Source organism: Methylobacterium sp. W2, assembly GCF_020662345.1.
GTDB lineage: Bacteria > Pseudomonadota > Alphaproteobacteria > Rhizobiales > Beijerinckiaceae > Methylobacterium.
The window spans coordinates 1-56,381 of sequence record NZ_VMOA01000008.1 but is presented as its reverse complement, the minus strand read 5'-3'; the positions used below and the strand labels follow the sequence as shown (position 1 = coordinate 56,381).

The 56,381-nt window shown below is 68.8% G+C and carries 51 protein-coding genes (1 of these 51 running past the window's edge); 24 read left to right on the top strand and 27 right to left on the bottom strand.

Annotation, left to right across the window (positions count from 1 at the left end):
- Together FPV16_RS06300 and FPV16_RS06295 are read right to left on the bottom strand one after the other, a co-directional pair.
- A protein-coding gene (locus FPV16_RS06300) for a ligase-associated DNA damage response DEXH box helicase (protein WP_227437130.1) crosses the window boundary here: on the bottom strand, positions 1 to 1,712 show its 5' portion. The gene continues 931 nt to the left of window position 1, outside the view; 1,712 of the gene's 2,643 nt are visible here — the first part of the coding sequence; the start codon lies at positions 1,710 to 1,712; its stop codon lies beyond the left edge, outside the window.
- 6 nt (positions 1,713 to 1,718) lie between these two features.
- Positions 1,719 to 2,681 (bottom strand): alpha/beta hydrolase, encoded by a 963-nt coding sequence (locus FPV16_RS06295; protein WP_227437128.1) that lies wholly within the window; start codon positions 2,679 to 2,681, stop codon positions 1,719 to 1,721.
- 252 nt (positions 2,682 to 2,933) lie between these two features.
- Between FPV16_RS06295 and FPV16_RS06290 the strand changes: the two genes are divergently transcribed.
- Positions 2,934 to 3,281, top strand: coding sequence for a DUF6460 domain-containing protein (locus tag FPV16_RS06290; RefSeq protein WP_227437125.1), 348 nt, complete (start codon positions 2,934 to 2,936; stop codon positions 3,279 to 3,281).
- 86 nt (positions 3,282 to 3,367) lie between these two features.
- Here the strand turns inward: FPV16_RS06290 and FPV16_RS06285 are convergent, their stop codons facing one another.
- From FPV16_RS06285 to FPV16_RS06265, 5 genes are all read right to left on the bottom strand, one after another.
- Positions 3,368 to 4,039 carry a L,D-transpeptidase gene (locus FPV16_RS06285; protein WP_227437123.1) on the bottom strand — a complete coding sequence of 224 codons (672 nt, stop codon included), beginning with the start codon at positions 4,037 to 4,039 and terminating at the stop codon, positions 3,368 to 3,370.
- A 263-nt stretch (positions 4,040 to 4,302) separates the two neighbouring features.
- Positions 4,303 to 5,163, bottom strand: coding sequence for a carboxylating nicotinate-nucleotide diphosphorylase (gene nadC / locus FPV16_RS06280; RefSeq protein WP_227437121.1), 861 nt, complete (start codon positions 5,161 to 5,163; stop codon positions 4,303 to 4,305).
- Positions 5,164 to 5,218: 55 nt separating this feature from the next.
- Positions 5,219 to 6,760 carry an L-aspartate oxidase gene (locus FPV16_RS06275; RefSeq protein ID WP_227437119.1) on the bottom strand — a complete coding sequence of 514 codons (1,542 nt, stop codon included), beginning with the start codon at positions 6,758 to 6,760 and terminating at the stop codon, positions 5,219 to 5,221.
- Positions 6,757 to 7,767 (bottom strand): quinolinate synthase NadA, encoded by a 1,011-nt coding sequence (nadA, locus tag FPV16_RS06270; protein WP_227437117.1) that lies wholly within the window; start codon positions 7,765 to 7,767, stop codon positions 6,757 to 6,759. The genes FPV16_RS06275 and nadA overlap by 4 nt, the downstream gene beginning before the upstream one ends.
- 193 nt (positions 7,768 to 7,960) lie before the next feature.
- Positions 7,961 to 8,773 carry an aminotransferase class IV family protein gene (locus tag FPV16_RS06265; protein ID WP_227437115.1) on the bottom strand — a complete coding sequence of 271 codons (813 nt, stop codon included), beginning with the start codon at positions 8,771 to 8,773 and terminating at the stop codon, positions 7,961 to 7,963.
- Positions 8,774 to 8,849: 76 nt separating this feature from the next.
- Between FPV16_RS06265 and FPV16_RS06260 the strand changes: the two genes are divergently transcribed.
- Positions 8,850 to 9,194, top strand: coding sequence for a MerR family transcriptional regulator (locus FPV16_RS06260; RefSeq protein ID WP_227437112.1), 345 nt, complete (start codon positions 8,850 to 8,852; stop codon positions 9,192 to 9,194).
- A gap of 45 nt (positions 9,195 to 9,239) precedes the next feature.
- Here FPV16_RS06260 and FPV16_RS06255 read toward each other — a convergent pair whose 3' ends face one another.
- Together FPV16_RS06255 and FPV16_RS06250 are read right to left on the bottom strand one after the other, a co-directional pair.
- On the bottom strand, positions 9,240 to 10,241 hold the full coding sequence (locus FPV16_RS06255) for an NUDIX hydrolase (RefSeq protein WP_227437110.1): 1,002 nt from the start codon (positions 10,239 to 10,241) through the stop codon (positions 9,240 to 9,242).
- An 83-nt stretch (positions 10,242 to 10,324) separates the two neighbouring features.
- Positions 10,325 to 10,897 (bottom strand): sugar O-acetyltransferase, encoded by a 573-nt coding sequence (locus FPV16_RS06250; protein WP_227437107.1) that lies wholly within the window; start codon positions 10,895 to 10,897, stop codon positions 10,325 to 10,327.
- Between the two features lie 206 nt (positions 10,898 to 11,103).
- On the opposite strand from FPV16_RS06250, the gene thiE reads away from it, so the two are divergent.
- The 3 genes from thiE (at position 11,104) to FPV16_RS06235 (ending at position 13,486) form a co-directional block, all read left to right on the top strand.
- Positions 11,104 to 11,814, top strand: a complete 711-nt coding sequence (gene thiE / locus FPV16_RS06245) for a thiamine phosphate synthase (RefSeq protein ID WP_227437105.1) — start codon at positions 11,104 to 11,106, stop codon at positions 11,812 to 11,814.
- Between the two features lie 129 nt (positions 11,815 to 11,943).
- Positions 11,944 to 12,750, top strand: coding sequence for a bifunctional hydroxymethylpyrimidine kinase/phosphomethylpyrimidine kinase (gene thiD, locus FPV16_RS06240; protein WP_227437103.1), 807 nt, complete (start codon positions 11,944 to 11,946; stop codon positions 12,748 to 12,750).
- Positions 12,751 to 12,856: 106 nt separating this feature from the next.
- Complete coding sequence (locus tag FPV16_RS06235; protein ID WP_227437101.1) at positions 12,857 to 13,486, top strand: helix-turn-helix domain-containing protein; 630 nt, start codon at positions 12,857 to 12,859, stop codon at positions 13,484 to 13,486.
- A gap of 25 nt (positions 13,487 to 13,511) precedes the next feature.
- On the opposite strand, the gene FPV16_RS06230 is transcribed toward FPV16_RS06235, so the two are convergent.
- The 5 genes from FPV16_RS06230 to FPV16_RS06210 form a co-directional block, all read right to left on the bottom strand.
- Entirely contained in the window at positions 13,512 to 14,090 is a 579-nt protein-coding gene (locus tag FPV16_RS06230; RefSeq protein ID WP_227437099.1) for an ABC-type transport auxiliary lipoprotein family protein, read from the bottom strand.
- 109 nt (positions 14,091 to 14,199) lie between these two features.
- Positions 14,200 to 15,282 carry an MlaD family protein gene (locus tag FPV16_RS06225; protein ID WP_227437096.1) on the bottom strand — a complete coding sequence of 361 codons (1,083 nt, stop codon included), beginning with the start codon at positions 15,280 to 15,282 and terminating at the stop codon, positions 14,200 to 14,202.
- Positions 15,283 to 15,770: 488 nt separating this feature from the next.
- A complete protein-coding gene (locus tag FPV16_RS06220; protein WP_227437094.1) occupies positions 15,771 to 16,589 on the bottom strand; it encodes an ABC transporter ATP-binding protein in 819 nt (272 codons plus the stop codon).
- A gap of 14 nt (positions 16,590 to 16,603) precedes the next feature.
- A complete protein-coding gene (locus FPV16_RS06215; protein ID WP_227437092.1) occupies positions 16,604 to 17,773 on the bottom strand; it encodes an ABC transporter permease in 1,170 nt (389 codons plus the stop codon).
- Positions 17,774 to 17,840: 67 nt separating this feature from the next.
- Entirely contained in the window at positions 17,841 to 19,034 is a 1,194-nt protein-coding gene (locus FPV16_RS06210; RefSeq protein ID WP_227437090.1) for an MFS transporter, read from the bottom strand.
- A gap of 170 nt (positions 19,035 to 19,204) precedes the next feature.
- On the opposite strand from FPV16_RS06210, the gene FPV16_RS06205 reads away from it, so the two are divergent.
- A complete protein-coding gene (locus tag FPV16_RS06205) occupies positions 19,205 to 20,263 on the top strand; it encodes a hypothetical protein (RefSeq protein WP_227437088.1) in 1,059 nt (352 codons plus the stop codon).
- Positions 20,264 to 20,315: 52 nt separating this feature from the next.
- Positions 20,316 to 20,756: a DUF1489 family protein gene (locus FPV16_RS06200; RefSeq protein WP_227437086.1), complete on the top strand. Its 441-nt coding sequence runs from the start codon at positions 20,316 to 20,318 to the stop codon at positions 20,754 to 20,756.
- A gap of 58 nt (positions 20,757 to 20,814) precedes the next feature.
- Here the strand turns inward: FPV16_RS06200 and FPV16_RS06195 are convergent, their stop codons facing one another.
- The gene (locus tag FPV16_RS06195) at positions 20,815 to 28,863 is read right to left on the bottom strand and encodes a hypothetical protein (RefSeq protein ID WP_227437084.1); all 8,049 of its coding nucleotides are present in this window, start codon (positions 28,861 to 28,863) and stop codon (positions 20,815 to 20,817) included.
- Between the two features lie 292 nt (positions 28,864 to 29,155).
- On the opposite strand from FPV16_RS06195, the gene FPV16_RS06190 reads away from it, so the two are divergent.
- Positions 29,156 to 29,482 (top strand): Hpt domain-containing protein, encoded by a 327-nt coding sequence (locus FPV16_RS06190; protein ID WP_227437082.1) that lies wholly within the window; start codon positions 29,156 to 29,158, stop codon positions 29,480 to 29,482.
- Positions 29,483 to 29,639: 157 nt separating this feature from the next.
- The gene (locus FPV16_RS06185) at positions 29,640 to 29,960 is read left to right on the top strand and encodes a 2Fe-2S iron-sulfur cluster-binding protein (protein ID WP_027170666.1); all 321 of its coding nucleotides are present in this window, start codon (positions 29,640 to 29,642) and stop codon (positions 29,958 to 29,960) included.
- On the opposite strand, the gene FPV16_RS06180 is transcribed toward FPV16_RS06185, so the two are convergent.
- Together FPV16_RS06180 and FPV16_RS06175 are read right to left on the bottom strand one after the other, a co-directional pair.
- Complete coding sequence (locus FPV16_RS06180; protein WP_227437080.1) at positions 29,938 to 30,390, bottom strand: bleomycin resistance protein; 453 nt, start codon at positions 30,388 to 30,390, stop codon at positions 29,938 to 29,940. The two genes, FPV16_RS06185 and FPV16_RS06180, sit on opposite strands and share 23 nt — an antisense overlap.
- The gene (locus FPV16_RS06175; RefSeq protein WP_227437247.1) at positions 30,387 to 31,562 is read right to left on the bottom strand and encodes a vWA domain-containing protein; all 1,176 of its coding nucleotides are present in this window, start codon (positions 31,560 to 31,562) and stop codon (positions 30,387 to 30,389) included. The genes FPV16_RS06180 and FPV16_RS06175 overlap by 4 nt, the downstream gene beginning before the upstream one ends.
- Before the next feature lie 311 nt (positions 31,563 to 31,873).
- On the opposite strand from FPV16_RS06175, the gene FPV16_RS06170 reads away from it, so the two are divergent.
- Positions 31,874 to 32,326: a hypothetical protein gene (locus tag FPV16_RS06170; RefSeq protein WP_227437078.1), complete on the top strand. Its 453-nt coding sequence runs from the start codon at positions 31,874 to 31,876 to the stop codon at positions 32,324 to 32,326.
- Positions 32,327 to 32,559: 233 nt separating this feature from the next.
- Here the strand turns inward: FPV16_RS06170 and FPV16_RS06165 are convergent, their stop codons facing one another.
- On the bottom strand, positions 32,560 to 34,413 hold the full coding sequence (locus tag FPV16_RS06165) for a cation:proton antiporter (RefSeq protein ID WP_227437076.1): 1,854 nt from the start codon (positions 34,411 to 34,413) through the stop codon (positions 32,560 to 32,562).
- Between the two features lie 364 nt (positions 34,414 to 34,777).
- On the opposite strand from FPV16_RS06165, the gene FPV16_RS06160 reads away from it, so the two are divergent.
- From FPV16_RS06160 to FPV16_RS06115, 10 genes are all read left to right on the top strand, one after another.
- Positions 34,778 to 35,998 carry an ATPase gene (locus FPV16_RS06160; RefSeq protein WP_227437073.1) on the top strand — a complete coding sequence of 407 codons (1,221 nt, stop codon included), beginning with the start codon at positions 34,778 to 34,780 and terminating at the stop codon, positions 35,996 to 35,998.
- Entirely contained in the window at positions 35,995 to 36,639 is a 645-nt protein-coding gene (locus FPV16_RS06155; protein WP_227437071.1) for a hypothetical protein, read from the top strand. The genes FPV16_RS06160 and FPV16_RS06155 overlap by 4 nt, the downstream gene beginning before the upstream one ends.
- 65 nt (positions 36,640 to 36,704) lie before the next feature.
- Positions 36,705 to 36,935, top strand: coding sequence for a DUF4160 domain-containing protein (locus tag FPV16_RS06150; protein ID WP_227437070.1), 231 nt, complete (start codon positions 36,705 to 36,707; stop codon positions 36,933 to 36,935).
- Positions 36,928 to 37,329 (top strand): DUF2442 domain-containing protein, encoded by a 402-nt coding sequence (locus FPV16_RS06145; RefSeq protein ID WP_227437068.1) that lies wholly within the window; start codon positions 36,928 to 36,930, stop codon positions 37,327 to 37,329. The genes FPV16_RS06150 and FPV16_RS06145 overlap by 8 nt, the downstream gene beginning before the upstream one ends.
- A 120-nt stretch (positions 37,330 to 37,449) precedes the next feature.
- Entirely contained in the window at positions 37,450 to 38,301 is an 852-nt protein-coding gene (locus FPV16_RS06140; protein ID WP_227437066.1) for an AAA family ATPase, read from the top strand.
- A gap of 233 nt (positions 38,302 to 38,534) precedes the next feature.
- Complete coding sequence (locus FPV16_RS06135; protein ID WP_227437064.1) at positions 38,535 to 39,515, top strand: aldo/keto reductase; 981 nt, start codon at positions 38,535 to 38,537, stop codon at positions 39,513 to 39,515.
- A gap of 15 nt (positions 39,516 to 39,530) precedes the next feature.
- Positions 39,531 to 40,055, top strand: a complete 525-nt coding sequence (locus tag FPV16_RS06130) for a SixA phosphatase family protein (protein WP_227437062.1) — start codon at positions 39,531 to 39,533, stop codon at positions 40,053 to 40,055.
- Between the two features lie 73 nt (positions 40,056 to 40,128).
- Entirely contained in the window at positions 40,129 to 41,235 is a 1,107-nt protein-coding gene (locus FPV16_RS06125; RefSeq protein WP_227437060.1) for a hypothetical protein, read from the top strand.
- 94 nt (positions 41,236 to 41,329) lie between these two features.
- A complete protein-coding gene (locus tag FPV16_RS06120; RefSeq protein WP_227437058.1) occupies positions 41,330 to 42,769 on the top strand; it encodes a YcjX family protein in 1,440 nt (479 codons plus the stop codon).
- 448 nt (positions 42,770 to 43,217) lie between these two features.
- The gene (locus tag FPV16_RS06115) at positions 43,218 to 44,249 is read left to right on the top strand and encodes a YcjF family protein (RefSeq protein WP_227437056.1); all 1,032 of its coding nucleotides are present in this window, start codon (positions 43,218 to 43,220) and stop codon (positions 44,247 to 44,249) included.
- Between the two features lie 5 nt (positions 44,250 to 44,254).
- On the opposite strand, the gene FPV16_RS06110 is transcribed toward FPV16_RS06115, so the two are convergent.
- Positions 44,255 to 44,806: an RBBP9/YdeN family alpha/beta hydrolase gene (locus FPV16_RS06110; RefSeq protein WP_227437054.1), complete on the bottom strand. Its 552-nt coding sequence runs from the start codon at positions 44,804 to 44,806 to the stop codon at positions 44,255 to 44,257.
- A gap of 191 nt (positions 44,807 to 44,997) precedes the next feature.
- Here FPV16_RS06110 and FPV16_RS06105 point away from each other — a divergent pair, with 191 nt between their 5' ends.
- Positions 44,998 to 45,225 carry a hypothetical protein gene (locus FPV16_RS06105; RefSeq protein WP_227437052.1) on the top strand — a complete coding sequence of 76 codons (228 nt, stop codon included), beginning with the start codon at positions 44,998 to 45,000 and terminating at the stop codon, positions 45,223 to 45,225.
- 72 nt (positions 45,226 to 45,297) lie between these two features.
- Here FPV16_RS06105 and FPV16_RS06100 read toward each other — a convergent pair whose 3' ends face one another.
- The 7 genes from FPV16_RS06100 to FPV16_RS06070 all read right to left on the bottom strand — a co-directional run bounded on the left by FPV16_RS06100 (position 45,298) and on the right by FPV16_RS06070 (position 49,537).
- The gene (locus FPV16_RS06100; RefSeq protein ID WP_227437050.1) at positions 45,298 to 45,504 is read right to left on the bottom strand and encodes a hypothetical protein; all 207 of its coding nucleotides are present in this window, start codon (positions 45,502 to 45,504) and stop codon (positions 45,298 to 45,300) included.
- Between the two features lie 95 nt (positions 45,505 to 45,599).
- On the bottom strand, positions 45,600 to 46,625 hold the full coding sequence (locus tag FPV16_RS06095) for a biotin-dependent carboxyltransferase family protein (RefSeq protein WP_227437048.1): 1,026 nt from the start codon (positions 46,623 to 46,625) through the stop codon (positions 45,600 to 45,602).
- Complete coding sequence (pxpB, locus tag FPV16_RS06090; RefSeq protein WP_227437046.1) at positions 46,622 to 47,350, bottom strand: 5-oxoprolinase subunit PxpB; 729 nt, start codon at positions 47,348 to 47,350, stop codon at positions 46,622 to 46,624. The genes FPV16_RS06095 and pxpB overlap by 4 nt, the downstream gene beginning before the upstream one ends.
- 107 nt (positions 47,351 to 47,457) lie before the next feature.
- The gene (locus tag FPV16_RS06085; RefSeq protein WP_227437044.1) at positions 47,458 to 48,168 is read right to left on the bottom strand and encodes a hypothetical protein; all 711 of its coding nucleotides are present in this window, start codon (positions 48,166 to 48,168) and stop codon (positions 47,458 to 47,460) included.
- A gap of 79 nt (positions 48,169 to 48,247) precedes the next feature.
- Positions 48,248 to 48,637: a DUF3618 domain-containing protein gene (locus FPV16_RS06080; protein WP_227437042.1), complete on the bottom strand. Its 390-nt coding sequence runs from the start codon at positions 48,635 to 48,637 to the stop codon at positions 48,248 to 48,250.
- Positions 48,634 to 49,029 carry a phage holin family protein gene (locus FPV16_RS06075; RefSeq protein WP_227437040.1) on the bottom strand — a complete coding sequence of 132 codons (396 nt, stop codon included), beginning with the start codon at positions 49,027 to 49,029 and terminating at the stop codon, positions 48,634 to 48,636. Before FPV16_RS06075 ends, FPV16_RS06080 begins: the two co-directional genes overlap by 4 nt.
- Positions 49,030 to 49,039: 10 nt before the next feature.
- Positions 49,040 to 49,537, bottom strand: a complete 498-nt coding sequence (locus tag FPV16_RS06070) for a hypothetical protein (protein ID WP_227437038.1) — start codon at positions 49,535 to 49,537, stop codon at positions 49,040 to 49,042.
- Positions 49,538 to 49,942: 405 nt separating this feature from the next.
- On the opposite strand from FPV16_RS06070, the gene FPV16_RS06065 reads away from it, so the two are divergent.
- Both FPV16_RS06065 and glgX read left to right on the top strand, forming a co-directional pair.
- A complete protein-coding gene (locus FPV16_RS06065; RefSeq protein ID WP_227437036.1) occupies positions 49,943 to 51,364 on the top strand; it encodes an alpha,alpha-trehalose-phosphate synthase (UDP-forming) in 1,422 nt (473 codons plus the stop codon).
- Between the two features lie 161 nt (positions 51,365 to 51,525).
- Entirely contained in the window at positions 51,526 to 53,625 is a 2,100-nt protein-coding gene (gene glgX, locus FPV16_RS06060; protein ID WP_227437033.1) for a glycogen debranching protein GlgX, read from the top strand.
- 28 nt (positions 53,626 to 53,653) lie between these two features.
- On the opposite strand, the gene FPV16_RS06055 is transcribed toward glgX, so the two are convergent.
- Entirely contained in the window at positions 53,654 to 53,935 is a 282-nt protein-coding gene (locus FPV16_RS06055; protein WP_227437032.1) for a hypothetical protein, read from the bottom strand.
- A gap of 408 nt (positions 53,936 to 54,343) precedes the next feature.
- Here FPV16_RS06055 and FPV16_RS06050 point away from each other — a divergent pair, with 408 nt between their 5' ends.
- Entirely contained in the window at positions 54,344 to 56,221 is a 1,878-nt protein-coding gene (locus FPV16_RS06050; protein WP_227437030.1) for a sensor histidine kinase, read from the top strand.
- Positions 56,222 to 56,381 lie beyond the last annotated feature (160 nt).

Sequence of the window (56,381 nt, the reverse complement as noted above, 5' to 3'; positions counted from 1 at the left end):
TCGGCGAAATCCTCCTCGATCTCCCCGAGCACCCGGCCGCCCTTGGGCAGGATGGCGCCGGGCTTGCCGCGCACCCCGCGGCCGAGGCGCACCTTCACCTTGGCGGATTCAACGATGGTGCCGACATTCATTCGGTATTGCTGGGCGATCCGCGCATCGCGCACCCGCCACAGGCCGTCCGGCCCGCGCAGGATCTTGGCGAAACGCTCGTAGGCGCGCAGCGCGTAGCCGCCGGTGGCGACGTAATCGACCACCGCCTCGAAATCCTCCCAGGACAGGGTGGCGTAGGGCGCCGCCGAGACGATCTCGTCGTAGAGCCGCACGGGGTCGAACGCGTCGGCGCAGGCCATGCCGAGGACGTGCTGGGCGAGGACGTCCGGTGCGCCGAGGCGGGCGTCGGGGGTGTCCTGGGCCGCCGCTTCGACCGCGTCGAGGGCCGCCTGGCATTCGAGGATCTCGAAGCGGTTGCCGGGGACGAGATAGGCTTTCGACGGCTCGTCCATGCGGTGGTTGGCGCGCCCGATCCGCTGCATGATCCGGCTCGCCCCCTTTGGCGCGCCGATATTCACCACGAGGTCGACATCGCCCCAATCGATGCCGAGATCGAGGGTGGCGGTGCAGACGATGGCCCGCAACTGTCCCGCCGCCATGGCCGCCTCCACCCGCCGCCGCTGGCTGGCGTCGAGGGAGCCGTGATGGAGCGCGATCGGCAGCGAGGCCTCGTTGATCCGCCACAATTCCTGGAAGGTGTACTCGGCCTGGAGCCGGGTGTTGACGAAGACCAGCACCGTGCGGTGCGCCTGGATCAGGTCGTAGATCGCGGGCATCGCCTGGCTGGCGGTATGGCCAGCGAGCGGCAGGGTCAGGCCGGTATCGAGGAGGTGCAGGTCGGGTGCCGCGCCGCCTTTCACCACGACGAGATCGGCCATGGGCGTCGGCTCGGGCGCCACCGCATCGTGGACGCTACGGCGCTCCCTCTCCTGGAAGGAGAGGGTTGGGGTGAGGTGTGTGACCTCTCCGGACAATCCACACACCTCACCCTGTCCCTCTCCTTCCAGGAAAGGGGACCCGCGTTCTTCCGTCGAACGTGAGCGTTGCGGCACGAGATACCGCCGCAAATCATCCGGCTCGCGCACCGTCGCGGACAGCCCGATGGCGGTGAGGTTCGGGCTGAGGCGATGCAGCCGCGCCAGCCCGAGCGACAGCAGATCGCCCCGCTTCGACGTGACCAGCGCATGCAGCTCATCGAGCACGACGCAAGAGAGGCCGACGAACAGCTCCGTCGCCTCGCGATGGGCGATGAGCAGGGCGAGCTGTTCCGGCGTCGTCAGCAGGATGTCGGGCGGTCGCTCGATCTGGCGCGTGCGCTTGTGCGAGGGGGTGTCGCCGGTGCGGGTCTCGACCCGGATCGGCAGGCCCATCTCGGCGATCGGCGCTTCGAGGTTGCGGGCGATGTCGACGGCGAGCGCCTTGAGCGGCGAGATGTAGAGGGTGTGGAGCCCCCGCGCTTTTCGCGATGGCGCGCGCTCGGACAGGGCGACGAGGCTCGGCAGGAAGCCCGCCAGCGTCTTGCCGGCCCCCGTCGGCGCCACGAGCAGGGCCGAGCGCCCGTCGCCGACGATGCTAAGCAGCTCGATCTGGTGTGGCCGGGGTGCCCATCCGCGCGAGGCGAACCAGGCCTCGAACCGCGCGGGGAGGGAGCCTTCAGGCAAGAGTCATCAGGCCAGAGCCATCAGGAACCGGTCGATCAGTTCGAGGGCGCGCTCGGTCATGGCGCCGGGATAGCGCACGAAGACGTGGCAGCCGCCGGGATAGATGGCGGTGTGGCCGCCATTGCCGGCCGCCGCCCAGCGCGACGACATGTAGAGCGTGTCGTCGAGCAGCGGATCGTGCGTGCCCACCGAGAACAGGGCCGGGGGCAGGCCCTTCAGGTCGGCATAGAGCGGCGACACGTCGGGGCGGCGCCGGTCGATGCCGTCGCGCACGTAGTCGTTGGCGAAGGTGGTGAGGTCCTGGGTGTTCACCACGAGGCGGGTGTCGCCCCAATTGCGCACGCTCGGCGTCAGGCCGAGATCGAAGAAGCCGGCATTGAGGTTGGCGCCGCGAAAGGCGCGGGGCAGGTTGTGCCGGTCGCGCAGGCGCAGGAGCGTCATCACGGCAAGATGCGCGCCCGCCGATTCCCCGCCGATGGTGAGCGCCGAGATGCCGAACTCAGCCTTGCCCGGGCCGGCGAGCCACAGGGCCGCCGCTTCGCAATCCTCCAGCGCCGCCGGATAGGGATGTTCGGGGGCGAGGCGGTACTCGACGGAGAGACAGACGAAGCCGCAGGCATCGGCGATCCGCTCGAGCCACGGATCCTGCTCGTCGGCGGCGCCCCAGACCCAGCCGCCGCGGTGTATGTGGAGATAGGCGCCGCGCAGCTTCTTCCACTTCCGGGCATCGGGGCGGATCAGCCTGAGCGAGAGCGGCCCGTCGGGGCCGTCGATGATCACTGTCTCGGCGCGGGCGCTGCGGGGCATCGCGGGCGAGGCCTGGGTACCCTGGCGGCGGCGGGCGCGGACCTCGGAGATGGGGATCGACCACGGATCGGCCTGTGCCGCATGGGCCGCGACGATCTCGGCGTTCAGGCGGTGCGTTTCCGGATCGATCGTCGCCGGGTCGAAGAGGGCGTGGTCGATCATGGAACGGTTCGTCTCATCCAGGGTGGGGCCGAAGCGGCATTCGGGCGGGCGCGTCGAATGTGGGCGAAGCCCGCACCGATGCCAGTCGCCGTGCCGGCGCGAAACGGCCTAACGCCCCAATGGACAGACGGTTTCGTTCGGGTGTGTCGCATCGGTCACGCTTCCGCCGGGTTCGCCGGCTTCAGAGAAGCCGATGAGGCCCCATATGTCCGAGAGAGTTCAGCCGTCGGACCACGGCCAGAGGATGACAGCATGATCGTCGACAACGACCCGCGCCGACAGGGACCCTACCAGGGCCGTCCCCCCGTCGGGAGTGGCTATTCCGATGGAGAGCCACGTTCGGCCGTGCGGCGCTTCCTCGGCGGTTCACCCATGGCGGTCCTGGTGAAGCTGCTGTTCCTGTCGGTCCTCGTCGGCGCCATCATGGCGACGTTGGGCGTCACGCCCGGCCTGCTGTTCTGGCACATCTACGATGCGGGCCGCGCGCTCATCGATCTCGGCTTCGAGACCTTCCACGATTTCGGTCGCTGGATCCTGGCCGGCGCCGTGGTGGTGGTGCCGCTCTGGCTGTTGTCGCGGTTCCTGTCGGTGTCGAAATAGGCACGACGGACCGCACTCTTCCGAGACACACGAAAAAGGCCGGCGTTTCCGCCGGCCTTTCTTAATTCGAAGCCTGTCGAAGACGATCAGCGCTGGACGATGACCTTCGCGCCGACCTTGGCGCGGGTGTAGAGGTCGGCGACATCGTCGTTGGTCATGCGGATGCAGCCCGATGAGACGGCGGTGCCGATCGTTTCCGGCTCGTTGGAGCCGTGGATGCGGTAGATCGAGCCGCCGAGATACATGGCGCGGGCGCCGAGCGGGTTCTCCATGCCGCCCTTCATGAAGCGCGGCAGGTCTGGGCGGCGGCGCAGCATCTCGGCCGGGGGACGCCAATCGGGCCATTCGCGCTTCATCGTGATGGTCTGGGTGCCGCCCCAGGTGAAGCCGGGACGACCGACTCCGACGCCGTAGCGCAGGGCCTGACCGCCGCCGAGCACGTAGTACAACCGGCGCTCGGCCGTGGAGACGACGATGGTGCCCGGCGCGAAGTTGCCCGCATAGGCGACCTGCTCGCGCTGGATCGCCGACATCTGCGGCACGGCCGAGGCCATCGGGTCGGCCGGGTTGAGGGAGGCGTTGGCGGTGGGCACCGCCACGACGGCAGCGGCGGGCTCCGCCTGCGGACGCACGCGCAGCACCAGCGCGTTGTCCAGGGGCTGGCGGGTGAGGGGGTCGATTTCATAGGCGGCGGCGGGCGAGGCCCAGACACCAACCATGCAGGCGAGCCCGGACAGGGCGGGGGCGATACGGCGCATCAAAGCCTCTCGAAGGCAGGCGAAACGTTGGGGAAACACGGTCGGTAACGCGACGCAGGATACCGTTTTCCGATCGCCAAGACGTAAACGCTGCCGCCCCAAAGCCAAGCTGAATTCGCGATGAAGCGATGGTTGTGGCCGGGTCGTGACTCCGTGGCCACAGTGTGGCGGCTTAGCCGTAGGAGAGGGATTAATGCCGCGCTCGGCGATCCGGCGCGGAACCTTTCACGATGGCCACGCAGCGGCGCTCGGGGTCGCGGACGCTACGCCGCGTCGAGGCCGAGATCGATGATCGGCGCGCTGTGGGTGATCCAGCCGCTGGAAATTAGGTCGACGCCCGAGGCGGCGATGGCGCCCACGGTGTCGCGGTTGATCCGGCCCGAGGCCTCGGCGATGGCGCGCCCGTCGATCATCCGCACGGCTTCGCGCAGCTGGTCCGGGCTCATGTTGTCGAGGAGGACGGCGTCGGCGCGGACCGACAGCGCTTCGGCCAGTTGGTCCAGCGTATCGACCTCGATCTCGATCTTCACAAGGTGCCCGGAATAGGCCCGCGCCCGCTCGATGGCCGGAACGATCCCGCCCGCCACGACGATGTGGTTGTCCTTGATGAGCACGGCGTCGTCGAGGCCGTACCGGTGGTTGGAACCGCCCCCGGCCCGCACGGCATGCTTCTCCAGGGAGCGCAGGCCCGGCGTGGTCTTGCGGGTGCAGACGATCCGCGCCTTGCCGTGCGGCCGGGCCGCGTCCACGAGGCCGGCGGTGGCGGTGGCCACGCCGGACATCCGGCACAGGAGGTTCAGCGCCACGCGCTCGGCGGTGAGGATGGCGCGGGCCGGCCCGTCGAGCCGGATCACCACGTCACCGGGCGAGACCCGCGCGCCGTCGCCCCGTTCGACGATGACCGACACGGCCGGGTCGATCAGCGCGAAGGCGATGATGGCCGCGTCGACGCCGGAGATGACCCCATCCTGCCGGGCCGCGATGACGCCGGAAAGCCGCGCATCGGCGGGCACGATCGCATCGGTGGTGATGTCGCCGGCCCGGCCGAGATCTTCCAGCAAAGCCGCGCGGACGATCGGCTCCACGAGGAGACGGGGGAGGGGGACGAGGCGGGCATCGCTCATGGGGTCGCTCGTAAGATGGTCGTTGGAAGGGGGCCGACGGTCCCGGTCGTCCGATCTAAACCGGAGCGGCCACATCGGCCGAGGCGGTCTCCGCGATCCGCCAGACTTCGGCGAGCGTCACCTCGCTATGCCGGGCAGGGGCCTGCTCCGGGTGGTCGCTGCGCCAATGGGCGCCTCGGCTCTCGAGGCGGGACAGGGCCGAGGTCGCCACCATCAACCCGGTGAGGGCGGTGTCCGAGCCCTGCTTTGCTGCCGGTGCCAGACGGCGCAGGGCCTCGGTGAGGCCATCGGCGTCGCGCACCACCCCGACTTGGGCTTCCATGACCCGGCGGAGCCCGGCGTGATCGGTTTCGCCGCGTTTGCGCGGCTCGGCCGTTACTGCCGGACCGGGGGCGGGGGTGGACGCGATGCCCTCGGCGATCCAGGGGGCGAAGGCCATCGCCTCGAGGAGTGAGTTGCTGGCGAGGCGGTTGGCGCCGTGCAGGCCGGTGGAGGCGACCTCGCCGCAGGCGAACAGGCCGGGCACGGTGCTGGCGCCGGTGCCGTCCACCTTGATGCCGCCCATGTGGTAATGCGCCGCCGGCCGCACGGGGATCGCCTGGCGCTGCGGGTCGATGCCGGAGGCGGCGCAGAGGCCGGCCACGGTGGGAAACCGCGTCGCCATGCGCGCGCCAAGGGCACCACGGCAATCGAGGAAGACTTCGGTGCCGCGCCGCCGCACCTGGAAGAGTGCCCGGGCGACCACGTCGCGGGGGGCGAGATCGCCCCCGGCGATGCCCGCCATCACCGGCTCGCCCTCGCTGTCGATCAGCCGCGCGCCCTCGCCGCGTAGGGCTTCGGTGGCGAGCGGCATCGGGTCCAGCCCCACCGAGATGGCGGTGGGGTGGAATTGCACGAACTCCATGTCGCGCAAGGTCGCCCCGGCGCGCGCCGCCAGCGCCAGACCCCGGCCGGTGGCGCCGCGCGGGTTGGTGGTGGAGGCGTAGAGGGAGCCGAGCCCGCCGGTGGCGAGCACGACCGACCGCGCGGCGACGCGCACCGTGGCACCGTCGCGCTCGCAGACAAGGCCGGCGACGGCGCCGCTCTCGTCCTGCATCAGGCCGCGCACGGTGGCGACCAAGATCTCGATGGAGGGCGTCCGCGCCACCGCCTTCAGCAGCGTGTCGAGCACCATCCGCCCGGTGGAATCGCCGCCCGCCCGAACGATGCGGCGACGGGAATGCGCCGCTTCGAGGCCGAGCGCCAGGGCGCCGGCGGCGTCCCGGTCGAACGGCGCGCCGAGGCCGACGAGCCAGTCGATTAGACCGGGGCCGGCTTGCGCCACCCGCAGGGCGACGGCCGGGTCGGTGAGGCCGGCGCCGGCGGCTTCGGTGTCCGCCGCATGAAGTGCCGCGGCATCGTCCTCGGCCATGGCGGCGGCGATGCCGCCCTGCGCCCAGCCCGTCGCCGTGCCGCTGCCGAGAGGGGCGGCGGTGACGAGGGTGACCGGGCGGGGGCTGAGCCGCAATGCCGTGGCGAGACCGGCGACGCCGGCCCCGACGACGATCACGCAGTCCGAGCCGGGGAGGGTGAAGGAGAGCGGGGAATGCGCGTTCATCGCGGACGCACCGCGAGCATGCGCTCCACCGCCGCGCGGGCGCGCTCGGCGAGGTCCGGCTCCACCGTCACCTCGTGGGTGAGAGTCTCCAGCGCATGGCGGATGTTCCGGAGCGACATCCGCTTCATGTGCGGGCACAGGTTGCAGGGCTTGATGAACTCGATATCCGGGTTGGCGGCGGCGATGTTGTCGCCCATGGAGCACTCGGTCACGAGCACCACCTGACGCGGCCGCTTCTCGGTGACGAAGTTCATCATCATCGCGGTCGACCCCGAGAAATCGGAGGCCGCCACCACGTCGGGCGGGCATTCGGGATGGGCGATGACAGTGACGCCGGGATAGCTCTCGCGCACCTCGTCGATATCGGCGGGGGTGAACTGCTCGTGTACCTCGCAATGGCCGGCCCAGGTGAGAATCTCGACCTCGGGCACCAGGACCTGGACGTTCTGCGCCAGGAACTCGTCGGGGATCATCAGGACGCGCGGCGCATTGAGCGAGCGCACCACGTCCACCGCGTTGCCGGAGGTGCAGCACACGTCCGATTCCGCCTTCACCGCGGCGGAGGTGTTGACGTAGGTCACGATCGGCACGCCGGGATATTTTTCGCGAAGCCCTCGCACGTCGGCGGCGGTGATCGAGTCGGCGAGCGAACACCCGGCCCGCATGTCGGGGATCAGGAAGGTCTTGCCCGGATTGAGGAGCTTGGCCGTCTCCGCCATGAAATGCACGCCGGCCAGCACGATCACGTCGGCATCCACGTTGATCGCCTCGCGGGCCAGCGCCAGGCTGTCGCCGACGATGTCCGACACCGTGTGGAAGATCTCGGGCGCCTGATAATTATGGGCGAGAATCACCGCGTTGCGGCTCTTCTTCAGCTCCAGGATCGCCGCGACGTCATCGGCCAAGGCCGGCCATTCGATGGCCGGAACGTGCCGGCTCACGCGGGCGTAGATTTCGGGCAGAGGCAGGGTCGAAACCCGGTCGATCGGGAAACTCGTGGCCGCCATGGACGCGTCCTCATATATGCTCAATCTGAGCATTGTGCCGACTAACGTAGGCGCGCGAGTTACGCTTGTCCAGATATGCTGAGCCTGAGCATATTCATTTTGCATTGCGATATTGCGCGAACGTCAGGGGCAGCCACCGCCCTCCCTCGCGGTCGAGCGCGCGGGTTCCCGACCCAGCGCGAGAGAGGGACGTTCAGACGACGAGCGCCGGCTCGGTCCGATAGGCCCGATGTAGCAGGGCGATGAGTTCGCCGGATCGCGGCAGGGTGCTGGTGGCGATGGACGCGACAGCGATTCCCGGCGTCCAGGAATTCATCGCGACGGCTCCGGCAAACTCGCTGAGTCCGTCCGCCGGTATGACCGCGTCGCGCTGCGGGACACCGAGGGCGGTCAATCGCCGGCGGAGGATCCCCATCGTGACCCCGGCGAGGATGTCGGCCTGCGGCCATGTCACGGTCGCACCGTCCCAGAAGGCCAGGTTCCAGATCGTCGCTTCGCCGATCCGTCCCTGATGATCGACGAACGCGGCATCATCGAAGCCCTGCCGGGCGGCCTCGCGCAGGAAGTAGGTTTTTGCCGACTCTCCCACGTGCTTGAGCTCCGGACGCCAGCGCTCATGGGGCGTGAGGGCCAGTTTCAGCGGCCCGGCGGGGCCGTCGCTCGGCGGAAAGGTCCGGACCAGGATCGAGCATTCATCGGGTGCATCGCCGACGCGGAACTCTCCGCTACGCGAAAACACTGTCGCGGTGAGCGACAGGTCACCGGGTGCGTCCGCGATGGCGATCCGAAGCGCCTCTCTTATGCGCTCCTCCGGGATGACGCTGCCGAACAGCGCTCCCGACCCGTCGCGAAGGCGCTCCAGATGGAGGTCCAGTCCCCTGACGCGTCGGTCGCGGACCTGCATAGCGGTAAAATGCGCGAAGCCGGCAAAGGCGAGGGGGGCGAGGTCGGAGGCCGTGGCGATCTGCCCGTCGATCCAGGCACGGGTGGCGAAGACGTCTGTCATGAAACACGCTCTCGACTGGTTTCCATCGAAGAGCGTCAGCCTTAATCCGTGACAGCACTGTTAGGGTCAACGGCCGATGCGGATCGGGACGCTATCGAAGCGCACGGGCGTCAGCGTGCGCATGCTGCGCTATTACGAAGGGGAGGGGCTGCTCGCGCCGGAGCGCACCGGCGCCGGGTATCGCGATTACACGCCGCTCGACGAGGACATTGTCCGGCGGATGAGGACGCTCGGGGCGGCCGGGATGACGTTGCCGGTCATCCGCAACTTCCTGCCCTGCGCGCTCGCCGGGCGCGGCGCATTCGAACCCTGCGACGAGCTTCGGCAGACGTTGCGCCGACACATCGAGCAGGTGGACGAGCGCATCACCGAACTGGCTGAGAGCCGCAGCCTGCTGGAATCGATCCTGGCCACGATGTAGGCCCGGCGGGCCATTGCCGCATCGCCGAGGCCGAAACGCGATGCGTCAGGACGACCGCCGCGACGGGGTCAGCCGGAACCCCGGCGCCGGGCGCTCCAACAGCACTTCCCGGCGGAAACGGACGAGGCGGGCGGGCCGGCCGGCGGCGCCGCTGGTGACTTCGTCGGTCTCCTCCACCAGTCCCTGCTGCGCCACGAGGCGGCGGAAATTCTGCTTGTGGAGATTGGCGCCCGACAGGGCTTCCACCGTGCGCTGCAACTGGAACAGTGTGAAGGTCGGCGGCATCAGCTCGAACACCACGGGGCGATACTTGATCTTCCCGCGCAGCCGGCCGATCGCCGTGGCGAGCACCCGGCGGTGGTCGAAGGTCATGGGGCGCCCCGTCGTGGCGATATCCGTGGCGTGTGCCTCGCCGGCCTGCCCCTGTGCTTCAGGGATCAGCCCGGCCTCGAACAGGAGTTCGTAGCGTTCAAGCACGCGCTCCTCGTTCCAGGCCCCGCCGCCGATGCCGAAAGTCAGGCCGAGCCTGTCTTCCCGCCGGCGCCTGATCTTGGAATCCACCGCCCCGGCGGCCCAGGCCAGGAGCTTGGCCTCAATGCCGTCCAGGGTCTCCGGCCGGCCCGCGCGCCAATCCTCCCAGGGCAGAAAGGCATACCAATTGTGCCACGACGCGTCGGGGAGGGCGGCCGAGCGCATCTCGCGCACGAGGGCGAGGTAGGCCACGGACAGGGAGTGGAGGCCGCCCGAATCGTCGCCCTGCCGGTCGCGGTCGCCGAAGGTGTAGAGCTGCTCCACATAGCCGAGGCGCTGCTGCGTCTGGCGTTCCACCCAGGCGCGCAGGCCGCGCTCCAGGGTCGGGTGCTCCGGAACGAGGGGGCCTGCCGGCAACCCGGTCTCGCGGCCCGTGGCCTGGCCCGGGACCCGCACCGTGAGGGCGCGCGGTTCGCCGTCCGTCGCCGCGACGATGACGGCGACGAGCCCGACCGCCGACGGATTGGGAAGCGCACCGGTCGCCTCCACCGCAAACCCGTCCTGCGCCCTCGTCACCTGTTCGACTCCCCGGTCCGCGAATGGGCCGTCATGGCAGATTGCGTGCCGGAATCAACGCGCGACAGGGTGCACGCGTCGCCTCACGCCCTGGCGGGCACCGGCCGGGCCGGGTTGCCGACGACCGTGGCGCCGGGCGCCACGTCGCGGGTGACGACGGCGCCGGCCCCGATGATCGCATGGTCGCCCACCGTGACGCCGGGCAGGATCAGCGCGCCGCCGCCGATCCAGACGTTGCGGCCGATGGCGATGGGCCGCGCGAATTCCAGCCCGGCCTCGCGCGCCTCCGCCTCGCGGGGATGGTCCGCCGTGAGGATCTGGACGCCCGGCCCGATCTGCGTCCGGTCGCCGATCGTCACCGTGGTGCAATCGAGGATGATGCAGTTGAAGTTCAGGAAAACGTGGGCGCCGATGCTGATGTTGAAGCCGTAATCGCAATGGAACGGTGGCCGGATCACCGCCCCGTCGCCGACCCCCGCAAAAATTTCGCGTAGGAGAACCCGGCGCTCGTCGGCGGGGCGCCCGAGCATGGCATTGTAGCGCGCGAGCCAGACCTGGCAGGCGCGCAGGTCGGCACCGAGTTCCGCGTCGTCGGGGTGATAGAGGTCCCCCGCGATCATCTTCTGCTTCGGCGTGCGCCCGGCTTCGGTGGTCATGCCAGTCTCCGTGCTTCGTCGATGCGGGGAGTAGGCCGACGGGGCAGAGCCGGCAAGCGAGGCGGCGCGGATCGGCTTCCCGTGACACTGCCGCCCGCCTAAGCTGTGTCGCAGATTTTTATCGCAGAACCGGGGGCCACTTCTGCGAAACCTGCTTAGGATGCCGCCGCTCGAACCTGGGCGCTGCGGCTCATCGGAGGAACGACGTGATCGGACGCGACACCGCCTTGGGCTCGACCGTGCCGGTCGACGTGAGGCTCTACGGCATCCTCGACGTGGACGTCTGCGGCGATGACGGCGCCGACCTCGCCGAGATGGCGGCCGAGGCCGTAGCGGGCGGGTGCACCCTGCTTCAATACCGCGAAAAGTCCATCGAGAACGCGCGCGAGGCCCTGGAACGCATCCGCGCCATCCGTGCGGCCATTACGGGCACCGGGGTGCCGCTCCTCGTCAACGACCGCTGCGATCTCGCCTTGGCGGCCGAGGCCGAGGGCGTGCATCTCGGCCAGTCGGACCTGCACCCGGCGGAGGCGCGGCGCATTCTCGGCCCACGCTCCATCATCGGCCTGACCCTGAAAACCGCGGCCCAGGCGGACGAACTCTATCGCCTGCCCGTGGATTATGCCTGCATCGGCGGCGTGTTCGCCACCACCAGCAAGGACAATCCCGACCCACCCGTGGGGCTCGACGGGTTCACGCGCATCGCCTTCCGGGCGCGCCTCGCCCGAGGCACCGGCTTTCCCGTGGGGGCGATCGCCGGGATCGACGGCAGCAACGCCGCGTCCGTCATCGCGGCGGGGGCCGACGGCATCGCCCTGATCTCTGCGCTGTTTTCCGCCGAAGAGGTGGAGGCCCGCGCCAGGGACCTGCGCTTCCGGGTGGATTCGGCCCTCACGGCGAGGGGCGCGGGTCGATAGGCCCCGGCCTAAGCGGGTCGCCGGTGAAATTCTCTAAGTCCCTGTTCTAAAATCATTTTCATTGGGGCCGGATTTCCTCGTTCCGGACGATGGTTTAGGGTTGCCGCAACGCAAGGGACGAGACACGCCATGACACCCATCGCCGTCACCATAGCGGGCTCCGATTCCAGCGGCGGCGCCGGTATCCAGGCCGACCTGAAGACCTTCGCGGCCCTCAAGGTCTACGGCGCCAGTGTCATCACCGCGCTCACGGCGCAGAACACCCTGGGCGTCCAGGCCATTCACGACGTGCCCGCCGAGTTCATCGCCGCCCAGATCGACAGCGTGTTCTCCGATCTCGCCGTCAAGGCGGTGAAGATCGGCATGCTGTCGAAGCCCGCGGTGATCGAGGCGGTGGCCGCCGGGCTCAGCCGCCACGCCTCCCGCATCCCGATCGTCCTCGACCCAGTCATGGTGGCCACGAGCGGCGACCGCCTCATCTCGGACGAGGCGGTGGAGGCCATGCGCCGCCACCTCCTGCCCCTGGCCGATCTGGTGACGCCGAACCTTCCCGAGGCCGCCACCCTGATCGAGGCCCCCGTGGCGAAGAGCGAGAACGAGGCCGTGGTGCAGGGGCGCAAGCTCCTGGCAATGGGCGCCCGCGCCGTCCTCATCAAGGGCGGTCATGCCGAGGGCACCGAGAGCGTCGACCACCTCATGAGTGCCGACGGGACGCTGCGGCGCTTCGCGTCGGCCCGCGTCGAGACCCGCAACACGCACGGCACCGGCTGCACCCTGTCCTCGGCCGTGGCGGCGGGCCTGGCACGCGGCCTGCCCCTGACGGAGGCGGTCGCCCAGGCCAAACGCTACGTCACCGCCGCCATCGCCGCATCCGGTTCCGTGAGCGTGGGGCGAGGACACGGGCCGGTCCATCATTTCCACGCCCTTTGGCACTGAGACGACGGAGAAGTTGGCGCGCCTCGCCTTGCATCGGATGCTTGATTGCGTTTGAAGTACCGCACGATCGTTCGATGTACGGAACGGCGCGATAGGTTCTCGGACAATGCAAGATCAGGCGACGACGCCCGAACGGGGGCGGCAGCGGGACATCCTGAGCGGGGCACAGGTTCTCTCGGGCCAGCTCGGCAAGACCATCCAGCGGCTGCGCAAGGCCTACAACCTCTCGCTCTCCGAACTCGCCGAGCAGTCCGGCGTCGCGAAATCGATCATCAGCCAGATCGAGCGCAACGAGACCAACCCGACCCTGGCGACGATCTGGCGCCTGAGCCAGGCCCTCGACGTGTCCATCGAGCGGGTGCTGGCCACCAGTGACGAGGAGCCCTTCATCGAGAAGACCTCCCGCGCCGACACGCCGATCCTGCTCTCGGACGACGGCAAGATCCGCCTCGCCATCGTCGGCTGGATCAAGACGGTGGAATGGCTGCAATGGTACGAGGTTACGGCCGATCCCGGCGGCGTGCTTGATTCCGATCCGCACCAGCGCGGCTCGGTGGAATCCCTCACCGTCACCGAGGGCGTCCTCGAAGTGGAAGTGGCCGGCACGTTCCAGCGGGCGCGGGTGGGCGAGACGTTGCGCTACCGTTGCGACAGGCCGCACACGGTGCGCTGCGTCGGCACCGAGCCGGCCAAGGCGATCATGGTGGTGATCATGAAGGCCGCCGTGATGGAGTGAGCGCGCGACGCGCTCCTCCCCGGGCTCAATGCCCGGAATTCACCCAGCGGACCATGTCGGCGAGCACGATGCTGAGGGCGGCGTCGAGACCGACCGCGGCGCTGCCCGCCTCGATCTTGGCCACGGGCACCCGCGCGGTGAAGATGCGGGCGGCGACCACCTTGCCGGTGCCGTCGGCGATGAGCTTGGCCGAGACGTCCACCACGGCTTCGCCCGAGTTCGAGGCGATGTCGAAGGCGCGGATCTCGCTGATGAGCGCGTAATCGGCGACGATCTTGTCGCCCGGACGGCTCACCGATTTCAGGCGCCCGGAATTTTCGAGACTCTGGATCAGCCGCGTCTGGACCAGGCGCGGCAGGCGGTCGGCCCATTGGCCGCCGCCGAGGAACGACAGGGCGCCCCCGGCCTGACGCACGATGATGCGATCCTGCTCGAAGGGCTGCAGACCCACCGGCTCCGCCACCGAAATCGACCGTGCCGCCGCGCTCGGCCGGCCGGAACTCGGCAGGGCGGCAAGGTCGAAGGTCATGGGCGCGCCGCCGCCGCAACCGCCGAGCAGGGCGGACAGGCAGGCGAGCGCGAGGGCATGCGAGCGAAACGTCATCCGAAGGGCCTGGAAACCTGTGCAGTGCGGCAGGAAGCTCAACCGTAAACTACCGCAAAGCGGTTTCCGTGCCGTGATGTCGAACACATGAAGCCGGACAGCGCCGGGTTCAGCGACCACCGTTGTATTCCGGCAACGATGGCTTGCCGCCGAAGATGACCTGGGAGGGATCGCGTTCGAGGCTCTTCACCGTCCGGTTCAGGGTGTTGAGAGTGCGCTGGCCATCCGAGGACAGGGCCTCGACCTCGCGTCGTCCGGTCCCGCTGAGCTTGCTGAAGCTCGATGCGATGGTGGAGGTGCGCTTGTCGAGGTTCTCGGAGAGCGTGCGGAAGGCCTTGCCGGCGTCGCGCACCGAGATGGCCGCGTCGCGCACCTCGGCGAAGGTGCTGCTGCCGGTCTGGCCGGAGGCGGAGCCGAGGAAGCTCTCGGCACCCTTCAGCACGTTGTCCACCCGGTCGGCCGAGGCGTTGAGCTTGCCCGCCAGCGAGCGCGCATCCTTGACCGCGCCTTCGACGTCGGGACTGGCCGTGCTGAGCGCTGCCGAGAAGCGCTCGGCATTGTCGATGACGCGGTTGAGCTTCTGTCCGTCGATGGCCTTCACCAGCGAACTCACGGCGGGGCCCGCATCGTTGAGGGTCTTGGAGAACGATTCCACATTGGCGAGGGTGCGGGTGATGGCGCCCTCGTTGCCGGCCACCAGCTTGTCGAGGCGCTGGAGCATGTCGTCGGCGCGCTGGGCGATCTGCTTGGCCGCCGTCATCATGTCCTGGATGTCGGAACTGTCGGCAAAGATGGTCGGGGTCTGGTCGCCGGAGCCGGGCGTCAGGGCCGGGGCATCGGCGTTGCCGCCGGAGAGCGAGATCGTCGAGACGCCGGTGAGCATCGCCGAATCGAGGCGGGCGCGGGTGTCGGCGCGCAGGGGCGTGGTCCGGTCCACCTCCACCATGGCGACGACGCGGCGCGGATCCTGCGGCAGCAGGCGCACGTCCATCACCTCGCCGACCTTGATGCCGTTGAAGGCCACGGTGGAGCCCTTGGCGAGGCCGCCGACGCTGCCGGAGAAGACGATGCGCACGCCCTGCCGTTCCTGGCTGCGCGATCCGCCCTGGAGCCAGAACACGAAGCCGAAGGCGGCCACGACGACCGCGAGAGTGAAGGCGCCGACGAGGGCGTAGTTCGCACGAGTCTCCATTGGATCAGCGATACCTCGGCGTGGCGGGGCGAGTGCGGTGCGGGGACGCACGTGGTGCGCGAGGCCCGATCGATCGCTGCGCGATGTGGCGTTCGACGCCGGTCAGGCGCCGCGCGGGTTGGATGAGAGGCATGCCGGCCGATCGGCTCGGCGCGTATTCCCTCTCGGGAAACCCTCCTGGACAGACCGGTCCACTCAAAGGCCCTTCCGAAGGTTCGGACGAGTCGGCGTAGAGCACAACGCGGCTCCCTCTCCTGGAAGGAGAGGGCGGGGGTGAGGTGTGGTCCATCTCCGGAGAGGTCGCACACCTCACCCTGTCCCTCTCCTTCCAGGAGAGGGGACCCGAGCGGCCCGCGAATTGTGTGAGGACGGCAGGCTTGAACGATAAAGGGGGCGTGGCGTGTCCGCGACCGTCGCGGTCACGAACCCGGATCGGCATGAGACAGGCTCCGGTCCGACCGACCGGCGCTCGCATCACCGCTACAGCGTCAGGCGGTTGCATGCCGGGCTCCCTGCGGGACGATGGCCCGCGCGCGCTTGCCGTGGAAGTAGGAGCGCAGCCAGGGGTGGTCGCTCGCCAGCATGGCCTCGATCGGGCCCTGCGCGATGATCTGCCCGTCGCCGAGCGCCGCGATGCGGTCGCAGGCGGTGTAGAGACTGTCGAGGTCGTGGGTCACCATGAAGACGGTGAGGCCCAGTGTCTGCTTCAACGTCGCCACCAATTCGTCGAACTCGCCTGCGCCGATCGGGTCGAGCCCCGAGGTCGGCTCGTCGAGGAACAGGATCTCGGGGTCGAGGGCGAGCGAGCGGGCCAGAGCCGCGCGCTTGATCATGCCGCCCGAGAGTTCCGAGGGGAGCTTGTCGGCGGCATCGGGCTTCAGGCCCACCATCTCGATCTTGAGGCGGGCGAACTCGTCGAGCAGGCGCTCGGACAGGTTCAGGTGCTCGCGCATGGGCATCTGGATGTTCTGTTTGACCGTGAGCGCCGAGAACAGGGCGCCCTGCTGGAACAGCACGCCCCAGCGCTGCTCGATCTGCCGACGGCGGGCCATCGTGATCGCGTCGACGTCCTCGCCGAACACCTCGATCGTGCCCGAGCGCTTCGGCACGAGGCCGAGGATGGTCCGGGTGAGGACCGACTTGCCCTGTCCGGACGGACCGACGAAGCCGAGGATCTCGCCGCGATAGATGTCGAGGTTAAGGCCCTTCATCACGATCTTGTCGCCGAAGCCGACCACGAGATCGCGCACGCCGATAATGACGTCGCGGGCTGGGGCGCTGTCGAACCGCGCGGGGGGCGAAGACATGTGATTCACGGGCGTCAGAAATCGATGGCCGCGAAGAACACGGCGAACAGTCCATCCAGTACGATGACCATGAAGATAGACTTCACGACTGAGGCCGTGACGTGACGCCCGAGCGATTCCGCCGATCCTTCGACCGCGAAACCTTCGATCGTGGCGATGATCCCGATGATCAGCGCCATGAACGGCGCCTTGATCAGGCCGACCGCCACATGGTGGAACGACACGGCCGCCTGGAGCCGGGCCAGGAACGCGTCGATGGTCATGCCGCCGTAGAGCGAGGCGGTGAGGCCGCCTCCGGCGAGGGCCGCCAGCGAGGCGAGGAAGGCGAGGATCGGCAGGCCGATCACCAAAGCGAGGATGCGCGGGACGATGAGGATCTCGATGGGGTCGAGGCCCATCACCCGCAGGGCGTCCACCTCCTCGCGCATGCGCATGGAGCCGATCTCGGCGGTAAAGGCCGAGCCCGAGCGCCCGGCCACCATGATCGAGGTAAGGAGGACGCCGAGTTCGCGGAGGATGAGCAGGCCGATCAGGTTGACGACGAAGCTCTGCGCCCCGAAGCGCTGCAGCTGGAAGATGCCCTGCTGCGCGACGATGCCGCCCACGAGAAACGAGATCAGCATGATGATCGGCACGCCCCGGAAGGCGACCTGTTCGAGCTGGTTGACCAGGGCCGTGCCGCGAAAGGTGCTCGGCCGCGAGGCGACGCGGATGCAGGCCGTCACCACCTCGCCGAGGAAGGCGAGGCCGCTGACCATGTCCGATTTCGCGCCGACGACCCTGACCCCGAGATCGTGCAGGAAGCCGACGAGGCGTCCGCGTTTCGGCTTGCCGGCATAGCCGTCGTCGGGCAGCTTCATCTCGCCGAGCAGGATACGGTGCTCGGCCGAGGCGCCGGCATAGGCGAGACTCCCGCCGGACGCCTCGATCTCGCCGCGGGTCCGCTCCAGCACCCAGGCGCCGAGCGTATCGAGGCGGGCCACGTTGGAGAGATCGACGAGGATCGGAGCGCCGTCGGTGCGTCCCGCGATCTGCGCGGCGGCCTTCTCCACGGACGAGCCCTGATCCGCCGTCCAGCGGCCGCTCAGGACCACGCGTCCGCCCTCGCCGAGAATCGCGGCTTCGGCGGCATCTGGGTTCGGCTTGGCAGCAGCGTGGCGCACGAAGCGCGACTCCCGGTTCATGCTTTTAGAAAAAGCAGATCAAGGTTACGGAATGGTCAAGGTCCGCGAACCGCGGCCGAGTGCTGACCTACAAACGCGGTCGTGTGAAGGGTGCACCGGCCGCCGCGCGTGCGGAAAGTGACACGAGGCACAGGCCGGACAGGGCCAGCGGCGCCATCAGCGCGAAGGCGAGGCTCCCTCCGCCGGCCTCGTAGGCAACACCGCAGAGGATCGTCGCGCTCGCCGAGGCGCAGGCATTGACCGCGCTCGACGTGCCCTGGGCCCGTCCCCGCGCGCCATCGGGCGCGAAGGCCGAGATCGCCGTCATCGCTCCGAGCTGCGTCGCGCCGAAGCTGAACGCGTGCAGGGTCTGCAGGAGCAGGGCCGGGATGAGGTCGCCTCCCACCTGGGAGAGGCCGACGACGCGGATCAGGGACGCGACGGCCCCGAGCCCGATGAGGCGGAACGGTGTGCGCCAGCCCGCCGGCCAGCGCCCGACGGTGGCGAAGAACACGATCTCGGCGGCGACGCCCGTCGCCCAGAGGACGCCGATCCATGTGGCCGAGATGCCGCTGGCCTGCCAGTGGATGCTGCCGAAGGCGTAGGTCGCCGCATGGCTCGCCTGGATCGTCGCCTGCGCACCGATGCAGAGCCAGAGCACCCGGGGCAGCTTCGGGCGTTCGCCGGGCGCGATGCGTGGTTGCGGCGCGTGCGCTTCCACCGGGCTCGCGAAGATGGTGGCGGCGGCGACGAGGGCGAGGCCCGTGAGCAGCACCGGCACGGCGAGGCGCTCGCCCATGGCGCCAAGAGCCGCGCCTCCGAGCAGGCTGGCGATGAGAAAACCGATCGACCCGGCCATGCGGATGCGGGCGTAATCGAGCCGCTTGCTGTGCCGGACGGCCGCGAGGGTGAGGTAGTCGATGGTCGGCACCAGCGGCGCACCGGCCGCAGCGTTCACGGCGACGAGGACGGCGAGGATCGGCCAGGCGATGGCGGCGCCGGCCGGCATCAGCGCGTAGGTCGCCGCCACCACGAGGCTGCCGACGAGGAGGAGGCGGCGCGCGGCCACGCCCCTGTCGATAAGACCGACCAGGGGCGCCGTGGCGATGATCTTCATGGCGATGGGCAGCGCCAGGAGGGCGCCGATGATCCGCGCATCGAGGCCGAGGGCCTTCAGCCAGACCGGCATGAACGGCATGGCGATGCCGATCTCGACGAAGACGACGGCATAGAGCAGCGACAGACGCGTCGCGTTCGGCTCCGTCGGAGAGGTTTGGGACACCGGATGGACCGCGCGAGCGAGGGGCGGAGCGGCCGGGAGGCGAAGCGTTGCCGGCCGCTGACGACGATTCGACCCGTAAAGGGGGCGTTAAACGCATCGTGTCAATCTATGCGAGCTGGTCCCCGCGACTTCGCGCAACGGCGCGAGGCACCATCAAGGACACGAGTTCCATGTCTGTCATGCGTTCGCTCACATCGGTCGACGAGTCGGAATACGACCGGATCGAAGCGGCGATGAGCGAGAGCGAACGCGGCCGCTGGTTCCTCGCCGAATACACGAGGCGCAACCGCAGCGCCGACACCGACATGCTTCTGAGCGCTATCGCGCGCCTGGAAAGCGCGGTGACGGCAGACCGCCCCTCCGACCGGGAGAGCGAACGGGTCGGGCGCATGCGCGGCGACCTGATGGACATGGCCCATGCCATCGCCCGCACCAAGGCCGAGATCGCGGCGATCAGCACCGTGGATCAGGACCACAGCCGGTTGGGCATCGCCTCCGTCGCCCTCGACGCCATCGTCCGGGCCACCGAGCGCGCCACCTCCGATATCCTCGGCGCGGCCGAGGAGGTCCAGGAGACCGCCTGGACCATGCGCGAATCCGGCGCCGATGCCGAGATCTGCGACGTGCTCGACCGCCGGGCCACGGAAATATACACGGCCTGCTCGTTCCAAGATCTGACGGCGCAGCGGACCGCGCGCATCATCCACACCCTGCGTTATCTGGAAGAGCGCCTCGCGGCGATGATCGCGATCTGGGGCGGCGAGGTCGAGGCGATCCCGCCGGCACCGGGCTCCACCGCGTCGAACGTCGCCCAGGATCTCGACCAGAGCGACGTGGACCGCTTCATCGGCATGGATTCGGTGCGGTCGGAGGCCCAGGTGGCGTCCGAAGTGGAGGCCCAGCCGGCGATGCCGCCCATCGCCCCTGTGGAAACCGTGGAGGACGAGCCGCAATCTGCGGAGCCCCCCTCGCTCGAGGCGATGGCCCAGCCTGTCGACGAGGACGCGTTCATCGAGGCGGATCCTCAAGATTCTGATCCCGAAAATTCCGTTCTCGAGATTTCCGCCCCCGAGGAAGCCGACACGACCGATCTCGACGAGACCGATCTCAACGAGGTCGAATCCGACGAGGCGAAGCCGGCGCCTGTGGCGGAGAAGACCGACATCGCCGCGGCCTTCGCCGATATCGACGGTCTGAGCGAGAAAGAGAAACTCGCGCTGTTTTCCTGAGTGACGCGAAAGCCCCGCGCGCATTCTCGGCGGCGCTGATATGAGGGCCGTCATGGCCCTTCATCTCCTGAAGCTCTGCGTCGGACCCGCGACGATCGAGGACCTCGAACAGCGCATCGCCCGAAACCGGGACGAAGCGGTGCAGGCCGGGCGCGATCCGTCCACGACCCATGTCACCCGAATGGTGCCGAAGCGCGCCTCGGCCATTGCCGGGCAGGGCTCGATCTACTGGGTCATCAAGGGAACGCTGTGCTGCCGCCAGGCGATCACGGCGATCGCGCCGTTCACGGATACCGACGGGATCGGCCGCTGCCGCCTCGTCCTCGATCCCGTCGTAGTCCCGGTCAATCCGCGCCCCTGCCGGCCCTTCCAGGGCTGGCGCTACCTCACGGCGCGGTCGGCACCGGCCGATCTCGCCATGGGCCGTTCCGACGACCTCGCCGACATGCCGGAATCGCTGCGCCGCGAGCTGTCCGTCCTCGGCCTGATCTGATCCGACTCGGCTACGGCCCGGCGACGGAGCGGCGATGCCGCCCCGTCGAGGATGGATGTCAGGCCCCTTCGAAGCGGCCGCTTGCATGGGCGAGCATCGTGTAGACCTTGCCCGTCTCGGAGGTGAGATAGGCATCGGCGCGGCGCGAGTCGCGGTCATTCTTCGAGACCTCGCCGAGCAGCCGCTCGAATTCGCCGACATAGCGGTCCACCGTCCGGCGGAACTCGGCATCGGCAGCGTAGCGCCGGCGGATCTCCTCGAAGGTCTGGCGACCCTGGGCCGTGTAGAGGCGGCGGTCGAACAGGTTCGGCTCACCGCGACGGTAGCGCTCCCACAATTCCACCGCCGTCTGATGCTCGATCATCTTGGCGATGTCGGTGGAGATCGTCTCCAGGGCGGTGCGGCTCCGCTCGACGGCGGCTTGGTTCGGCTCGGCACCGGCCGCTCCCTTGGCCGACTCCCCTTTCGCGGCTCCGGATTTCGCGGGTTTGGGCTGACCGGCGGTCGCAGGGGAGGCGTTCGCCGGATCGGAGCCGTCCGTGTCGTCGTCGAGGGAGGCGCGGGTCAGCAGATCCGAGAGCCAGCCGCGATTGTCGCGTCCGTCGCGTCCAGCTGGGACAGCGCCGCGCGCGGTCTCACCGGGACGCAGGGCGGGCTGGTTGCCGGCCCGGCCCGCTGCGGCCGGAGCGGAGACGATGGTCATCTGCTGGGTCGGGCGCGGATCGGCCCCCTTGTCCTCGCGGGCCTTCGGCTCGGCGGGCTTGGTCGCCGCCGGCGTCGCGACCGGATTGGCCGCATTCTGCTTCGACTTGGCCGGAGCCGGCTCCGAGACCGGCACGTCCTGCTGCTTTGCGGGCTGGACCTCCGCCTTGCGCGGGGCGGGGGCGGCCGCCTCGGTCACGTCGACGCTGCGGCGCGAGCGTGAGACGAGGGAGGACAGTTCGTTCAGAGCCTTGATCTGGTCGGACACGACCCGACGCATCTCGCTGGTGGCATCCTGGGTCTCGCGGGGAATTTCCAGAACGCCGCGCTGCAGGTCCGCCCGCGTCGCTTCGAGTTCGCGGCGGATCTCGGCCGCCATCTCGCGCATCCCCGCCACCGAGTCGCCGAAGCGGCCGGCGGCGCCCTCGAACACCGTCATCATCTGCTCGGACGCGCTGGAGATCGCCGCACGGACGGCGGTGGCGGTCCGCTCGCCTTCGCTGCCGGCATCCTTGCGCAGGCCCTCGAAGGCTCCGGTCACGCTGGCCCCCGCACTCTGCGCCGCCTCGGACAGGCTGCCGGCGATGCCGCGCGCCCGCTCCTCGGCGGAGCGAAGGGTCTCGGCCATGAGCGTGTCGAAGCGCGTGGTCTGCTCCTCCAGGGCGCCGGACCGCGCCTCGATGCGCGTCAGCACGTCCTCCACCGCCTTGTCGCGGCTGGAGAGGAGATCGATCAGGCGCGTCTCGACGGTCTCGAGCGAGCCCGCCGCGCTGGTGAGCGTGCCGGAATGGGCACGGGAGATCTCGGTGAGCGAGGTGCCGCGGGCATCGAGCGAGGCGGCGAGGTGGGCCGCGTCGCGCAGGGCGCCCTCGGCGACCGCCTTCAACTGATCGACCTGTTCCGCCACGCTCCGGCTGGCCCGCTCGGTCTCTGTGCCGATGGCGGAGAGCGTCGCCTGCACCTGCTCGACCCGGCCCGAGAGGCCCTGCTCGATGGCGCCGAGATTCTCGCCGGCATCGGTGATGAGCTCGCGCAGGGCCGAGTTCGCGCCCTCGACGCGGTTCAGAACGCCGCCGAGCTCGCTGCGAAGTCGGTCGTTCGCCTCGTCGAGGCTCGCCAGGGCGCGGGAGGCGCCGCCGTCGATGGCGGCGAGCAGCGCGTTCCTGGACGCGTCGGACTGTTCGGCGAGGTCGCGGACCCGCTCGCGCAGGGTCTCGGCGAGGGGCGTACCGCTCTCGTCGAGGATGCGGGCGATCTCCTGGTTGCGCTCGCCCAGGGAGGCGACGAGGCGGGAGGCCGGGCCTTCGACGATCTCGCGAAGGCGCTCGGAATGGCTCGCCATCGCCTCGACCACATGGTTTCCGCGACCGTCGATCGTCTCCACGATCGAGCCTCCGCGCTCCTCGATGGCGCGGGTAATGGTCTCCGCGCTCTCGGCGAGGCGGCGCGCCAGCGATTGCCCGCGAGCCTCGATCAGCGAGGCCAGGGCCGTCGAGCGGCGGTCGAAGCCGGCGATCATGTCCTGGTTGCGGCCGTCGATGAGGGCGGCCACCGCCTCGTTGCGCTGGTCCAGAGCCGTGGCGAGGGCGTCGGCATGGGCCTGGGCGAGGGCGGCGTGACGGTCCACGCGCTCGTCGAAGGCGGCGAGCATCGTGGCGCTGTGCTCGTCCACCAGGGCGGCATAGGCGTCCTGGCGGTCGTCGAAGGCGTTGGCGAGGGCATCGCCGCGCGACGCCACGAGGGCGGCGAAGACCTTCATCCGGCTGTCGATCCGGTTCGTGAAGGCTTCGCTTCGGGCATCCACCGCCTGGGTCAGGGCGGCGCCCTGGTTGTCGATGGTCTGGGCGAACGCCGTGGCACGGCTGTCCACCAGCCGCTCAAGGGCCTGCAGGCACTCGTCGAACAGGGCCGCGATGGCCTGCGTGCGGGTATCCACCGACTGGGTCAGCGACAGGCCCTGGTCGTCGACGGTGCGGGTAAACTCCGTCGTCCGGTTGTCGACGAGGTCGGCGAGGGCACGCAGGCGCTCGTCGAACACGCTGCCGATCGCCTCGACGGCCTGGCTCAGCGACGTGCCGCGGCCGTCGATGGCATGCGTGACCTGGGCCGTCCGGTTGTCGACGAGGTCGGCGAGGGCGCGCAGGCGCTCGTCGAACACGCTGCCGATCGACTGGGCACTGGCCTCGACGGCCTGGCCCAGCGACGCGCCACGGTTGTCGATGGTCTGGGTGAGGTCGGCCGATCGATTGTCCACGAGAAGATCGAGGGCGCGCAGGCGTTCGTCGAAGACGGTCCCGATGGACTGGGCGCCGGCCTCGACGGCCTGGGTCAGCGACGTGCCGTGGCCGTCGATGGTGCGAGCGAACTCGGCCGCGCGGTTGTCCACGAGGTGGTCGAGGGCGCGCAGGCGCTCATCGAACAGCGCACCCATGGATTCCGTGCGCTCGTCGACGGACCGGTACAGGGCGCTGCCCTGCATCTCCATGGTCCGGGCAAAGTCCGCCGTCCGGGTCTCGACGAGGGCGTTGAGCTCATGCAGGCGCTCGTCGAAGAGTGCGCGGAGCGAACCGGTCCGGTCGTCGAGGGACCGGGTCAGGCTGCCGCCACGGTCGTCCACGGTATGGGCGAACTCGGCCGTCCGGGTCTCGACCAGGGCGGCGAGCTCATGGAAGCGCTCGTCGAAGAGCGCGCGGAGCGAACCGGTGCGGTCGTCGAGGTTCCGGGTGAGGTTGCCGCCGCGCTCGTCCACCGTGTGAATGAGGTCCGCCGTGCGGCTCTCCACCAGCTGATCGAGGGCGCGCAGGCGCTCGTCGAACAGCGTGCTCATCATGGCCGTGCCCGCATCGACCGAGTGGGTCAGGACGGAGCCCTTGGTGTCGAGGGTCCGGACGAAGTCGGCCGAACGGTCCGCCACAAGGGTATCGAGGGCCTGCATGCGGTCGTCGAACAGCGCGCCCATCGCCTGGGTGCGGTCGTCGACGGTTTGGGTCAGGGCGGTGCCCTTGGTGTCGAGGGTGTGGACGAGTTCGGCCGCGCGGTTCTCGATGAGATGGTCGATCGCCCGCAGGCGCTCGTCGAACAGGGCGCTCAAGGCATGGGTGCGGGCATCGACCCGGTCGGTGAGGGCTTCGGCGCGGCTGTCCACCAGGCCGTCGAGGGCGGTGAGGACGTCGTCGAACAAGGTCCGCAGCCCGTGAGTGCGGGCTTCCACCGATTCCGCGATCCTGGCGCCGCGACCGTCCACGAGTTCGTCCAGGGCTCCGATGCGCTGGTCGAACAGCGCGACGAGGTCGCGGGTGCGGGCTTCCACCGCACCGGCCGCGCCGCCGAGGCTGGCCTCGATCGTGTCGACGAAGGTCCGGCCGTGCTGGCCGAGCGAATCGTGCAGGGGGGCCAACCGGTCGTCGAGGCTGCTGGTGAGAACCTGCGAGTGATCGTCCAGCATGGTCCGGATCTCGTTGGTCCGGTTGTCGAGGAGCTGGTGGACGGTGCGCACGCCCTCGTCGAGGAGGCTGCCGATATTGGTGGTCCGCGTCTGCAGGGTGGAGCCGAGGCGGCCCTCGCCCTCGCTGAGCAGACGGTCGGCGTCGGTGACGACATCGCGCAGGCGGGCGATGATGGTGTCGCCGCGCTGTTCGAGAAGCTCAGCCAGGGAGGAACCGCCGCGATCGAACAGCTGCGCCAGCTCGGTGATGCGGGTGCCGAGGGCGCCGAACACGACGCGCCCCTTCTCGTCGAGCTCCTGGCCCATGGCGGCCGTGCGCTCGTCGATGAGCGCGGCCAGGGCCTCCGCACGGTGCGAGAACGAGGAGCGGATCGCCTCCGCCTGTCCGGCCAGGGCCTCGTTGGCATGGCCCGTCCGGCTCTCGATCATCTCGACGAGTTCGCGGGTCCGGTTGGCGAGATCCTCGTCCACGGCGCGGGTGCGGCTCTCGATGAGGCGGATCGCCTCGAAGGCCTGTGAGCCGAAGGTCTCGTCGATCAGGCGGCTGCGCTCTTCCAGTGCGGCCGCGATGGCATCAAGGCGTCCGATCACGCTGGTGTCGAAGCGGCCGACGCCCTCGTCGATCCGGCGGGACAGGTCGCCGGCCTGCTGCTCGAAGCGCGCGGCGATCTCGGTGGAGCGGCTGCCCAGCGTGTCGCCCAGGGCCAGGCTGCGGGCGGCGATGTCCTGCGCCATGCCGTCGGCGCGGGCATCGAGGGTCTGCACGAGGTCGCGGCTGCCTTCGACCATGATCCGCGCCATCTCGCCGGTGCGCAGGATCAGGGCCTCGTTGAGGGCGGTGGCGCGGGAGCCGAGCTGCCCGTCAATCTGGTTCACCAGATGGGTGAAGGTCTCGCCGATCTCGGCGGAGCGCTTCACCGAGCGCTCCTCGAGGGCGCCGAGCTGGCTCTCCACGGTCTCGCGGGCTTCGCGGGTGCGCTCGGCGATGGTGTCGGCCACGGCCTTGCCCTGCACCGTGATGACCCGGTCCATCTCCTGCAGCTGGCCGGTGACGGTCTCGCTGAGGGCGGAGGTGTCGCGGGCGATGCGGTCGGCGAGAATATCGCCGCGGGCGATGGTCTCCTGCAGGGCCGCGAGGCGGTCATTGAGGACGGTGTCGATGGCCTTCGCCCGGCTCTCGGTCGTGTCGGCAAAGCTCGCGCCGCTCCGGGAGAGGGCGTCGCTGACGCGGGTGCTCTGGGCGGTGACCGCCAGGACGATCTCGCGGCCGGTATTGGTGAGCTGGCCGTGGGCCTCCTCGGCATGGGTGGCGATGAGGTCGGTGAGGCCACGGCTATGCGTGCCGAAGGAGGCCTCGACATCCTTGATCCGGGCGGCGAGTTCGCCGCCGACATTCTCGGCCGCGCGGGCGATGGAGCCCGTCGCCTCGGTGGCGCGGTGGAGCAGGGTCTCGTCGATCTCGGTGAGGGTGCGGCGCAGGGCCTCCATCGCGTCCTGCGCGCGTCCTCCCACTTCGCCGCTGAGACCGCTGGCGGCCTGCTGCAGGAGCTGTGCGGCTTCCGCCGTGCGGGCGGCGAGTTCGGCCGACGTGGCGGACAGGCGCTGTTCGAAGATCTGCACCGCCTCCACGGTCCGTGCTTCGAGTTCGCCGGTCGCGCTCGCCGAGGAGCGCCGCAGGGCTTGGGCGGCTTCCGCCGTGCTGGCACCGAGGGCCACGGTGGTCTCTTCCGCGCTGCGGCGGAAGATGTCGGCGGCTTCGCTGGTGCGCGAACCGATCTCGTTGCCGAGGGTGTCGAGGACGGCACGCAGGCTCTCGATCGCGCTGCCCGACTGGGAATCGAAGGTGCTGCCGAGAACGCCGAAGGCGCCGGTCAGGGTGAGGGTCGCGTCCTCGACGCGCTGGGTGACGAGGCCGCCGACCTGCTCGCCGGCCTTGTTGAGGCGGCGGATGCTGGTGTTGACGACGGAGGCCGTATCCTCGGCGCTGTTGCGCAGAGCGGTCGCGGCCTCGGCCGACCGGGCGTCGATCTCGCCGTTGAGCCCCGCCACGGTGCCCCGGAGATTCTCCACCGTGCCCATGGCCCGGGTCTCGAAATGGGTACCGAGGGCGGCCAGGGCCGCATCCATCGCCCGCGCGGCTTCCTCGGCGCGCTGGGTGACGAGGTCTCCCATCCGCTCCCCGGCGGAAGCGAGGTTGCTCTCCAGCGAACCGCCCTGGACGGTGAGGGTCTCGTGCAGGCGGGTGGCCACCGTATCGATGCGTTCGGCCAGATGGCCGGCGCGCTCGTCGATGCCGCTGCCGGCGGTCTCGATGGAGCGGACGAGGTCGTCGCGCAGGGCGCCGGTCCGTGCGGCGAAGGTCTCGACGATCCCCTCGGAGGCCTGGGCGAGACCGGCCTGCGCCTCGCGGGTGCGGATCTCGATCGCCTCGGACACGCCGCTGCCGGCGGCCTCGATCTCGGCGCGCAGGGCGGCGCCGCGAGCGGCGATGTCATCGGTGAGCGTGGCGCCGGTGGCGGCGAAATGCTCGCGCAGCGCCGTGCCGGTCTCGGCGAACCGGGCGGTGATCTCGCCTCCGGTATGCGAGAAGTTCGTGGTGAGTTCGGTGCCCCGGGCGAGGAAGGTGTTCTCGAGCCCGCGCGCGGATTCCTCGAAGGTCTGGCGGACCTCGCTGCCCTGGCGGTTCAGGCTCTCGATCACCTCCATGCCGGTCTGGGCCAGCGTGCGGGCGACCTGGCCGGCATTGTCGGCCAGCGTCGCGGTGAGCATGCCACCGGTGCGCTCGAAGGCGAGGGTGACGTCCGCCGCCCGGCTCTCCAGCGACTGCGTCAGGGTGTTGCCGACTTCGGTGAGGCTGCTGCGGACGCCTTCGCTGGTGCTGGCGAGGCGCTGGACGAGATCGTCGCCACGGTCGGTCACGAGCCCGACCACGCGGTCCCCGGCCTCGCCGAGGGCGGCCGTGATGGCATCGCCGCGGTTGCCGAGCGCCGAGGTGATGGCCTCCCCGCGGGCGTCGAGGGCGCCGGTCACCCGGTCGCCGGCACCGGTGACGGCGGCGACGATGCGCTCGGCCGCGCCGTCGAGCTCCTGGGTCAGGTTCTGGTGCGATCCGGTGATCGCGCCGCGAACGCGCTCGGCATTGGCGACGATGGATTCGCGCTGGGCGACGAGTTCGTCGACGAGGGAGCGGATGCGGATCTCGTTGTCGGAATAGGCCCGCTCCAGGGTGGCGATCTCGCCGCGAACCAGGGTCTCGAGCTCGCCGGCACGGGCCAGGGCCCGCTCGACGCCGTCGCCCACGGCCGCGACCTCGCGCCGGACCGTCTGCGACATGGTGAGGACGGCGTCGGTGGAGAAGTTCTCCGGCTCGGCGAGGCGGATCGCCACTTCGCCGACGGCGCGGGCCACGAGACGCATCTCCTGGGCGCGGACGGCGAGCATCGCCATGATCGCGAACAGGACGATGGGACCGACGATGGCGGTGGCGCCGACGGCGGCCTGAAGCGCGGTCATCCCGGCGATGAAGCCCTTCAGCTCGCCCCCCGACTGGTTCCAGGCCAGGGCGAGGAGGGCGGCGAACCAGACAGCGGAGACGATGGCGGCGACGATGTAGGGCGTGCCGGACGGCCGCACGCGCAGGGTCTGCTGCAGGATGCCAATATTCTGGCGGTCGTCATTGGCCACCATCGAGCGGTCGGGCGGCAGCAGGCCTCCTTCGCGGCGCGGCCGGTTGCGGTCCGGCGGCGGAAGGTCGGAGGCCAGGGGCTGGTCGAGATCGAGGCGCGGGGGAGCGAGGCGGCCGCTGGGATCGCTCAAGGGATCGTTGTCGCCGACATCCGGAAGCCGCGGCTCGACGCGCGGTTCCGCCGCCTGCGTCGAGGGGAAGTCCAGGTTGAGGGCCTGCTCGATGGCGGAAAGAGCCGCCTCGGCCGGGTCCTTGAGCTTCTTTTCCGTGGCCATCCAACGCCTCGTTACGCAGGTCGTCGAAGCCGGCCGCATCCGGTGATCGACGACATTTTTACCAATTTACCAAGGAACTTTAGACCTCGGCACGAGACCCGGATACCCGAGTGGATCGAACCGTCCAAAAAACCTTAACGGAATGGTTACCAAGCGTGTGGCCGGTTTCATTCCGTCGGCGTTATGCATGATGCCGCAAGGCTTAAACGGAAGCGAACGATCTCGGACGCTCCTGTGGATAGACGGGTGGAGGGGCGCTCAAACGCCCGGTTCGGTTAAGGCAAGGCGACGGGTGACCAGTCTGATCGATCACGCCTACCTCGCCGAACAGACTTTCGGCGACATCGACCTCGCCCGCGAACTGCTCGTGCTCTTTGCCGGCCAATGCCGCCGGCTGCTGCCCGGGATCACCGATCCGAGCCTCGATGAACCGCATCGCGCCGACCTCGCCCACACGTTGAAGGGCTCCGCCCTCGGCGTCGGCGCCGCGCGGGTCGCCGAACTCAGCGCCGCCATCGAGGATGGCCTGCGGCGGGGGGGCGGCGTGCCGGCCCCGGCCTATGCCGCGCTGACCGATGCGGTGGAGGCGACCCTGGCGGAAATCGACGCACCTGCCTGATCTCGGCCGAATGGACGGAACGGGACGGCGTCTGCGACGTAAGCGCAGGAATGTGGGGCGATGAGGCCGGTGCCGCTTGCATTCACCGGGCCGCGCCTTCAAGGCAGTCGCGCCGCACAACCGGCCGCAGACGCGTTGTACGAGCCTGGAGTCTTCGATGCCCAAGATCACCTACGTCGACCATGCTGGAACGGCCAGGACCGTGGAAGCCGACGTAGGATCGACCGTCATGGAAGCGGCGATCCGCAACAACGTACCGGGGATCGACGCCGAATGCGGCGGCGCCTGCGCCTGCGCCACCTGCCACGTCTATGTGGATTCCGAATGGGTCGATGCGGTCGGACCGGCAGAACCGATGGAGCAGGACATGCTCGATTTCGCGTCCGACGTGCGTGCCACCTCGCGCCTGTGCTGCCAGATCCGGATCAAGCCCGAACTCGACGGCCTCAAGGTCGTCACGCCTGCCCGCCAGGGTTGAGCGGGCGTCGCCCCAGATCCTCAGCGAAGCGCAGCAGGTACCCGTCGGGATCCTGGACCAGGACCTGGCGGACGCCGACTTCCATCTCCCCGACCCGGTACCAGGCCTCGTGGGCGGGCCGGAACAGGGGCCAGGACGCGGCATCGAGGGACGTCAGGATCGGATCGACGGCCTCGACCGCGATCTGAAGGTTGATCCCGCGACCGAGCGGCGGTTCGAGGGCACCCGTCCGCCAGTTCCCGTTGATAGCGTTGAGCATGATCTGCGCTCTGCCCCGCTCGAGATAGGCGAAGCCGTTTTCCGGCCGGGCATAGGCGACCGAGAATCCGAGGGGCCCGCACCAGAAGGCGAGGGAGGCGGACAGGTCGTGAACGTCGAGTTCCGGCACGAGGGGGCTGAACCCGCCGGCGGGCAGCCTGTCGCCCGTCATCTCACCAGCGCCCGCATGGCTCCGTCGATCCCCTCGATGTTCAGCGGGAACATCCTGTCCGATACGATCCTGCGGATCATGCCGATCGATTGGGTATAGGCCCAGTGCTCGGCGGGAACCGGGTTGAGCCAGACCGATTTCGGAAACCGTTCGAGCACCCGCTCCAGCCAGACCTGGCCCGGCTCCTCGTTCCAATGCTCCACCGAGCCGCCCTGCATGGCGATCTCGTAGGGGCTCATGGAGGCGTCGCCGACGAAGACGACCCGGTAATCCGACGGATAGGTGCGCAGCACGTCGAGGAGCGGGATCGCCTCGTCGTGGCGCCGGCGGTTCTCCTTCCAGACACGCTCGTAAGGGCAGTTGTGGAAGTAGAAATGCTCCACATACTTGAACTCGGCGCGGGCCGCCGAGAACAGCTCTTCCGCGAGCGCCACGTGCCAGTCCATCGAGCCGCCGACATCGAGGAAGAGTAGGACCTTCACGGCGTTGCGACGCTCCGGGCGCAGCTTCACGTCGAGATAGCCCTTGCTGGCGGTCTCGCGGATGGTCCCGTCGAGATCGAGTTCGTCGGCCGCGCCGGTGCGGGCGAAGCGCCGCAGGCGCCGGAGGGCGACCCGCATGTTGCGCGTGCCGAGTTCGACGCCGTCGTCGAGATCCCTGAACTCGCGCTTGTCCCAGACCTTCACCGCGCGAAAGTTCCGGTTGCCGTCCTGGCCGATGCGGATGCCTTCGGGGTTGTAGCCGTAGGCGCCGAACGGGGAGGTGCCGCCGGTGCCGATCCACTTGTTGCCGCCCTGGTGGCGTTCCTTCTGCTCGGCGAGCCGCTGTTTCAGCGTTTCGAACAGCTTGTCCCATCCGAGCGCCTTCAGCTCCGCTTTCTCGGCATCGGTGAGATACTTCTCGGCGAGCTTGCGCAGCCATTCCTCGGGAATCGCCGTGGGCTCCGCCGCCTCGCCGAGGGTCTCGATCCCCTGGAACACGGTGCCGAACACCCGGTCGAACCGGTCGAGATGGCGCTCGTCCTTCACCAGGGCGGTGCGGGCGAGGAGATAGAACTCCTCGACGCGCTTGTCCGCCAGATCGCGGTCCAGGGCCTCCAGCAGCGTGAGGTGTTCCCGGAGCGTGACGGGGATCTTGGCGTCGCGCAGGGCCGTGAAGAAGTGCAGCAGCATGAGGCAGAGAACGCGCGAACCGGGCGTCCGGGTCAAGGGTGTCCGTGCACCGGTTATGCCCACCGGAAATGTCGGCGAGCGACGCCGAACTCGTGAGCCGGATAACGGGAATAATCCTGAACTCAGTGAGACATGCGGCCTGCTTTCCGTCTTCGGCGCCGACGAAGCTGGGTATAAGTCCGGTTTTCTGTTGATATCACGGCCAAGCGTGTTCTTGGCACCTTCAACATTGTCATTGAAATCAAACAGCTGGGAGACAGAGTGAACGTCAAGTCAGGGCCGGGGTATTTGGCAGAGTAAGGGTGGACGTTATGGCGCTCGTCTTGCGCTCCTTGAGTGATTTCAAGCGGTTTCTGGCGAAGCCGGGCGCGACGATTCAGATCGTGCGGAACACCTTCATCGAGCGCCAGCCCGCCTCGTTTCAGGAAGCCTATCGCCAGAAGGGCATGTACGAGCCGCGCACCGTCCAGGCGATCTCGAAGAAGGCGGCGGTCTTCGCCATTAAGGGCCATCCGACGACGGTCTGGCTCTATTGGGACAAGGGCACGCGGAACTGGCGCTATTCCGGCGACACCGTGGCCGTGCCCCTCAATACCGGCGTCGGACCTCCCGACGAGATCATCTATCGCTGTAGTTTCTCACCGGGATCGGAGCCCAAGGCCCGTGCGCCCGCCCGCGCCAAGACCGCAGATCCCGCGCCCGCATCGCCGGGGGACAAGCCGACCCCGACCATGCCCGAACGCGGCCAGGGCCGCCTGTTCTAACCCCGTCGGCTCAGCGTCAGCCGCCATGCCATCCCGTGATCGGCGGCCAAGCACCGTCCAGTCGACGTCATGTCGTTGAACACGACACTATCCTAAAACTATCCCGCGTTCCGACGCCCGCAATAGCATTCGTTGGTCGATGCGCCTGAATTCAGGTGCTCTTCCGAGTTATCCACTTCTCCGACAAGGCCGCCGCGCCACTCTGTACGGAAGAAGACGCAATACCGGACCGGTCAGGCGCTCTTCGCGGGCTGCTCGTCTTTCAGTGGTGCTTCGCGGGTCTCCGTCGCCTTCCCCGCCTCGACGTTCTTGCCCACGGTGCGGCGCGCACGGAAGGCCGGCCTCACCTCGGTCTCCTTGCGCTTGAGCATCGAGCGGTACTCGTCGCGCCGCTCGTGGATCGAGGCGATGACGAGGCCCATGGGGACGCCCACATCCACCAGCACGGCCTCCGAGAGCTGCAGGGAGGCCTCGATCGTTTCCGGCACGGCGTCGTCGACGCCCATCTCATAGAGCGCCGTGGCGTGGCGGGCGTCGCGGGCGCGGGCGACGATGGTGATGTCGCGGCGCTCCGCGCGCGCCGCTTCCACCACGGCCTCCACGGCGCGGGGATTGTCGAGAGTGACGACGAGGGCGCGGGCATTGGCGATGTCGCAGCGCCGCAGCAGCTCCGGATTGGAGGAATCGCCGAAATAGACCGGGTTGCCGAGGCGGCGATGCTCCGAGACGCGGGCCGCGTCGGCATCGAGGGCGAGATACGGGATCTTGTGGCGGGCCAGCATCTCGCCGACTTGGCGTCCGACCCGGCCGTAGCCGGCGATGATGACGCGGTTCTGCTGCTTGTCCGGCACCGGCTCGGCGCGGGCGCGGCCGAGATTGGTGCGCGACATCCGCTTGCCGAGGCGCCGGGCCAGGCTCGCCAGCCCCGGAATCGCGATCATCGTCACCGTGGTGACGATCAGCGCCGCCTGGCCGAGACCATCCGGCACGAGGCCGCCCGCAATGGCGCCGCCGATGAGGACGAAGGCGAATTCGCCGCCGGGGCCGAGGAGGAGCGCCGCCTCCAGCGCGACGCCGCGCGGGATGCGGAGGAACCGCGCCGCGACGAGGATCACCGCGCCCTTGATCAGGATCAGCCCGATGGACAGGCCGAGGATGGTCTTCGGCGCCGCCATCAGCTGGGCCGGATCGAGGTTCATGCCCACCGACACGAAGAAGACCCCGAGCAGAAGGCCCTTGAACGGGTCGATCGTCGCCTCGATCGCCCGGCGATACTCGGTCTCCGCCAGGAGCAGGCCCGCGACGAAGGCGCCGAGGGTCATCGAGAGGCCGCTCGCCGCCGCCGTCAGGGCGGTTGCCACGATGACGAGGAGGCAGGCGGCCATGAACAGCTCCGGCGAGCGGGTCCGGGCGACGAGCTGGAACAGGGGGCGCAGGGCGAGGCGGCCGGCGACCACGATGAGGACGAGGGCGATGGCCGCTTGTCCGAGCGCCAGGGCGAGGGCGCTTCCCACATCCGCCCCGTCGCTGCGGCCGAGGACGGCGATGGCGAACAGCATCGGCGCAACGGCGAGATCCTGGAACAGCAGCACGGCGAAGCTGGCGCGGCCCGAGGGCGTGTTCAGGCGCTTCTGCTCGGCCAGGACCGGCAGGACCACGGCGGTGGAGGACAGGGCAAGCGCGAGGCCGACGATGACGGAGGCGGCCAGCGGCACTTCGAGGGCGAACAGGATGATGCCGATGACGAGGGAGGAGGCGAGCACCTGGGCTGAGCCGAGCCCGAAGACGAGGCGGCGCAGGGTGCGGAGCCTCTCCCAGGACAGCTCGACGCCGATCATGAACATCAGGAAGATCACGCCGAACTCGGCCAGATGCGCGATCTCGGACCGGTTGCCGATGGTGAAGATCGAAAGCCAGGGGATCGTATCGGCGAGGCGTCCGAGGCCGAAGGGGCCGAGAAGCGCGCCCGCGCCGATGAAGCCCAGCACCGGACTGATCCGCAGCCGATGGAACAGCGGCACCACCACGCCCGCGGTGACGAGAAAGATGATCGCTTCCTTGTAGGATCCGGCGTGAAAGTCCGTCATCGAGCTCAGCGGTCTCCCGAGAATGGTGCGCGCGAAGGCCCGCCGTCAGGACCCCGCCGACGTTCTGCACAGGGAACTCCGGCCACGGGACCGTGATGGGCTCGCCGCCGGCGGGAAGACCATGCAAGCCCCTATGGCGCCCGGGCAACCTGCAATCTTCCGGCCCATGCGGATTTCATCGCCACGGCGAGCGAGCCATGCACGTGGGCGGCGAAGTTTCAGGGCTCGGGTTTTGCAGCGCGGTGGAGGTTGGCGCAAAAACGGCACAATGACCGCATAAGGCCGAATTTAACGATCCGTTAAGACCCGGCTTTCGTCCTGCCTCTCTTCGTTCGTCGCGTTTTTTTGAAGACACGAGTGCCTCATGCGAAAGTCGGCCCCCAACCGGGATGTTCAGCGCGAGCGCCGCGACTGGATCCGCGAATCCGAACGCTGGACCCACGAGCGTCACTTGGAGAAGGGCTACCGGATCAAGTGGGGCTATGTCGCAATCGCCTATCTCGTCGAGTTCATGGTCATCGGCGCCTCGCTCTGGGGCGCCTGGCTGTTCGCCGGGGTCTACAGCGACGGGGATGACAAGGCCTTCTACTTCATGCTGCTGGCGCCGCTGGTCTACGCGGCGGTGGAGCTCTGCCGCGTGCCCCTGGGCATCCTGGCGCGAACCCAGCGTTCCTACTTCATCCGGGCGCTCGCCATCGTCGGGATCATCTTCGCCGCCGGCGTCACGACGAAGTCGGTGTCGCAGCTCGGCGAGATGATGTTCCACCCGCGCCTGATGGATGCGGCCAAGGCCAAGACCGCCCTCAAGGACGCGCAGGCCGACCGCTCGACCATCGACGGCCGGATCGCCTCCGCCGATGCCCGCGTGGCCCAGTACACGACGGAGCTCGACCAGATCGAGAAGCGTGCCGCCGAGAATGCGAGCCAGCTCTCGGCCCTGCCGGCCCAGCGCTGCGAGCGCGTCTCCGGCACCAACAGCAAGGGCCAGCGCTATTCCAACCTGAAATGCGTCACCGATCCGCGCACGGCGACCCTGAATGCCAGCGTCGGCAAGGCCGGCGCCGACAGGGCGGTGGTGACGAAGTCCCTGGAGGAGGCGCGCAAGGCCCGGGCCGAGCTCGATCGCGGCGCGGCCGAGCGCAAGGTCGCCGATGCCGAGCAGGCCTACCGGAACTCGGTGAACCGCTCGCAGCTCCACTCCTTCACCGCCATGGTCTACGGCGTCGACCCGATCGACGTGACCGACGCGCAGGTCCACGCCTTCCTGCGCATCTTCGTGTTCGTGCCGGCCCTCTGCGCCGCCTTCGCCTCCACCATCCTGGCGCTCTGCGCCGTCTCGGTGCGCAAGACCTTCATGGACGAGGACGATCTCGGCGCGGCCGTGAACCTCGAGGCGACGCCCTACATGCTCGACTCGATCACCGAATCCCTGCGCCAGGAGATGGGGCTGGCACCACCCAAGCCCGTGCGTGACGTGACGCCCACCGGCGAGGTGATCCCGATGGATCGCCGCACCGCGCCCAGCACCAACAATACCAACACGACCAACTTGCCGCCGGTGGCCAGCGCGGGAGCCGGCGCATGAGCATCCACGCATCGGGAACGCCAGAGAACGTGGTTCTCGCCCAAAGCGTCAACGGCCGCCTTCGGGCCGAGGCGCGGATCATCGCCGCGCGCGCCTTCCTGTTCCGGGCGAGTGGGGCGGGAGTCTTCGCAGCGCTTGCCGGCATCGGCATCGGCGCGGCGTCCTACGGCTACGCCTACATGAACCAGTTTGACTCGGCCGCCGAGAAGATCGCCGCCGCCATGCAGACGGCGCTGGCGGACGTGACCTTGAAGACCAAGGGCGAGGTGACCCTCACCGACAACGTCCTGAAGCTGGAGGGCGGCCCCGTCCGCTCCTCCCCGTCGCCGACCCAGGCCCAGCTCGGCAAGGACGCGGCGCCCGCCTCGAAGGCCACGGTGAACACCACCTTCACCGTGTTCAAGCAGGTGCCCTACATGGACGGCCAGATCGTCACCGGCTGGAACTTCCGCGCCAACGAGGAGGTGCCGTTCCAGCAATATTGCTACTTCTCCCGCCGGACCAACGAGGCCAAGGGCCAGGTCGAGATGAAGATCGATCTCGCCATGGACGGCAAGGTTCTGCCGCAACCGCAGAAATCCGACGTGAACCTCGCGATCCTGGCCTCGAACTGCGTGTGGAGCGACGGGAAGTCGCTCTGAACTTAGGGCGCTTTACGGAGCGAGAACGGCCTGCTAGATCGATAACCCATCCGGATGGGTTATCGATGGTCACGGTTCTTCGCTCGGGTGGATTGCGCGTGATCATTTTCGTCGATGACCATGAACCGGCCCACGTTCACGTCTTCGGAGACGGGCATGCCAAGATCAACCCCGTGCCTGAGCCAGCCCTGGTTTCCGCCGAGGGGATGACCCGAAGCGAAATCCGCAAGGCGATGAAACTGGTCCTGGAGCATCGTGACGTGTTTCTCATTCGGGGGAAGGAGATCCATGGTTGAGCTGACCGACGATGCGGTCGATGCCGCCCTGGAGCGGGGCCGTCTCGCACAATCGACCGAGCCACGGGCTGCATCCGCGCATTACGATCGCGAGCGCGGGCACGTGGTCCTGGCTTTGACGAATGGCTGTACCTTTGCTTTCCCGCCTCATCTCGTCCAAGGGCTGGCAGAAGCGGACGATGCGACCATCGCCGAGATCGAGGTCCTGGGAGCGGGATACGGCCTCCGCTGGGATAGGCTGGATATCGACATCTCTGTTCCGGGACTTGTGGCGGGGATCTTCGGGACGAGATCCTACCTCGCTTCCCATGCCGGTCGTTCGACCTCCCTGGCCAAGGCCGCTGCCGCCCGGGCCAACGGCGCAAAAGGCGGGCGCCCACGAAAATCGGCCTGACAGAGGGGTGTCGGGCCAAACGGCTCATCCGCGTCGCATCGGTCGATCCGATGATGATTTGTACCTTCGCTCTCGCCAGGCTTACCGGTCACAGAGCCTTTTCCAGAAAGCCGACGCCTCATGCGCTTTACCGGCACCGCCGATTACGTCGCCACCTCGGATCTCACCACCGCCGTCAACGCGGCCATCGTGCTGGAACGGCCGCTTCTGGTGAAGGGTGAGCCCGGCACCGGCAAGACCGTGCTGGCGGAGGAGATCGCCAAGGGGCTCGGTGCGCCGCTCCTCACCTGGAACGTCAAATCCACCACCAAGGCGCAGCAGGGTCTCTACGAGTACGACGCGGTCTCGCGCCTGCGCGACAGCCAGCTCGGCGATCCGCGCGTGTCGGAGATCGGCAATTACATCCGCCGCGGCAAGCTGTGGGAGGCGTTCACCCATCCCGAGCGTCCGGTTCTCCTGATCGACGAGATCGACAAGGCCGATATCGAGTTCCCCAACGACCTGCTGACCGAACTCGACCGGATGGAGTTCCACGTCTACGAGACCGGCGAGACGATCCGCGCCGAGCGCCGCCCCATCGTCATCATCACCTCGAACAACGAGAAGGAATTGCCGGACGCGTTCCTGCGCCGCTGCTTCTTCCACTACATCAAGTTTCCCGACGCCGAGACGCTGAAGGCCATCGTCGAGGTGCATTACCCCGGCATCAAGCACCGCCTCGTGGAGGAGGCCCTGCGGGTCTTCCTCGAGACGCGGGAGGTGCCGGGCCTGAAGAAGAAGCCGTCCACGTCGGAATTGCTGGATTGGCTCAAGCTCCTCGTCTCGGAGGATGTCTCCCCCGAGACCCTGCGCGAGCGCGATGGCCGCAAGCTGATCCCGCCGCTCCACGGCGCACTCCTGAAGAACGAGCAGGATGTCAGCCTGTTCGAGAAGCTGGCCTTCATGATGCGGCGCGAGGGAAGAGGGGGCTGAAGCGGGCGGGTATCGAGCCGCGCCGTCATCCCGGGGCGCCGGAGGCGAGCCTGGGATCCAGAGCCGTGACGATGCCAGGAACGGGCCAGACCTAAGTTTCTCGATCCTGGGCTCCGCTACGCGGCACCAGGATGACGCGGGGATAGGAAACAGGGCGTCGCCATCGCGACCGGGCCTTGGGGTTGAGCGCAGGTAGGCCCGGATAGGGCCGACACGTCATCGGAGGATTGTCCATGAAACTGAAAAAGCTCGGCCGGACCGGCCTCGACGTGTCGCCGCTCTGCCTCGGCTGCATGACCTACGGCATTCCCGAGCGCGGCCCCCATCCCTGGACCATGCCCGAGGAAGAGAGCCGCCCGCTCATCCGGCAGGCGATCGAACTCGGCATCAACTTCTTCGACACGGCGAACTATTATTCCGACGGCACCAGCGAGGAAATCGTCGGGCGCGCCCTCAAGGAGTTCGCCGACCGCGACAGCATCGTGCTCGCGACGAAATGCTATTATCCGCTGAAAGACCAGCCCAATGCCGGCGGCCTCTCGCGCAAGGCGATCTTCGCCTCCATCGATGCCAGCCTGAAGCGCCTCGGCACCGACCATGTCGATCTCTTCCAGATCCATCGCTGGGATTACGGCACGCCCATCGAGGTGACGATGGAGGCCCTGCACGACGTGGTGAAGGCCGGCAAGGCCCGCACTATCGGCGCGTCCTCAATGTACGCCTGGCAATTCGCCAAGGCCCTGTTCACCGCCGATCTCCACGGCTGGACCCGGTTCGCGACGATGCAGGACCATTACAACCTCCTCCACCGCGAGGAGGAGCGGGAGATGCTGCCGCTCTGCGCCGACCAGGGCATCGGCGTCCTGCCCTGGAGCCCGCTGGCCCGCGGCCGCCTGACCCGCGACTGGGACGAGCGCAGCGCGCGCCAGGATTCCGACGAGGTCGGCAAGCGGCTCTACGCCTCTGCCGAGGAGGCGGACCGGGCCATCGTCGGCAAGGTGGCGGAGATCGCGCAAGCCCGCGGCGTGTCGCGGGCGCAGGTGGCCCTGGCCTGGGTGATTCAGAAGCCCATCGTCACCGCGCCGATCATCGGGGCGTCGAAACCCACCCACCTGACCGATGCCGTGGCCGCCCTCGATCTGGCGCTGGATGCCGACGAGATCGCCGCCCTCGAAGCGCTCTACACCCCGCATCCCGTCGTCGGCTTCCAGTAATAAGGTTCTTTGTCCATGCGCCGCCTGATGCTCCTGCGCCACGCCAAATCCGACCGTTCGCCGGGCGTGCGCGATATCGACCGTCCGTTGAACCCGCGCGGCTTCAAGGCCGCGCCGCAGATGGGGGCCTATCTCGCGGCGCAGGACCTGCTGCCTGAGAGGATCGTGGTCTCGCCCTCGCTCAGGACACGGTCGACCTGGGACGGCATGTCCGCGGCCCTCGGCAACCCCGAGATCGAGATCGTCGATGCGATCTACGAAGCGCCGGACAGCGCGTTGCTCAAGGTCATCCGCGCGACGCCCGCCGAAATCCGGACCCTGCTGATGATCGGGCACAATCCCGGCCTGCAGGACATCGCCCTCGATCTCGTCGGCGATGGTCCGCGAGAGGCGAGGGGGCGGCTCTCCGTGGAATTCCCCACCGCGGCCCTTGCCGTGATCGATATCGAGGGCGATGCCTGGACGGATTTCCGTCCCGGCAAGGGCCGGCTCGAACGGTTCGTGACGCCCAAGGGCCTCGACCGCGACGAGGCCGCCTGACGCGGCACGGGCGGAATGAACGGATCATCGCCTGGGCCGTTGCTCACGACCATGGCCCGTCCCCGCTGATCCCGTGTTCGTCACCACGCTTCTCGTCCTGACATCGCTGATGCCGCGCGCCGGTATCGGCCTCGACGCCGTGAAGGTGGGCGTCGACCGCGCGGAAGCGGCCTTGGCGATGACCGCCGCTCCGGCCGTGGCCTCGAGTTTTCTCGCCAGCGAGAGGGCGGTGTCGAACTGGCGGACGGAAACGGGGACGACCTTGCGTCCCGTGTCCCTCGCCCTGGTCGCGCGTTACGCGCCGGTGCCGCCGGCTTTCGTCGCGCGCTGCGTCAAGCTCAACAATTACTGGTGCATCAAGAGCGCCCGCTGGCGGGGCGAGATCGGAAGCGATGCGGAGGGCCATACCGGGTTCGCCACCGCCGGCGACGGCGCCGATGCGGCGGCCCTCCTGCTGCGGCGCTATTACCGCGAGTTCGGCCGCCGCAACGCCCTGTCCATCGTGCGCCGTTGGGCGCCGGCGGAATGCTCTGTTTCGAGCAGTGGGGGGTCGGGCGGAAAAGTCTCCACCGGCCTCGCGCCCCTCGGGCTCGGCAAGACCCTGCGCGCCCGCTACCTCGCCCGCCATGCCCGGGGAGGGCCGCGAAAGCCGCGCCTGGTCGCGCGGGGCGGGCCCCTGCGGGTCCAGCCCTGGTCGCCGCTGGCACGGATGGCGGGTACGCCGAAGCCCCGGCCCATCCGCGTCGCGGGGGCGGCCGAGACGATCGGCAGGCCGGCGATCACGGCGATCATCGCAAGTCCGTCCGAGACTCCGACGGCATCGCCGTCCTCCCGGCTGGCAGACCGGTTCGCGGCGGAATCGGCTGCTTTGCCCGCCCTCGCGGCCGGGATGCCGGGGCTCCGTCTTCAGGATCTCGCGGCCCCGGCGCCGCTCTGCGGCAACGACGAGGTCCGGATCCGCAATTATGCCACCCGCATCGCCGCCAGCGTCGGACTCAAGATCGAGGACGATCTTGCGCTATTCGATGCGGAGGGCCGGCCCTCGCCTCGTCTCGCCCCGGTGATGCTCGCCATGTCCGGGGTGGAACTCGGCGCGCTGCGGGCGGGGCCGGATCTGGTGGAAGCCGCCATCGCCCGGCTCGTTGCGGCCCAAGGCGATCCCGGCGCGGTGGAGCGATGACGCGTCCGGTTCTTGCGTTCGCCTGAGACGCGCGCCACCTCACCCCTGCATCTATCGCCCATCCTCCCCTCCGGCCATATGAGACCTTCGCTTCATGATCAGCTTCGCCTCGCGCGCGGGCTCCGCGATCCAGGCCTTCGCCGAGGCATCGAGCGATCTCCTGATCCAGCCGACCCTGCGGCTCGGCGTCACCGGTCTGGCGCGGTCGGGCAAGACGGTGTTCACGACGGCGCTGATCCACCATCTCGTCGAGACCCATGCCCTGCCGGCCTTTGCGCCGGCGCATGAGGGACGGCTGCGCCGGGCGCGCCTCGTGCCGCAGCCCGACGACGACGTTCCGCGCTTCCCCTACGAGGATCATTTCGCGGCCCTGACGGAGCAGCGCCTGTGGCCGCGCTCCACCGACCGGATCAGCCAGTTCCGCCTCGCCATCGAGTACGAGCGCAAAGGCGGCTGGCGCTCCGGCCCCGGCACGCTGATGCTCGACGTGGTCGATTATCCCGGCGAATGGCTCCTCGACCTCGCCCTGATCGACCAGAGCTACAAGGACTGGTCCGCCGCCACCATCGCGGGCACCCGCCGCACCGGGCGTGCGGCCATCGCCGCGCCCTGGCTCGCGGTGCTGAAGGATCTCGACCCGTCCGGTCCCCTCGACGAGGTCGTGGCCGAGCGCGCCAGCATCGCCTTCACCACCTATCTCACCGCGCTCCGCGCCGGGCCCGAATCGGTGGCGACCACGCCGCCGGGCCGTTTCCTGATGCCGGGCGACCTCGCCGGATCACCGGCCCTCACCTTCGCCCCCCTCGACGCCCTGCCGGAGACGATCTCGTCGGACAGCCTCGCCGGGCTGATGGAGCGGCGCTTCGAGGCCTACAAGGCCAAGGTCGTGGAGCCGTTCTTCCGCAACCATTTCCAGCGGGTGGATCGCCAGATCGTCCTCGTCGACGTGCTCGCCGCCGTCGATGCCGGGCCGGCCGCGCTCGCCGAGTTGGAGGAGGCCCTCGACACCGTGCTCCTCAGTTTCCGGATCGGACGCAACACCATCCTGTCGCGCCTGTTCGCGCCGAGGGCGGACCGCATCATGTTCGCTGCCACCAAGGCGGACCACCTGCACCAGACCAGCCACGACCGGCTGGAGGCATTGCTGCGTCTCCTCGTCTCCCGCGCCATGCGCCGGACCGAGGCGGCCGGTGCCCGCGTCGGCACGGTGGCCCTCGCCTCGGTGCGGGCCACGCGGGAGACCACGGTCCATGATGACGGCATGACCCTGCGGGCGGTCTCGGGAACGCCCGAGGCGGGGGAGCATGTGGGCGACGAGATCTTCGACGGGCGGAGCGAGGCGGCGGTGTTCCCCGGCGAGTTGCCCTCGCGGCCCGAATCCGTTCTCGAAGGGGCAGTGCCGCCGGGCTCCCTCCGCTTCCCGCGCTTTCGCCCGCCGTTGATCCGGCCCGACGCCCATGGCCGCCCCGGCCACCTGCCGCAGATCCGCCTCGACCGGGCGATGCAGTTCCTCATCGGCGACAAGCTGACGTGAGTGTCCGGCTGAGCGAGTCCGCCTCTCCCCGCGTTCGGGGCTACCGGATTCACACATCTGCTTTTGCAGGCAAACTGCGTCCCTCTGCCCCTTATGAGGCTACTGGTTCAACACATTGGCTCCACCGCTCTTCGCTCATCCAAGCGGGTTCGACATGAGGCGCGACGGGCTCCCTCTCCTAGAAGGAGAGGGCACCTGCGCTGCCGGCGAGATGTGTGAATGCCGTAGGCGGGCGGGGAGAGGGTCACTGGGGCCTTGTCGTCCCAGTGACAAGCGGAGCGAGGGTGAGGGGTCCGGACAGGATGTGGCACCTTCGTCATCGCCCCCTCACCCTCGGCTGCCGCCTCGACGTGCTCCCCAGCAAGGGGGAGACACGTCCCTCTCCCCGCGCGCGGGGAGAGGAGAGCTCCACCGATCAATCTGTTGCGACATCACCAAAGGTCCGCCCATGACCTCTCCGAACCGTCCTCGCGCCTTCCGCATCCCCACCGCCGAGCCGGCCGAGGGCCCGGACGGCATCGTTCCGCCGCCGGTGGCGCCGAACGCGGTCAGGATCGTCGAAGAGCCGTTCGAGATCGTCGAGGCGGCGGACGGCACCGCCGTGCCGGTGGCGCCGAAATCGCGGGCGCCGTGGCTGTCGGTGCTGATGCTCGCTTTGGGCGGCCTCGTCTCCCTCGCGGTCGGCCTGTCGCTGGAGCGGATGATCGCCGACCTGTTCTCGGCCGCGCCCTGGCTTGGCGGCGTCGCCCTGGCGCTCCTCGTGGTGGCGGGCATCGCCTTCCTCGCCCTCGTCCTGCGCGAACTCGCCGGCATCTGGCGCGAACGCCGGATCGAAACGCTGCGGGCGAAAGCGGTCGAGGCCATCGCCACGCGGGATCATACCGGCGCGCAGGCGGTGGTCGCCGAACTTAGCACCCTCTACGCCACCCGGACCGGACTCGCGGCCGGGCGCCAGCGTCTGAAGGCTCTCGGCGATACGATCCTCGACGTGGACGACCGGATCGGGCTTGCCGAGCACGAATTGCTCGAACCCCTCGACCGGCAGGCCCGCAACGCCATCGCCTCGGCGGCCAAGCAGGTCTCGGCGGTGACGGCGCTCAGCCCGCGCGCCATCGTCGACGTGGCCTTCGTGGTCTTTGCCGCCATGCGCCTCCTGCGCCAGATCGCGACGATCTATGGCGGGCGCCCGGGCTTCCTCGGGTTCCTGCGTCTGGCCCGCTCCGCCTTCGCGCATCTCACCGTCACAGGCGGAATGGCGGTGGGCGAGAGCATGATCCAGCAGGTCCTCGGCCTCGGCATCGCCGCGCGGGTCTCGGCGAAGCTCGGCGAGGGCGTCCTCAACGGCCTGATGACCGCCCGGTTCGGCCTTGCCGCCCTAGCGGTCTGCCGCCCGCTTCCCTTCGTCAGGGAGGAGCCGCCGCGCCTGTCCGACGTGGCCGGGGAGCTGTTGAAGCCGATGGGCGGGGCCGAGAAGGAGTAAGCGGGTCAGAGCCCCTTCAAAAATCCCGCCAGGCGCATCAGCCCTTCGGGCCAGGGACCGTGCCCGCTCGCCACGTTGATGTGGCCGGATTCGCCGGCATCGACCAGGGCGGAACCCCAGGCATAGGCGAAATCCTCGGCCCGCTCATAGGCGCAATAGGGGTCGTTGCGGCTCGCCACCAGCAAGGACGGGAAGGGCAGGGGATCGCGCGGCACCGGCGCGAAATCCGTGACGCTGGACGGCAGGTCCGGTGTCCGCTCCACATCCGGGAACGCCACGAGGAGGGCGCCCCGCACCTTGCCCTCGGGAAAGGCGGGTGCGGCCTGGACGGAGGCCACCACGCCGAGGCTGTGCGCGATGAGCATCACCGGCCGGGTCGCCGCTTCCACCGCCTCGACGATGCGCGCGCGCCACGAGCCGGCTTCCGGATGGTGCCAGTCGTCCTGCTCGACGATGCGGGCATTGGCCATGCGGGCGGCCCAGCCGGCCTGCCAATGGCCGTCTTCCGAGCCGGCATAGCCGGGGAGGATGAGGATGTCGCAATCGGCGAGCTTCATCCTGCCCGGATAGCGGCTCCCTCGCGCGGCGTCGAGACGGATGAGGCGAATTCGGCAGGCATCGCCGCAGTGGGTGAAGGGCCTCCACGCTGCGAGAGGTGGCGGCCCATCATTTTCAGTGAGCGTCCGCGCGGATCGAGGTTTCCCGCGTTAGCCGAATGTCGCGCTCAGGCGTGCTCAGGAGAATGCACATGACGAAACTCTTCATCGCCAATATCCGCGCAGTCAACGGCTTTCGCCCGCTGGTCACGGTCCGGGCTGCCGCCGAGGGTGAGGCCAAAGTCTTTCTCGCCGCGGCCTATCCTGACGACGAGATCGTCGATGTGGTCGAGCCGAGCGACTGGGTCAGCGATGCCGATACCGGGTCCGCGCCCGGCGATATCCGCGAGCATGCCGGCGTCGAATGGCAGGCCCCGTGAAATCCGGAAGAAACGAGGGGGCGGCGGCTTCCCTCGATGCCGGCGTAGCTTTTGTCGGGCAGGCACGAACGATCAGGGCCGTTTCAAACCATAGGCCAGCGCCGACACGGCGATGAGGAAGGGCGTCCAGAAATGGACCAGGCCGATGCCGCTCCACACCGTGAACCGCTCGTTACAACCGGTCGTGTTCATCGCGCATCCCAGGGGGACGAGGTAGACAAACCAGAAGACCGTCGCCACGAGCAGGACAAGGCCGAAGATCAGCGCGGCGATCCGCATCCTGGCCCTCCTCCCGTACACGGACGCCCATCGGCATCGGGGTGCTGCGCGATGTCGAACGGCTCAATCTTGGCGGGAGCGGAGGCCGTCACGTCTTATGGGCCTTCCTGCAAGGCATCGACGGCGTGACCGGCGAGGTTGGCTCCCAGCAGCCGTTCGGTGTCGAAGCCCCCCAGTGGCCGCAGGCGGCCGGGCAGGTCGGCGATGGCGCGTTGCCGTTCGAAAGCGGCCTCTCGCGCCGTTGCCAAGGCTACGGCCTCGAACCGGACCGGATCGCCAGGGCGGCGCTGGGCGAGGCGGCGCAGATCGGCCGAGATCACCGTCGCGATCTTCGGGTAGCCGCCCGTGGTCTGCCGGTCCGCCATGAGCACGATGGGGAGGCCGTTGCCCGGCACCTGGATCGATCCCGCGACGGTGGCGTCGGAGACGATGTTGTAGCCGCCTGCGCCATGGGCGATGGTGGGGCCGTCGAGCTGGTATCCCATCCGGTCGGCGCGGTGCGACACGGTGAAGGTCGAGCCGAGCAGCGTGTCGATCCCGCCTTGCGTGAAGCTGTCGGCCTGGGGGCCGAGCATGACGCGGATCGGCGCATCGCGGTCGAGGGGAACGGCATCAATAATCCGGTCGCCCGGTGCGGCGTGCTCCGTTGCGGTGAAGGCCAGCCCGTCGCCGGATTGGAAGGTCCGGCCGTCGATCCCCCCGATCCCGGCGCGGAGATGGAGGGAGACGCTGCCGAGCAGGGCGCGCGCCGCGAACCCGCCGGCCACGGCGAGGTAGACGAACGTCCCCTCGCGCGGCGGGTCGACCTCCCATTCGGCGCCTTCCGCCAGGGTCATGCTGCGATGGCCCGCGATCGGCGCGCCGTCGATGCGCAGGGTACAGGGGGCACCGGCGCAGGCGAACCATCCCCGTCCGGCCTCCACGACGAAGCGGCCGCCGCCGAGACCGAGTTCGAGGACCGGCGCATCGGGGGCATTGCCGACCAGGGCATTCGCCGTCGCCATGGCGAGGCGATCCATGGCGCCGGAGCCGGAGAGGCCGTAGCGCTGATAGCCCCGTCTTCCGCCATCCTGCAGGCTGAGCCCGCCATTGCATCGCTTGATGACGAGACGCCCGGTCACGGCATGGTCTCGCTTTCGACGATGCGCTCCCCGGCTTGCGCCGCACGGTCGAGTTCGTCCCATCGATCCGGTTCGATGGGCAGGAAGCGGATCGCGTCGCCGGGTTCGAACAGGAAGACCGGGTCGCGGCCCGGCAGAAACGAACGCACGGGGGTCCGCCCGAGGAGATGCCACCCGCTCGGCGCGGCGATGCTCGCCACCAGCGCCTGTACGCCGCCGATAGAGATGGTACCGGCCGGCGTCACCGGCCTCGGACTTTCCCGGCGCGACAGAGCGAGGCGCGGGTCGAGGCCCGAGAGATAGGCGTAGCCGGGCAGGAAGCCGTTCATGGCCACGCGATAGTCGGATGCCGCATGCCGGGACACGACCTCGTCGGGGCTCAGCCCGTGATGGGCGGCGACATCGGCGAGATCGATGCCGAAGGCACCGCCATAGACCACCGGAATGCGCCAGAGGCGGCGCGGTGCCGTCTCGGCGGGGACCGTACCGACGAGGGCGAGAAGCGCAGATTCGATCCGGCTCGGCTCGGCCAGGCAGGGATCGAGGTGGACGGTGAGCGACCGGTAGGTCGGAACGCACTCGACGAGCCCCGGAATGCCGGATTCCCGCACGGCACGGTCGAGGGCCAGCACCAGCGCGTTGGCGTCGGGGTCGATCCTCTCACCGAACTCGATGGTGATCGCGGTATCGCCGCACCAGAGCAAGCGGGGCTGAGGGGCTGCCACGGGTCACAGGGCCTCGCTCGTCGGATCGTCGCCCCAGTCCCAACACGAAGGGGCGGCGCTGTCGAGCGCCGCCCCTTCTTTCACTGTGAAACGCGCTGAGGACGCTTTCAGTGCGTCCGCACCGGCGGCACGTCGGGCTTCCGGAACGGCTCGGAACCGCCCTGGGTCGCGGCGTTGAGGTTCTCGGGATCGAGGGCGCTTTCCACGAATTCCCGGCCACGGTCGGCGAAGTCGCGGGCATAGCGGATACCCTGGTCCTTCACCTCGTCGGCCCACGGACCCACCGTCTGGTCCTCGCGGCGCGTCCTCGGCAGGAGGGCTCCGAGGAGCAGACCGGCCGCGAGGCCGACGACGCCCACGAGAAGCGGGTTCTCGGTGACGAACTGCTCGACGGTGGTCTTGCCGCGGTCGAGGCGCTGGCCGCCGCGCTCGGCGAACTCGCCGATGCTGCGACGCGTGGACCGGTGAGTGTCCGACGCCCAGTCGCGTGCGTCGCCATAGGTCTCGGACGCCCGGTCGATCAGCTTGTCCGCCTTGTCCTTTACGGTGTCCCGCGCATCGAGCGCGGCGGCCTTGGCGCGGTCGGCATAGCCCTCGGCCTTGGCCTTGGCATCGTCGGCGAGGTCGCCGGCCTGATCGCGGATATCGCCCGCCGTCGCCCGTGTCTCGGTGCGGGCGCGCTCGGAGATGTCGTGGAGCGAGCGGCTGGTCTCATCGCCATGGGGAAGGCTGGCGGCGCCATGGGGAAGGCCGGCGGCGAGGGCGATGTCGTCGGGAAGCGAGCTCTTGGGCTCGCCCGGAATGCTGCTGTGGCTCATGGAGGCGACTCCTGTCGGATGGGGATGCAGCGGCGGTGCCGCTGCCGGGTCGGTCAGGTTTCGATCGGCCTTTGTAGGCTTAAATCTGGGTTTCCTCCGCCAGTTCCTTCACGGGCTGGCGGGTCGGCTGGTCGGGGTCGTAGGCCTTGGCGGCCGCCGTCTGCGTCACCGGGAGGGTGGCATCCGCATCGACGATGTTGCGCTTGGGCAGGGGCTGCTTGTCCTTGGCCGTGCGGTGCAGGAGCCAGCCGATTCCCGCCGCGATGAGCAGGACGGGGACGGGATTGCGGCGGATCGCATCGAGAGCCCCGTCATAGGCCCCGCTCAACGGTGTCCGGCGGACATTGCCCAGCATGTCGTCGACGATGCTCGGGACGGAGAGCCTGTCCTGAATGCGGTCGATGGTCTGGTCGAGGCGGGCACGGCTCGCCTCGATGTCCTTCTCGAGGTCGTTCAACGATTCACTCATCCCGATACCCTTTCCGACAATGCGCGCGCATCCTGGCGCATCTGCCGTGTCGTGCGGGTCGGCGCCAGGGTGGAGAGGGACATGGCGTTCCGCCCGATCAGGGCGAAGACGATGGCGACCACCAGAAGCACGCCACCGACGATGAGGGCGGACAGGGCTTCCGAATGCACCACCGTGGCGAGCCATTTCACCAGGGCGTCCACCAGGACGAACAGGGCGACGACCCCGAACACGCCGGCGCCGACCATCAGCGCGAGGCCGATGAACAGTGTCCGGACGTTGCTCGTCATCTCGGTGCGAAAGAGCGCCATCTCCTTGCGCGCGAGGTCGCTGGTCTCGCGCAGGGCATCGCCGAGGAGGCTTTGAATGCTGGATTGCGGGCCGTTCGACATGAGGTCCGGCCTAGCTGCGGAACGAGTCGCGGGCATCGCGATCAGGCGCGATGCTCGACGACTTGATGAAGCGCGAGACGACGAAGCCGGTCACGAAGGTGGCGACCGCCACGGCGACGGGGGCGCGACGGGCGAAGGCTTCGGCCTCGTCGTAGAACTCGGCGAAGCTGCGGTTCTCGATGGAGGTGCCGAGCTGTTCGAGACCCTCGGCGGCGCTGTCGAAGAACGCCTTGATGTTCGGCTGCTCGTCGAAGGACTTGCTCGAATCCCGCAGGCCCTGGGCGATATCGTTCACCGACTGGGCGGCATCGCCCTTGCGACGGTCGGCATAGTCGGTGGCCTGGGCCCGTGCGGCGGCAACGAATCCCCGGCCGCGCTCGACGGCCACGTCCGCGATCCCCTCGACGTCGCCGCGAAGAGCCTTCCAGTCTCCGGTCGGGTTCGCGTCGATCCCGGGAGCGTTCGCGGCAGATGCCGGGCCAGTTGGTTGATTTGCGTTCACGGGCATACTCCTCGATCGCTGTTGGGCGATGTCACATGTGGCTCTTCAACAACATGGAAACAGACGCGGTTCCGCACGGAATGCTCATCGTCGAACGCTGGACGACGGCCTGGGCGCGACATCCCCGCCGATGCGCGCCGGGCCGCGTTCCCGTAAGACCGTTCGACGACACAAAGCCGATGGTGAAGCGGCATCGTCGGGCGGGGGACGGGCCGCGTGATCCACTGCGGAACCGACATTCGTCTCTGCCTGCCCTGGCCGCGGGCGGCGCGGTCGGTTAGGTTGACTGACGAATATGAACAGACGTGGCTGTATCGGACGGATCACGGTCGCGTTACGCGCGTTGAACATCGGAATGTCTTGTCCGGCGCGCCCAGGGTGCGCTGCACGCTGAGGACCGGAGCCCGCTGAGTGGCACGCCTTGTCATCGTATCGAACCGTGTGGCCGTCCCCGAGGACAGCGGCAAAGCCGTTGCCGCCGGAGGCTTGGCGGTCGCCGTCAAGGAGGCCTTCACGTCCTATGAGGGCCTGTGGTTCGGGTGGAGCGGCAAAGTCGTCGAGGATCCGTCCGAGGAACCCGAGCTCATCGATCGCGGCCGCGTGCAATATGCCGTGGTCGATCTCTCGCCCCAGGACCACCGCGAGTATTACAGCGGCTTTGCCAATCGCGCCCTCTGGCCGATCATGCATTACCGTCTCGGCCTCGGGGCGTTCTCCCGCTCGGATTATGCCGGTTACCAGCGCGTCAACCGCATCTTCGCGCGGGCGCTCGCCAAGCTGATCGAGCCCGACGACATCATCTGGGTCCACGATTACCATCTGCTGCCGCTCGCCTCGGAGCTGCGCGGTCTCGGCATTGCCAACCCCATCGGCTATTTCCATCACATCCCCTGGCCCGCCGCGGACGTGTTCAACACGCTGCCGGCCAGCAACGACCTCCTGCGCGGCATCGCCGATTACGACCTGATCGGCCTTCAGACCGACCCCGACGTCCACAACCTCTCCCGCAATCTCATAGACGAGCTGCGGGCTATCCCCCTCGGCGGCGGCTCGCTGATGGTCGACGGCCGGCGGACCCGCATCCGCAGCTTCCCGATCGGCATCGATGTCGCCGGGTTCAAGGAGGCGGCGGAAAATGCCGGCGCCAACAAGACCGTCCGCGAGACTATGGCGGGCCTGCGCACCCGCAAGCTCCTCATCGGTGTCGACCGGCTCGATTATTCCAAGGGCGTGCCCGAGCGCATGGAGGCGGTGGACCGCTTCTTTGCCTCGAACCCGGACCAGCGCGGCAACGTCGTCTATCTGCAGATCACGCCGAAATCCCGCACCGAGGTGCCGGAATACGAGGAACTCAGCCGCGAGGTGAACGAGACCGTTGGCGAGATCAACGGTGCGCTCGGTGAGCCGAACTGGACTCCGATCCAGTATGTGACGAAGGCCTATCCGCGCCCCGTCCTCGCCGGTCTCTATCGCGCCGCCCGCGTCGGCCTGGTGACGCCCATGCGCGATGGCATGAATCTGGTGGCCAAGGAATACATCGTCGCCCAGACGGCAGACGATCCCGGCGTCCTCGTCCTGTCGAAATTCGCCGGCGCGTCCCGGCAATTGCCCGAGGCCCTGCTGGTCAATCCCTATGACCGGTTCGAGGTGGCGGAAGCGATCCGCACGGCGCTCTACATGCCGCGCGGGGAGCGGATCGAGCGCTGGAAGCCCATGGTCGATCGCATGACCCGCGAAGACGTCGATTGGTGGGCGCGCAATTTCCTCACCGATCTGGAGAATTTCCGGACCATCGAGCGCGAGCCGCCCCGCGCGGCCGCCGCCGCCGAGTAGCGGCCTCCTTCCCCGTCGGCGCGACAGGGCGAGCCTCATGGTTTCCCTCGGCAGCCCGCCGGAATAGGCGGTGGGCGGGATACCGGGGTATCGTTCTTGCGTAGCTCCGTTCTGAGATCCGGCTCGCGTTCGTCGAGCCGATGCACCTGCGAAAGACATCTATGATCGGCATCGACGATGGCGTGCCCGGGCCTCTCGGGGCGCATTTCGACGGCCGCGGTGTCAATTTCGCGCTGTTTTCCGAGAACGCCACCGGCGTCGATCTCTGCCTGTTCGAGCCGGGCGAGCGCCATGAAAGCCGCATCGTCCCGCTGCCCCGCCGCACCGACGATGTCTGGCACGGCTACCTGCGCGGCGCGTTTCCCGGTCAGCTCTACGGCTACCGTGTCCACGGCCCGTGGGAGCCCGCCAACGGCCATCGCTTCAACCCGGCGAAGCTCGTTCTCGACCCCTATGCGCGCGAGATCCAGGGCCGCATCCGCTGGCACGATTCCCTGTACGGACACCGTCGCGGCCTCCAGCGGGAGGACCAGATCGACCGGCGCGACAGCGCGACCTTCATGCCACGCGGGGTGGTGACGGCGCCCGACCTGCCCGAGCTCGCGCTCAATCCGATCCGCAGGCCCATGGGCCAGACGGTGATCTACGAGGCCCATGTCAAGGCGCTGACGCAGCTTCACCCCGCCATCCCTGAATCCGAGCGCGGCACCTACGCCGCCCTGGCCCATCCGGCGATCATCGAGCACCTGTTGAAGCTCGGCGTGACGGCGATCGAACTCCTGCCGATCCAGGCCTTCGCCGACGACCGGTTCCTGGTGGAGAAGGGCCTCGTCAATTTCTGGGGCTACTCGCCGCTGGGCTATTTCGCGCCGGAGCCGCGCTATCTCGGAGCGGCCGGGATCGGCGGCCTCAAGGCGGCGATCCGTGAACTCGCCGCGGCCGAGATCGAGGTCATTCTCGATGTCGTTTACAACCATACCTGCGAGGCCGACCATACCGGGCCGACCCTGTCGTTCCGGGGCATCGACAATGCCAGCTATTACAAGCTCGACCCGGAGAACCGGCGGCAGGAGATCGATTGCACCGGGTGCGGCAACACCCTGGATCTCGACCACCCGAGGGTGATGCAGCTCGTCCTCGATTCCCTCCGGCACTGGGTCACCGCCTACGGCGTCGCTGGGTTCCGCTTCGACCTCGCCACCAGCCTCGGCCGCACGCCGCACGATTTTACGCCCAAGGCCGCGTTCTTCCAGGCCATCGCCCAGGACCCGATCCTGTCCCGCGCCAAGATGATCGCGGAGCCGTGGGATATCGGCATGGGCGGCTACCAGCTCGGCGCCTATCCGCGCGGCTGGGCCGAGTGGAACGACCAGTTCCGGGACAGCGTCCGCGGCTTCTGGCGCGGCGACCACGGCATCCTGCCGAAGCTGACGCAGGTCCTGTCCGGCTCGCGGGAGATCTTCTCGAGCTCCGGCCGATCGCCGCTGGCCAGCATCAACTACGTGGCGAGCCACGACGGCTACACCCTGGCCGATGTCGTCGCCTACGAGGAGAAGCACAACCACGCCAACGGCGAGAACAACCGCGACGGCCACGGCCATAACCTCTCTCGCAATTACGGCGTCGAGGGTCCCACGGACGATTCCGCGATCCTGGCCGTACGGGCTCGGCAGAAGCGCAACCTCCTGGCGACGACGCTGCTGGCCCAGGGCGTCCCGATGCTCCTGGCCGGGGACGAGCGGTCACGCAGCCAGAACGGCAACAACAACGCTTATGCCCAGGACAACGCGGTCAATTGGCTCGATTGGCAGACCGATCCCGATCCCGGCCTCACCGCCTTCGTCGCCAACCTGACCCGCCTGCGCCGGGAGCAGCCGGCCCTGCGCCGCCTCACCTTTCTCACCGGTGCGATCATCGGGGACGGACCGTTGCGCGACGTCCACTGGCTCTCGCCCTGCGGCGCGGAAATGGACGACGAGGCTTGGAGCGATGGACACCGCCAGGCCTTCGGCATGCAGATCGGCAACGACCTGCCGAGCGCGGATCGCCTGCTGATCCTCATCAACGCCGCCGACGAGCCGATCGATTTCACCCTGGCTCCGGTGATCGGCGGCCCGTGGATGGTCGTCTTCGACACCACCCGGCCGACCGGCATGGTCCAGGCCGGACAGGCGCTGTTTCCCCCGAATGCGCGCCTGCGCCTCGATCCCCGTTCGCTCTACGTCCTGCGCGCGAGGCAGGCCGCGTCCTACGAGATCTGAACCCCCGTCCCCTTCGCAAGGGCTGGGCTCAGCGATCGGCCACGCCGCGCCATGCCGGACGACGATCGGTCTCGGCCAGGGTGTCGCGCGACGCGCCGGCGACCGATCCCGCCATCTGCCGGATCAGGCCGTCGGCACCCTGGCTCAGCGCCGTCTCGCGCGCGTCGCGGGGCAGCGCTTCCCAGGCGACCGACGCGGTGTCCCCCAGCGATGGCGCCGACAGGCGCGCCGCGAGGTCCGGATCGTCGCGATGGGCGGCGAGGTAGGAGAGGAGGCCGATCGCCAGGCAGGCGCGAAGGAGGAACGACATGGAAGTCCCGGGTTGGTTCGGTGCCGGCCGTGAGCGGCCCGTTGCGACCGAGCCTCGGCGCAGAACGTAAAGTCCTTCTCACGCGCGCTCCGATATCGAGAACCATGGTGAACGCGGCTTTGCCGCCATAGCCCTGCGAACCGGGATGTCGTGCTCGTCCCTGTGGATAGCGGGCGATGTGCCCCGAAAGGAACCCTCCAACGAACAGGTCCGGTTACGGACCGGAAAGCATCCGCGAACAATCGGTGGGGTCTGCGCAACACTCGCTTAAGTCGGGTCTGCGAGGTTTGGCATCAGTCGAGTTCAAGTCGAATTCGGGTCTAAGTCCAGCAAGGGGCGACGAAGCGGCCGATCAGGCACTTCGCGCTGTGCGTGTGAGTATTGCGTATCTACAGCGGCCTGGCTTCCATGATCGATCTCCGGCTTGCCGGGCTCGTCCACGAGTCGGTGATCGATGACGATGCCGTGCGGTTCCGGCACGAGCGGTTCCTGGTGTCGCGCCTCGCCACCGGGATCGTGATGATGGCCGGCCTGCCGCCCTACCTGCTCTGGCGGGGCGTCCCCACCGGCCTCGAAGTCCTCGCCATTGCCAGCCTGATGCTGCCGGTCTTCGCCGCCGTGTTCCTGTCGCGGACGGGGATCCTCTGGGTCGCCCATGCGATCTCGTCGGCGGGTCTCACCGGCCTCGTGGTCTGCCTCGCCTTGATGTCGGGCGGCGTGAACTCCGCCGCCGCGATCTGGCTGGTGGCGATCCCGCTCGAGGCCGTGGTGTCCGGCTCGCGCCGGGCGACGCTGGCCGCCGCCATCATCGCGGTGATCGGGGCCCTCGTGGTGGCGTTCCTGCCGCACGGCTCCATCTCGCTGCCGCTTCTCGACGTGTCCCGGTCCCTGGCCATGCCGGTCTTCGCCATCACCGCCATCGGTCACGTGGCCGCCCAGGCCATGGAGCATCTGCGCCACGAGGGCCGCTGGCTCGCCCGGATGCGCGACAACGAGATGCGCGACCGCATGCTGCTCTCGGCCATCGACGACCTCGTCACCTGGCACGACCGGAACGGTCGCGTCATCGAAGCCAGCGCCTCCTCGGCGCGGTTCGTCGGGACCGATTCCGTGCGCCTGCGCGGACATGGCCTCCTCGACCGCGTCCATGTGGGAGACCGTCCCGCCCTCCTGCAGACGATCAGCGACGTGGCCGCCAGCGGCAAGCCGGCCACCGTTCAGTTCCGCCTGCATCTCGACCCGGCGGCCCTGCGCGCCGAAGGCGAGCCACGGGTGATCTTCGCCGAGATGCGGGCCCATCGCATCGTCGGCACCCTGTCCGGCGTCGAGGGATCGAGCGTCGTCGCCGTGACCCGCGACGTCAGCGAGCATCGTCGCCACGCCGAGGAACTGGAGCGCGCCCGCGCCGAGGCCGAACGCGCCGACGACCTGAAGAGCCGCTTCCTCGCCACGGTCAGCCACGAGCTGCGCACGCCGCTCAACGCCATCATCGGCTTCTCGGAAGTGCTCGCCGGCCAGAGCTCCATGACCCTCGGCCCCGAGCGCAGCCGCGAATATGCCGAGATCATCGGCAGCTCCGGGCGCCATCTCCTCGACGTGGTCAACGCGCTTCTCGACATGTCGCGCATCCAGAGCGGCAATTTCGATTACCTCCCCGAGACGATGAATGTCGGCTCCCTCGTGAGAACCTGCTGCGACCTGATGCAGCTGCGGGCCGATCAGGCCGGGATCACCCTTGTGCGCGGCAACGAGGCGCCGGGCATCGAGATCACGGCGGATTCGCGCGCCTGCCGCCAGGTGCTGATCAACCTCCTGTCCAACGCGGTGAAGTTCACCGCGCCGGGCGGGCGGGTCGAGGTCTCGTTCCGTCGGAGCGCGTCGCATCTCGATATCGTGGTGGCGGATACGGGAATCGGCATCGGTGCCGACGACCTGCCCCGCATCGGTGCGCCGTTCTTCCAGGCCGGCGGCGGATACGACCGGACGCATGAGGGAACCGGACTCGGTCTCTCGGTGGTGCAGGGGCTCGTCGGCCTCCATGGCGGCAGCATCGCCATCGAGAGCGCCGAGCGCCAGGGCACCAGCGTGACCGTGACGCTGCCCATCGATTGCCGGCGCGGGTCCAGCACCGCTCCCCCGGCCCCGATCCGCACCGGCATTCGTCGCTCGGCGCCCCTGCCGGTCCCGGAGGGGACGGTGGTTCCGGTGCGCCGTCCGATCGGTCTGTTCGACCCCGCGCCGGAAGCGGTGAGCGAGCGCTACATCCCGATGCAGCGCGCCGGATGAGCCCCTTGTCCGATCACCGCAACCCGACGCGCACCGCGTCCCGGAGCCAGCCTCCGGGACGCGGTGCGCGTCGTCCGTTCGGATCCTGTGTCCCGGCGATGCCACCGACTCGTTTTCGGCTCGACCTGTCGGGCCGTTGTCCGCGTTTGAGAGGATAGAC

Coding starts and splice junctions, on each gene's coding strand:
- FPV16_RS06050 (WP_227437030.1), top strand. CDS start 54,344: ATGATCGATCTCCGGCTTGCCGGGCTCGTCCACGAGTCGGTGATCGAT.
- FPV16_RS06185 (WP_027170666.1), top strand. CDS start 29,640: ATGCCCAAGATCACCTACGTCGACCATGCTGGAACGGCCAGGACCGTG.
- FPV16_RS06070 (WP_227437038.1), bottom strand. CDS start 49,537: ATGCCCGTGAACGCAAATCAACCAACTGGCCCGGCATCTGCCGCGAAC.
- nadA (WP_227437117.1), bottom strand. CDS start 7,767: ATGGCGGCCACGAGTTTCCCGATCGACCGGGTTTCGACCCTGCCTCTG.
- FPV16_RS06145 (WP_227437068.1), top strand. CDS start 36,928: ATGGTTGAGCTGACCGACGATGCGGTCGATGCCGCCCTGGAGCGGGGC.
- FPV16_RS06275 (WP_227437119.1), bottom strand. CDS start 6,760: ATGAACGCGCATTCCCCGCTCTCCTTCACCCTCCCCGGCTCGGACTGC.
- FPV16_RS06200 (WP_227437086.1), top strand. CDS start 20,316: ATGGCCCTTCATCTCCTGAAGCTCTGCGTCGGACCCGCGACGATCGAG.
- FPV16_RS06260 (WP_227437112.1), top strand. CDS start 8,850: ATGCGGATCGGGACGCTATCGAAGCGCACGGGCGTCAGCGTGCGCATG.
- FPV16_RS06100 (WP_227437050.1), bottom strand. CDS start 45,504: ATGCGGATCGCCGCGCTGATCTTCGGCCTTGTCCTGCTCGTGGCGACG.
- FPV16_RS06290 (WP_227437125.1), top strand. CDS start 2,934: ATGATCGTCGACAACGACCCGCGCCGACAGGGACCCTACCAGGGCCGT.
- FPV16_RS06105 (WP_227437052.1), top strand. CDS start 44,998: ATGACGAAACTCTTCATCGCCAATATCCGCGCAGTCAACGGCTTTCGC.
- FPV16_RS06115 (WP_227437056.1), top strand. CDS start 43,218: ATGACCTCTCCGAACCGTCCTCGCGCCTTCCGCATCCCCACCGCCGAG.
- FPV16_RS06155 (WP_227437071.1), top strand. CDS start 35,995: ATGAGCATCCACGCATCGGGAACGCCAGAGAACGTGGTTCTCGCCCAA.
- FPV16_RS06075 (WP_227437040.1), bottom strand. CDS start 49,029: ATGTCGAACGGCCCGCAATCCAGCATTCAAAGCCTCCTCGGCGATGCC.
- FPV16_RS06205 (WP_227437088.1), top strand. CDS start 19,205: ATGTCTGTCATGCGTTCGCTCACATCGGTCGACGAGTCGGAATACGAC.
- FPV16_RS06285 (WP_227437123.1), bottom strand. CDS start 4,039: ATGCGCCGTATCGCCCCCGCCCTGTCCGGGCTCGCCTGCATGGTTGGT.
- FPV16_RS06120 (WP_227437058.1), top strand. CDS start 41,330: ATGATCAGCTTCGCCTCGCGCGCGGGCTCCGCGATCCAGGCCTTCGCC.
- FPV16_RS06135 (WP_227437064.1), top strand. CDS start 38,535: ATGAAACTGAAAAAGCTCGGCCGGACCGGCCTCGACGTGTCGCCGCTC.
- FPV16_RS06160 (WP_227437073.1), top strand. CDS start 34,778: ATGCGAAAGTCGGCCCCCAACCGGGATGTTCAGCGCGAGCGCCGCGAC.
- FPV16_RS06085 (WP_227437044.1), bottom strand. CDS start 48,168: ATGAGCCACAGCAGCATTCCGGGCGAGCCCAAGAGCTCGCTTCCCGAC.
- FPV16_RS06170 (WP_227437078.1), top strand. CDS start 31,874: ATGGCGCTCGTCTTGCGCTCCTTGAGTGATTTCAAGCGGTTTCTGGCG.
- nadC (WP_227437121.1), bottom strand. CDS start 5,163: ATGAGCGATGCCCGCCTCGTCCCCCTCCCCCGTCTCCTCGTGGAGCCG.
- FPV16_RS06055 (WP_227437032.1), bottom strand. CDS start 53,935: ATGTCGTTCCTCCTTCGCGCCTGCCTGGCGATCGGCCTCCTCTCCTAC.
- FPV16_RS06215 (WP_227437092.1), bottom strand. CDS start 17,773: ATGAACCGGGAGTCGCGCTTCGTGCGCCACGCTGCTGCCAAGCCGAAC.
- FPV16_RS06180 (WP_227437080.1), bottom strand. CDS start 30,390: ATGACGGGCGACAGGCTGCCCGCCGGCGGGTTCAGCCCCCTCGTGCCG.
- glgX (WP_227437033.1), top strand. CDS start 51,526: ATGATCGGCATCGACGATGGCGTGCCCGGGCCTCTCGGGGCGCATTTC.
- thiD (WP_227437103.1), top strand. CDS start 11,944: ATGACACCCATCGCCGTCACCATAGCGGGCTCCGATTCCAGCGGCGGC.
- FPV16_RS06140 (WP_227437066.1), top strand. CDS start 37,450: ATGCGCTTTACCGGCACCGCCGATTACGTCGCCACCTCGGATCTCACC.
- FPV16_RS06080 (WP_227437042.1), bottom strand. CDS start 48,637: ATGAGTGAATCGTTGAACGACCTCGAGAAGGACATCGAGGCGAGCCGT.
- FPV16_RS06225 (WP_227437096.1), bottom strand. CDS start 15,282: ATGGAGACTCGTGCGAACTACGCCCTCGTCGGCGCCTTCACTCTCGCG.
- FPV16_RS06175 (WP_227437247.1), bottom strand. CDS start 31,562: ATGCTGCTGCACTTCTTCACGGCCCTGCGCGACGCCAAGATCCCCGTC.
- FPV16_RS06150 (WP_227437070.1), top strand. CDS start 36,705: ATGGTCACGGTTCTTCGCTCGGGTGGATTGCGCGTGATCATTTTCGTC.
- FPV16_RS06295 (WP_227437128.1), bottom strand. CDS start 2,681: ATGATCGACCACGCCCTCTTCGACCCGGCGACGATCGATCCGGAAACG.
- FPV16_RS06250 (WP_227437107.1), bottom strand. CDS start 10,897: ATGACCACCGAAGCCGGGCGCACGCCGAAGCAGAAGATGATCGCGGGG.
- FPV16_RS06130 (WP_227437062.1), top strand. CDS start 39,531: ATGCGCCGCCTGATGCTCCTGCGCCACGCCAAATCCGACCGTTCGCCG.
- FPV16_RS06220 (WP_227437094.1), bottom strand. CDS start 16,589: ATGTCTTCGCCCCCCGCGCGGTTCGACAGCGCCCCAGCCCGCGACGTC.
- FPV16_RS06110 (WP_227437054.1), bottom strand. CDS start 44,806: ATGAAGCTCGCCGATTGCGACATCCTCATCCTCCCCGGCTATGCCGGC.
- FPV16_RS06265 (WP_227437115.1), bottom strand. CDS start 8,773: ATGACAGACGTCTTCGCCACCCGTGCCTGGATCGACGGGCAGATCGCC.
- FPV16_RS06235 (WP_227437101.1), top strand. CDS start 12,857: ATGCAAGATCAGGCGACGACGCCCGAACGGGGGCGGCAGCGGGACATC.
- FPV16_RS06230 (WP_227437099.1), bottom strand. CDS start 14,090: ATGACGTTTCGCTCGCATGCCCTCGCGCTCGCCTGCCTGTCCGCCCTG.
- FPV16_RS06165 (WP_227437076.1), bottom strand. CDS start 34,413: ATGACGGACTTTCACGCCGGATCCTACAAGGAAGCGATCATCTTTCTC.
- FPV16_RS06195 (WP_227437084.1), bottom strand. CDS start 28,863: ATGGCCACGGAAAAGAAGCTCAAGGACCCGGCCGAGGCGGCTCTTTCC.